The organism is Chromohalobacter sp. 296-RDG (assembly GCF_029889885.1).
Taxonomy (GTDB): Bacteria; Pseudomonadota; Gammaproteobacteria; order Pseudomonadales; family Halomonadaceae; genus Chromohalobacter.
In genome coordinates, this window is sequence record NZ_JARANY010000021.1 from 1 (window position 1) to 49399 (window position 49399).

The 49399-nt window shown below is 61.1% G+C and carries 46 protein-coding genes; 14 read left to right on the top strand and 32 right to left on the bottom strand.

All coding sequences use genetic code 11. The features are described 5' to 3' along the window. A partial coding sequence (locus OP495_RS09735; protein WP_280568811.1) for an L-lactate dehydrogenase occupies nucleotides 1–722 on the bottom strand: 722 nt, incomplete at its 3' end. A gap of 373 nt (nucleotides 723–1095) precedes the next feature. On the opposite strand from OP495_RS09735, the gene OP495_RS09740 reads away from it, so the two are divergent. After that, complete coding sequence (locus tag OP495_RS09740; RefSeq protein WP_280563762.1) at nucleotides 1096–1881, top strand: GntR family transcriptional regulator; 786 nt, start codon at nucleotides 1096–1098, stop codon at nucleotides 1879–1881. 20 nt (nucleotides 1882–1901) lie between these two features. Here the strand turns inward: OP495_RS09740 and OP495_RS09745 are convergent, their stop codons facing one another. The 3 genes from OP495_RS09745 to OP495_RS09755 form a co-directional block, all read right to left on the bottom strand. Further along, a complete protein-coding gene (locus tag OP495_RS09745; protein WP_280568814.1) occupies nucleotides 1902–2573 on the bottom strand; it encodes a metal-dependent hydrolase in 672 nt (223 codons plus the stop codon). Nucleotides 2574–2701: 128 nt separating this feature from the next. Then, nucleotides 2702–3241: a gamma carbonic anhydrase family protein gene (locus tag OP495_RS09750; RefSeq protein ID WP_280563760.1), complete on the bottom strand. Its 540-nt coding sequence runs from the start codon at nucleotides 3239–3241 to the stop codon at nucleotides 2702–2704. A gap of 55 nt (nucleotides 3242–3296) precedes the next feature. Further along, a complete protein-coding gene (locus tag OP495_RS09755; RefSeq protein WP_280568816.1) occupies nucleotides 3297–4637 on the bottom strand; it encodes a sodium-dependent transporter in 1341 nt (446 codons plus the stop codon). A 154-nt stretch (nucleotides 4638–4791) separates the two neighbouring features. Between OP495_RS09755 and prlC the strand changes: the two genes are divergently transcribed. Both prlC and OP495_RS09765 read left to right on the top strand, forming a co-directional pair. Beyond that, on the top strand, nucleotides 4792–6843 hold the full coding sequence (gene prlC / locus OP495_RS09760; RefSeq protein WP_280568818.1) for an oligopeptidase A: 2052 nt from the start codon (nucleotides 4792–4794) through the stop codon (nucleotides 6841–6843). An 81-nt stretch (nucleotides 6844–6924) separates the two neighbouring features. Further along, nucleotides 6925–7185 (top strand): YheV family putative zinc ribbon protein, encoded by a 261-nt coding sequence (locus OP495_RS09765; protein ID WP_280563757.1) that lies wholly within the window; start codon nucleotides 6925–6927, stop codon nucleotides 7183–7185. Nucleotides 7186–7269: 84 nt separating this feature from the next. On the opposite strand, the gene sodC is transcribed toward OP495_RS09765, so the two are convergent. The 4 genes from sodC to OP495_RS09785 all read right to left on the bottom strand — a co-directional run bounded on the left by sodC (nucleotide 7270) and on the right by OP495_RS09785 (nucleotide 10804). Then, nucleotides 7270–7800, bottom strand: a complete 531-nt coding sequence (gene sodC / locus OP495_RS09770; protein ID WP_280563756.1) for a superoxide dismutase [Cu-Zn] SodC — start codon at nucleotides 7798–7800, stop codon at nucleotides 7270–7272. Nucleotides 7801–7872: 72 nt separating this feature from the next. Next, a complete protein-coding gene (gene metF, locus OP495_RS09775) occupies nucleotides 7873–8721 on the bottom strand; it encodes a methylenetetrahydrofolate reductase [NAD(P)H] (protein WP_280563755.1) in 849 nt (282 codons plus the stop codon). Nucleotides 8722–8878: 157 nt separating this feature from the next. Continuing rightward, nucleotides 8879–9850: a cation diffusion facilitator family transporter gene (locus tag OP495_RS09780; protein ID WP_280568820.1), complete on the bottom strand. Its 972-nt coding sequence runs from the start codon at nucleotides 9848–9850 to the stop codon at nucleotides 8879–8881. A gap of 57 nt (nucleotides 9851–9907) precedes the next feature. Beyond that, the gene (locus OP495_RS09785; RefSeq protein ID WP_280563753.1) at nucleotides 9908–10804 is read right to left on the bottom strand and encodes an EamA family transporter; all 897 of its coding nucleotides are present in this window, start codon (nucleotides 10802–10804) and stop codon (nucleotides 9908–9910) included. A 304-nt stretch (nucleotides 10805–11108) separates the two neighbouring features. On the opposite strand from OP495_RS09785, the gene OP495_RS09790 reads away from it, so the two are divergent. Further along, entirely contained in the window at nucleotides 11109–12038 is a 930-nt protein-coding gene (locus OP495_RS09790) for an AEC family transporter (protein WP_280568822.1), read from the top strand. A gap of 8 nt (nucleotides 12039–12046) precedes the next feature. On the opposite strand, the gene OP495_RS09795 is transcribed toward OP495_RS09790, so the two are convergent. From OP495_RS09795 to metK, 9 genes are all read right to left on the bottom strand, one after another. Then, nucleotides 12047–12775, bottom strand: a complete 729-nt coding sequence (locus OP495_RS09795) for an AraC family transcriptional regulator (RefSeq protein WP_280568824.1) — start codon at nucleotides 12773–12775, stop codon at nucleotides 12047–12049. Nucleotides 12776–12789: 14 nt separating this feature from the next. Then, the gene (locus OP495_RS09800) at nucleotides 12790–13116 is read right to left on the bottom strand and encodes an AzlD domain-containing protein (protein WP_280568826.1); all 327 of its coding nucleotides are present in this window, start codon (nucleotides 13114–13116) and stop codon (nucleotides 12790–12792) included. Then, nucleotides 13113–13841, bottom strand: a complete 729-nt coding sequence (locus tag OP495_RS09805; RefSeq protein ID WP_280563749.1) for an AzlC family ABC transporter permease — start codon at nucleotides 13839–13841, stop codon at nucleotides 13113–13115. Before OP495_RS09805 ends, OP495_RS09800 begins: the two co-directional genes overlap by 4 nt. After that, on the bottom strand, nucleotides 13838–14374 hold the full coding sequence (locus OP495_RS09810; protein WP_280563748.1) for an XRE family transcriptional regulator: 537 nt from the start codon (nucleotides 14372–14374) through the stop codon (nucleotides 13838–13840). The genes OP495_RS09805 and OP495_RS09810 overlap by 4 nt, the downstream gene beginning before the upstream one ends. Nucleotides 14375–14499: 125 nt before the next feature. Then, nucleotides 14500–16674, bottom strand: coding sequence for a TRAP transporter permease (locus OP495_RS09815; protein ID WP_280568829.1), 2175 nt, complete (start codon nucleotides 16672–16674; stop codon nucleotides 14500–14502). A gap of 30 nt (nucleotides 16675–16704) precedes the next feature. Next, complete coding sequence (locus OP495_RS09820; RefSeq protein WP_280563746.1) at nucleotides 16705–17202, bottom strand: DUF1850 domain-containing protein; 498 nt, start codon at nucleotides 17200–17202, stop codon at nucleotides 16705–16707. A gap of 26 nt (nucleotides 17203–17228) precedes the next feature. Next, nucleotides 17229–18368 (bottom strand): TAXI family TRAP transporter solute-binding subunit, encoded by a 1140-nt coding sequence (locus OP495_RS09825; RefSeq protein ID WP_280568831.1) that lies wholly within the window; start codon nucleotides 18366–18368, stop codon nucleotides 17229–17231. A 114-nt stretch (nucleotides 18369–18482) separates the two neighbouring features. Further along, on the bottom strand, nucleotides 18483–19730 hold the full coding sequence (locus OP495_RS09830; protein WP_280568833.1) for a sodium:proton antiporter: 1248 nt from the start codon (nucleotides 19728–19730) through the stop codon (nucleotides 18483–18485). 221 nt (nucleotides 19731–19951) lie between these two features. Next, nucleotides 19952–21172, bottom strand: a complete 1221-nt coding sequence (metK, locus tag OP495_RS09835; RefSeq protein ID WP_280568836.1) for a methionine adenosyltransferase — start codon at nucleotides 21170–21172, stop codon at nucleotides 19952–19954. A gap of 374 nt (nucleotides 21173–21546) precedes the next feature. On the opposite strand from metK, the gene tkt (OP495_RS09840) reads away from it, so the two are divergent. Continuing rightward, a complete protein-coding gene (gene tkt, locus OP495_RS09840; RefSeq protein WP_280568838.1) occupies nucleotides 21547–23538 on the top strand; it encodes a transketolase in 1992 nt (663 codons plus the stop codon). Between the two features lie 122 nt (nucleotides 23539–23660). Here tkt (OP495_RS09840) and OP495_RS09845 read toward each other — a convergent pair whose 3' ends face one another. The 8 genes from OP495_RS09845 to OP495_RS09880 all read right to left on the bottom strand — a co-directional run bounded on the left by OP495_RS09845 (nucleotide 23661) and on the right by OP495_RS09880 (nucleotide 32499). Next, nucleotides 23661–24716 (bottom strand): aldo/keto reductase, encoded by a 1056-nt coding sequence (locus OP495_RS09845; RefSeq protein ID WP_280568841.1) that lies wholly within the window; start codon nucleotides 24714–24716, stop codon nucleotides 23661–23663. A gap of 62 nt (nucleotides 24717–24778) precedes the next feature. Then, on the bottom strand, nucleotides 24779–25777 hold the full coding sequence (locus OP495_RS09850) for an aldo/keto reductase (RefSeq protein WP_280563727.1): 999 nt from the start codon (nucleotides 25775–25777) through the stop codon (nucleotides 24779–24781). A gap of 211 nt (nucleotides 25778–25988) precedes the next feature. Continuing rightward, nucleotides 25989–26969, bottom strand: a complete 981-nt coding sequence (gene nrdF / locus OP495_RS09855) for a class 1b ribonucleoside-diphosphate reductase subunit beta (RefSeq protein ID WP_280568843.1) — start codon at nucleotides 26967–26969, stop codon at nucleotides 25989–25991. A gap of 84 nt (nucleotides 26970–27053) precedes the next feature. After that, the gene (nrdE, locus tag OP495_RS09860; RefSeq protein WP_280568846.1) at nucleotides 27054–29228 is read right to left on the bottom strand and encodes a class 1b ribonucleoside-diphosphate reductase subunit alpha; all 2175 of its coding nucleotides are present in this window, start codon (nucleotides 29226–29228) and stop codon (nucleotides 27054–27056) included. Then, complete coding sequence (nrdI, locus tag OP495_RS09865) at nucleotides 29218–29622, bottom strand: class Ib ribonucleoside-diphosphate reductase assembly flavoprotein NrdI (protein ID WP_280563724.1); 405 nt, start codon at nucleotides 29620–29622, stop codon at nucleotides 29218–29220. The genes nrdE and nrdI overlap by 11 nt, the downstream gene beginning before the upstream one ends. Nucleotides 29623–29636: 14 nt before the next feature. Beyond that, complete coding sequence (gene nrdH, locus OP495_RS09870; RefSeq protein WP_280563723.1) at nucleotides 29637–29861, bottom strand: glutaredoxin-like protein NrdH; 225 nt, start codon at nucleotides 29859–29861, stop codon at nucleotides 29637–29639. Between the two features lie 210 nt (nucleotides 29862–30071). Continuing rightward, nucleotides 30072–31274 (bottom strand): 5-demethoxyubiquinol-8 5-hydroxylase UbiM, encoded by a 1203-nt coding sequence (ubiM, locus tag OP495_RS09875; protein WP_280568849.1) that lies wholly within the window; start codon nucleotides 31272–31274, stop codon nucleotides 30072–30074. A 172-nt stretch (nucleotides 31275–31446) separates the two neighbouring features. Next, nucleotides 31447–32499 carry a class I fructose-bisphosphate aldolase gene (locus OP495_RS09880; RefSeq protein WP_280568851.1) on the bottom strand — a complete coding sequence of 351 codons (1053 nt, stop codon included), beginning with the start codon at nucleotides 32497–32499 and terminating at the stop codon, nucleotides 31447–31449. Between the two features lie 196 nt (nucleotides 32500–32695). Between OP495_RS09880 and OP495_RS09885 the strand changes: the two genes are divergently transcribed. From OP495_RS09885 to fba, 5 genes are all read left to right on the top strand, one after another. Continuing rightward, complete coding sequence (locus OP495_RS09885; RefSeq protein WP_280565428.1) at nucleotides 32696–33061, top strand: CidA/LrgA family protein; 366 nt, start codon at nucleotides 32696–32698, stop codon at nucleotides 33059–33061. Then, entirely contained in the window at nucleotides 33054–33782 is a 729-nt protein-coding gene (locus OP495_RS09890; RefSeq protein WP_280568853.1) for an LrgB family protein, read from the top strand. The genes OP495_RS09885 and OP495_RS09890 overlap by 8 nt, the downstream gene beginning before the upstream one ends. Nucleotides 33783–33920: 138 nt before the next feature. Further along, complete coding sequence (locus OP495_RS09895) at nucleotides 33921–35012, top strand: glyceraldehyde 3-phosphate dehydrogenase NAD-binding domain-containing protein (protein WP_280563718.1); 1092 nt, start codon at nucleotides 33921–33923, stop codon at nucleotides 35010–35012. Between the two features lie 11 nt (nucleotides 35013–35023). After that, complete coding sequence (locus OP495_RS09900; protein ID WP_280568856.1) at nucleotides 35024–36187, top strand: phosphoglycerate kinase; 1164 nt, start codon at nucleotides 35024–35026, stop codon at nucleotides 36185–36187. A 122-nt stretch (nucleotides 36188–36309) separates the two neighbouring features. Then, the gene (fba, locus tag OP495_RS09905) at nucleotides 36310–37374 is read left to right on the top strand and encodes a class II fructose-bisphosphate aldolase (protein ID WP_280563716.1); all 1065 of its coding nucleotides are present in this window, start codon (nucleotides 36310–36312) and stop codon (nucleotides 37372–37374) included. A gap of 64 nt (nucleotides 37375–37438) precedes the next feature. Here fba and OP495_RS09910 read toward each other — a convergent pair whose 3' ends face one another. The 7 genes from OP495_RS09910 to OP495_RS09940 all read right to left on the bottom strand — a co-directional run bounded on the left by OP495_RS09910 (nucleotide 37439) and on the right by OP495_RS09940 (nucleotide 44840). After that, nucleotides 37439–38395 carry a D-ribose ABC transporter substrate-binding protein gene (locus OP495_RS09910; RefSeq protein ID WP_280568857.1) on the bottom strand — a complete coding sequence of 319 codons (957 nt, stop codon included), beginning with the start codon at nucleotides 38393–38395 and terminating at the stop codon, nucleotides 37439–37441. Nucleotides 38396–38413: 18 nt separating this feature from the next. After that, nucleotides 38414–39565, bottom strand: coding sequence for an ABC transporter permease (locus OP495_RS09915; RefSeq protein WP_280563714.1), 1152 nt, complete (start codon nucleotides 39563–39565; stop codon nucleotides 38414–38416). Nucleotides 39566–39590: 25 nt separating this feature from the next. Then, entirely contained in the window at nucleotides 39591–41138 is a 1548-nt protein-coding gene (locus OP495_RS09920; protein WP_280568859.1) for a sugar ABC transporter ATP-binding protein, read from the bottom strand. A gap of 17 nt (nucleotides 41139–41155) precedes the next feature. Then, complete coding sequence (locus OP495_RS09925) at nucleotides 41156–41806, bottom strand: DUF2291 domain-containing protein (protein WP_280568862.1); 651 nt, start codon at nucleotides 41804–41806, stop codon at nucleotides 41156–41158. An 88-nt stretch (nucleotides 41807–41894) separates the two neighbouring features. Next, complete coding sequence (locus tag OP495_RS09930; RefSeq protein ID WP_280568866.1) at nucleotides 41895–42995, bottom strand: alcohol dehydrogenase catalytic domain-containing protein; 1101 nt, start codon at nucleotides 42993–42995, stop codon at nucleotides 41895–41897. A 285-nt stretch (nucleotides 42996–43280) separates the two neighbouring features. Next, entirely contained in the window at nucleotides 43281–44261 is a 981-nt protein-coding gene (locus OP495_RS09935; protein WP_280568868.1) for a sugar-binding transcriptional regulator, read from the bottom strand. 84 nt (nucleotides 44262–44345) lie between these two features. Beyond that, nucleotides 44346–44840 (bottom strand): RpiB/LacA/LacB family sugar-phosphate isomerase, encoded by a 495-nt coding sequence (locus OP495_RS09940; RefSeq protein ID WP_280563709.1) that lies wholly within the window; start codon nucleotides 44838–44840, stop codon nucleotides 44346–44348. A gap of 393 nt (nucleotides 44841–45233) precedes the next feature. On the opposite strand from OP495_RS09940, the gene OP495_RS09945 reads away from it, so the two are divergent. The 4 genes from OP495_RS09945 to tkt (OP495_RS09960) all read left to right on the top strand — a co-directional run. Then, a complete protein-coding gene (locus OP495_RS09945) occupies nucleotides 45234–46226 on the top strand; it encodes a dihydroxyacetone kinase subunit DhaK (protein ID WP_280568870.1) in 993 nt (330 codons plus the stop codon). Nucleotides 46227–46253: 27 nt separating this feature from the next. Further along, on the top strand, nucleotides 46254–46907 hold the full coding sequence (gene dhaL, locus OP495_RS09950) for a dihydroxyacetone kinase subunit DhaL (RefSeq protein WP_280563707.1): 654 nt from the start codon (nucleotides 46254–46256) through the stop codon (nucleotides 46905–46907). 101 nt (nucleotides 46908–47008) lie between these two features. Further along, complete coding sequence (gene tal, locus OP495_RS09955) at nucleotides 47009–47965, top strand: transaldolase (RefSeq protein ID WP_280568872.1); 957 nt, start codon at nucleotides 47009–47011, stop codon at nucleotides 47963–47965. Between the two features lie 25 nt (nucleotides 47966–47990). Next, the coding region (tkt, locus tag OP495_RS09960; protein ID WP_280568874.1) for a transketolase at nucleotides 47991–49399 on the top strand (1409 nt) is incomplete at its 3' end.

The window sequence follows — 49399 nt, forward strand, 5'->3', positions numbered from 1 at the left end:
CGAATCCATTCCAGGTCCTTCCAGGAAATGGCGGGATCGAAGTTGTTGCCGAGCCAGGCGATATAATCCTCGAGCCCCGTCGGTTGGCCGCGATAGTCCGAGACGTTGCCCAGGTCGTGAGGGCGTCCATGGAGGCCCACGTCCCAGGCCCAGAAAGGATGCGTCATAGCCTGGAGCATTCGCCGCGTCGCCGCATGCTTGCCGCTCATGCCGGCATGGGCATCGCGGTAACGCGCCCCCGGCACGGGCATGTCGACCGTGAAGATCAGGGTCTTGACGCCGGCGGCCTTGGCACGCTCCAGCACATGCTTCATGAAGCCCCTGTCCTTCAGCACATAGAGCTGAAACCAGAGAGGGCGATCGATGGCCGAGGCCACCTCATTGATAGGGCACACCGATACCGTCGACAGCGTGAAGGGTATGCCTTTCCCGGCCGCTGCGCGCGCCGCCTGTACCTCGCCGCGCCTGGCATACATCCCCGCCAATCCCACGGGCGCCAGCGCAACTGGCATGGCCATGGATTCGCCGAATAGTTCGGTTTCCAGAGACAAATGGGACATGTCCTTCAGCACGCGCTGACGCAACGCGATATCGGCAAGATCTTCGACATTGCGTCGCAGCGTATGCTCGGCGTAAGCACCCCCGTCGGCGTAGTGAAATAGAAAGGGTGGGATACGTCGCTTGGCGGCTTGGCGGTAGTCCGTGGAAGCTGAAATGATCATGACAAGCCCTGTGCAAATGATGCGCTATCGTTGAATGGTCATCGAAGAGTCGTGCCGAACGTCCGGAGAGTGGTGACAATAGAGTGGTCAAGACATAGGCGGACGAGGATATGGAAACGGCACCTCGTCACTTTCCTTTATTGGTTTTACCAATTTACAAAAATGGATGAATCAACTCTATGAGCGTGAACTGAAGAGTGTCAACACAGAACCCATCTATTGCACAGCAATGGCCTTGAACTTTAGTCAAAATCATAGTAGCAGACATACAAACGAAGGCTGGAGTGACGCGAAAAGATTGCGTAAAATTGGTCATACCATTTATTGACTTGTTTTACGCCCGTCATCAATCACCGAGTAACGAGCGACACCCATGGCCCCACAACACCTGAGACAACCGCGTCTCGCCGACGTCATCACCGAGCGACTCGAGGCCATGCTGCTCGAAGGCAGTCTCAAACCGGGAGAGAAGCTGCCTCCCGAGCGCGAATTGGCGGAGCATTTCGGCGTTTCGCGCCCTTCCCTGCGCGAGGCCATCCAGAAGCTAGCCGCGCGCGGCCTGCTCACCAGCCGCCAGGGCGGCGGCACCTTCGTCTCTGAACAGCTCAACAATAGCTATAGCGATCCGCTCCTGGAAATGCTCGCGCGGCACGGTGAGTTCAATCTCGATCTGCTCGAATTCCGCGATGCACTGGAAGGTATATCAGCCTATTACGCCGCCTTGCGTGCCACACCCGACGACAAGGCCATGCTGCAAACGCGTTTCGAGGCACTCGAGGCCAGTTATCGGCACCCCGACCGCAGCAGCGACCCCATGCGCGAGGCCCGTGCCGACGCCGCTTTTCATCTGGCTATCGCCGAGGCGGGCCACAACGTCCTGCTGCTGCACACTATGCGCGGCCTGTTTCACCTGCTGGAGAAAAGCATCGTCGCCAATCTGGCTCATCTGTTCGAGAAGCCGGACTCCCGCGACCGCCTCATGGAACAGCATCGCGCCCTATTCGAGAGCATCGTCGCCGGCGACGCCGACGAAGCAAGGACACGTGCCCACGAACACCTGGCCTTCGTCGAGAATGGACTGCTTGAGCTCGAACGCGCCGAGACACGCGCCCAGCGCGCGCAACGCCGTTCCCAAGGATTACCCGAACCGCCTACCTGAGGCCGCCTCGTCAGGCCACATCACAGCCAGAATGTTACGCCGCGATTCACCAACTCCAGCAGCATGGCCCAGGGCGGCAGCCACGGCGCCAGGGCAACGCCCAACAGCAACCACAGGACAGCATTGCCAGGCTCGCGATAATCGAAGAGCTTGAAGGCGGTACCGAAGGAACGCTTGAGCCGCGAGCCAACCAGGTCAACGCTGTACAGCTCGTCAAGCAACAGATGGACCAACGCGCCCCCGCTTAGCGCCAGCCCCTGGGCCCATGCCATCGGTGCCGGCTGGGCCAGCAAGTGGAAGCTCATCGCCGCCGTGCCCATGCCGCACAGCATGCTCGCGAGCAACGAATGCCAGATGCCGCGATGCACGGTGAAACGCTTGAAGATCGCGCCAGCCAGGTAGCGTACGCCGAGATACACACCGCCACATGCCAGCACCAGTGGGCCCGGCGCCAGACGCGATTGCAGCCATAGCGCGCCGGCGATCACTGCCAGGACGGCCAACAGGGTGAAAATCAGACGAATGGCGTGCGAATGATCGGAGTCGATGTCGGGCAGGATGCCGCCAAACGCCATCAATACCGCCAGGGGCCAGCCCTCGTTGAAGCTCCAGAGGCTTGCCTGCCAGCCGGCATAGGCCGCCAACGCGCCACCGCCCAGGGCAACGCCGAAATGTGTGCGAAAGTTGGCCATGGCCCGCCCGAGACGCCCTCGACAACACTGGATGAAAAACCAGATTATGGGGCTTCACGACGAGACAAAACAATGCGTTAAGCGAGAAAATACCGCCTCGAGCAGGCCTGACACTCACGGGCGTGTCGTTATACGGGGGGCTGGGCCAGGTACTCGTCCTTGAGTTTCACGTAATTCCCCGCCGTATAGGTGAAGAATGCTCGCTCGGCTTCCTTGAGCGCCCTGAGCGGCTTCGCGGGATTGCCCGCGTAGACGTATCCACTTTCCAGGTGCTTGCCCGGCGTTACCAATGCGCCAGCGGCGATGATCACCTCGTCCTCGACGATCACGCCATCCATGACCGTGGCGCCCATGCCCACCAGCACCCGGCTGCCGATGGTGCAACCGTGCAATAGCGCCTTGTGGCCTACCGTCACGTCATCGCCGAGCGTCAGCGGATAGCCCTCGGGGTTGTAATCGCTGGCATGGGTAATGTGCAGCACGCTGCCATCCTGGATGCTGCAACGCGCGCCGATACGGATACGATGCATATCGCCACGAATCACGGTCATCGGCCATACCGAGCAATCGTCACCCAAGGTGACATCGCCCAGCACGACACATGCCGGGTCGATATAGACCCGCGCCCCCAGGCGTGGCGTCGTCCCTTTGAACGTCCGCAATGTCATCCGCTCTCTCCTTTATTCCATTCATGATGGCCGGGCAGCTCATGATGCACGGGCGTCACCATAGCGCCGACAACAGTACGATAACGACCAGCGGAATCGACACATAGCGTACCAACCCACGCCATAGCCGGTACCCACCAGGGCCTGCGTCCAGCGAGCGCATGGCCGTACTCGCCGGCATGATCCAGGCAGCGAAGATGGCGATCAACAACCCGCCGATGGGCAGAAAGAACTCCAGTGGCACGGTGGTCACCAGCTCGAAGAAATTCATGCCCGCCAGCCACTTCACCTCCGACAGGCTCGAGAACGAGAACACCGATAGCAAGCCGACCAACCATACCAAGGAGCCGATCAACGCTGCCGCCTTGCCTCGCTTGAGACCGGCATCGGTGAAGATCGCCACCAACGGCTCGGCCAGGTTGATCGACGAGGTCCATGTCGCCAGCAGCAGCAACAGGAAGAAAACGCCCAGCCACAACGGCCCGCCCGGTAGATCCGAAAAAGCAATGGGCAAGGTCACGAACATCAGCCCCGGCCCCTCGGCGGGATCCATACCCTGCGAGAACACCACCGAGAAAATCGCGATGCCCGCAAGCAGCGCCACGGCAACATCCAGTACCGCCACCGCCGCCACTGCACGCGGCAGACTCTGGTGATCGGGCATATAGGCACCATAGGCCATCAGCGCGCAGGCGCCTACCGCCAGGGTAAAGAAGGCGTGACCCATGGCATTGAGCACCACACTCAAGGTGATTGCCTCGAAATCAGGGGTGAATAGCCACGCCATCGCGGTGTCGAAGCCATCGGTGGTTACGGCGTAACCGACCAGCACCACCAGCAGGATGTAGAGTAACGGCATCAGCAGGTTGTTGAGCCGTTCCAGACCTCCGGAAATACCAGCCGCGACCACCGACATGGTCAGCAATATGAATAGCGTATGGTTGAACGTCATGCGTAGCGGATCGGCGAGGAAGGCATCGAAACTGGCGCCGATCTCATCCGGCGTGCGGCCGCTGAAATTACCGTTGACCGACTCGATCAGATATTCGATCGACCATCCCGAGACCACCGAATAGAACGACAGGATGAAGAACACCGTCAACGCCCCGAATAGCCCCAGCCAGCGCCAATGCGGCGATACCCCTGCCTGTCGCGCCAGATGCGTCAAGGCATGCATCGGCCCACGTCGTCCGGCACGCCCCACGAGGATCTCGGCCATCATTATCGGCAATCCCAGGATCAGCACGAACACCACATACAGCAACAGGAATATCGCCCCGCCGTTTTCGCCTGTCATGTAGGGAAAGCGCCAGATATTGCCCAGGCCCACGGCCGCCCCGGTCACCGCAAGAATGAAGGCACGTCGCGACCCCCAGCGTTCCAGCGTTTCACTCATGGTGCTGCATCCTTCGTTACGACCTGGCGCCCGACACGGCGCCGAAAGCGCCAAGCCTAGCAGGCGCGCGGTTGGCGGCCAATCACGCCGACATTGAAAGCCGCCGGGCCCACCCCCACTTATGCTGCATTAACACGTTCATATCGAGGTGCCCATGTCACGCAATCCTTTGCTCGAATCGCATGTCCTGCCGCCGTTCGATGACATCCAGCCCGAGCATGTGGTGCCGGCCATCGAGCAGCTTCTGACGGAGAATCGCCGTGACATCGAGGTCCTCGCCAATCAGTCGCAGGTCAGCTGGGAGAACCTCGCCGCGCCGCTCGAGGCTCTCAACGACCGCCTCTCGCAGGCCTGGTCGCCGGTGTCACACCTCAATTCCACCATGAACAACGACGCGCTACGCGAAGCCTATCAAGCGTGTCTCGCCATGCTGTCCGACTACAGCACCTGGCTGGGCCAGCATCAGGGCCTCTTCGACGCCTTCACGCGCCTGAAGGAAAGCGACGAATACGCCCACCTCGAGGAAGGTCAGCAGCGTTCCATCGATAATACCCTGCGCGATTTCCGCCTCGCCGGGGTCGATCTGGCCGAGGACAAGAAACACCGCTACGGCGAGATTCAGGCACGCTTGTCGGAACTGGCCAACACTTTCTCCAACCATGTGCTGGACGCCACTCAGGCATGGCACAAGGACTTGCCCGACGACTCGCGCCTGACCGGCCTTCCGGAAAGCGCACTGGCCACGCTCAAGGCCAACGCTGAAGCCAAAGACGTCGAGGGGTACCGCATCACGCTCGACTTCCCGAGCTTTTACCCGGTGCTTTCCTTCGCCGACGACCGCGCGCTACGCGAAGAAGTCTATACCGCCTTCGTGACCCGCGCCTCGGACAAGGGCCCACAGGCCGGACGCTTCGATAACGCACCGATCATCGAGGAAACGCTGCGTCTGCGTCGCGAACTGGCCGAGCTGCTCGGCTTCAGCACCTATGCCGAGTATTCGCTGGCCACCAAGATGGCCGACTCACCCGAACAGGTTCTGGGCTTCCTCGGCGACCTGGCCGACCGTGCGCATCCCCAGGCCCAGCGCGAGTTCAATGAACTGGAGGCCTTCGCCCGCGAATCGCTGGGACTCGAGACGCTGAAGCCGTGGGACATCGGCTACGCCAGCGAGAAGCTTCGCGAGGCACGCTATGCCATCTCGGAAGAGCAGCTACGCCCCTATTTCCCGGCTCCCAAGGTGATCGAGGGCCTATTCAAGGTGACCGGCACGCTTTACGGCATCCGCTTCGCCGAGCACGACGACGTGCCGCGTTATCATTCAGACGTACGCTATTTCGAGATCCTCGACGGCGACACGCCGATCGCCGGCTTCTATCTCGATCTTTATGCCCGCGAGGGCAAACGTGGTGGTGCCTGGATGGACGAATGCCGTGTGCGCCGCACCCACGAGGACGGCAGCCTGCAATTGCCGGTCGCTTACCTGACCTGCAATTTCACGCGTCCCGTGGGCAGCAAGCCGGCGCTGCTCACCCATGACGAGGTACTGACGCTGTTCCACGAGTTCGGCCATGGCCTGCATCACATGCTGACGCGTCAAACCGTCGCCGATGTCTCAGGCATCAATGGCGTCGCCTGGGATGCGGTCGAGCTGCCCAGCCAGTTCATGGAGAACTTCTGCTGGGAGCGCGAAGGGCTGGATATGATCGCCGCGCATGTCGACACCGGCGAGAAGCTGCCCGACGCCCTGCTCGACAAGCTGCAAGCCGCACGTAACTTCCAGTCGGCCATGGGCATGACGCGCCAACTGGAGTTGTCACTGTTCGACTTCCGCCTGCACCATGAACTCACAGCACCCGATGCTGGCGAAGTCCAAGCCCTGCTCGACGACGTACGCGACAAGACCACCGTCACGCCGCGTGTCGACTTCAATCGCTTCCAGCACGGTTTCGGACATATCTTCGCCGGTGGCTACGCGGCGGGCTACTACAGCTACAAGTGGGCGGAGGTGCTTTCGGCGGATGCCTACAGTGCCTTCGAAGACGCCGGCATCTTCGATACCGCAACGGGCAAGCGCTTCCGTCAGGAAATCCTCGAGCGTGGTGGTTCACGTGACGCCGCCGCGCTATTCAGCGCCTTTCGCGGCCGCGCGCCCAGTATCGAACCGCTGCTTCGCCACTCGGGCATCGAGAATGCCGACGCGGCCTGATACCGTTTTTTTCAATTCCGCTTTTGCAATCCTATTCCAACCGGGCAACGCGCCCGGTTGCCATCGTAAGAGGACGCCAAGATGACGGCCAATCCCAAGCGTTTCATCGCCGGCGCCATCTGCCCGCGCTGCGCGGCCATGGATCGCATCCGTGCCTGGGAGCAGAACGGCATCCGCTATCGGGAATGCGTGTCCTGCGATTACCTCGAGCAGTTGGCCATCGATGAGAATGGCTTCGCCGAAGACCTCGCCACGCGCGTCAACCAACCACGCGAGGACGACACATCCGATGATATCCAGACCGTGCGCTTGATCGATCCGAGTGACGGCAAGACGCACTAAGGAAACACTGCATAAAGCAAGACGCATGAAAAAGGCTCCCGCTGGGGAGCCTTTTCGTTGCCTAGCGTGGCCGATATAGAGCGATCAATCTGACAAGGTTCCGCAAGCGACACGCTTGCCACCGCCGCCCAGCTTGGGCTCATCAGAATAATTGTCGCCACCGGCATGAATCATCAGGGCGCGACCGTCCAGGTCGGAGGCTTCGAGACGCGGCGCCAACACCGGCGTCGTGGCATTGCCATCCTGATCGACCATCAAGACCGGCAGGTCGCCGAGGTGACCTTCCGCATAGGGGCCCTGGTGGGTGCCCGTGTCTTCGGGGTCGTAATGACCGCCGGCGGCACCGCCCGGCACCGTTTCACCGTCTTTCTCCGACGGCTGGCAACTCGGGTTCATATGCACGTGAAAGCCGTGCATGCCTGGCCCTAGACCCGAAAGTTCTGGTGTCAGCAGCAGACCGTGATCGGTGTCCTCAAGCGTCACGGTGCCTACGCTTTCACCGGTTCCCTGGGCATCGACCTGGTGCATCTCGATGTCATGTTGCGCTGCCTGGGCACTTCCCAGCATCAACAGGGCACTGCCGATACCGAGCGCGATTCGGGGAGTACGTAGCATGCCTTTCTCCTATCCATGGGTGAGACGTCTACCTCCCCCAGGCTAGATGAAGAGCACGCCAGACGCCATGCATCAGCTATCGCAGCGTAGATTGTCGAGCACTCGCAACGCCGGCGTTGACTGGTTGAGCGTATAGAAATGCAGCCCCGGCGCCCCACCGTCGAGCAGACGCTGGCAAAGGTTCGAGACCACCTCCTCGCCGAAGGCCTGGATGCTTTCGCTATCGTCGCCGTAGGCTTCGAGCTGCTTGCGAATCCAGCGCGGAATGTCCGCCCCGCAGGCGTCCGAGAACCGTGCCAGCTTGGTGTAATTGCTGATCGGCATGATACCCGGCACGATCGGCGCCTCGACCCCCAACGCGCGGGCCCGCTCGAGGAAATGGAAGTAGGCGTCGGCGCTGAAGAAGTACTGCGTGATGGCGATATCGGCACCAGCCTGCATCTTGCGCACGAAATTCTGCAGATCATGCTCGTAACTGGGCGCCTGAGGATGCACCTCGGGATACGCCGCCACCGCGATCTGAAAATGGTCGCCAGTTTCCTCGCGGATGAACTCGACCAGCTCGTTGGCGTAACGCAGCTCGCCCATGCCGCCCATTCCCGAAGGCAGATCACCGCGCAGCGCGACCAGATTGGTGATGCCCGCCTCACGGAAACTTTCGAGACGCTCGCGCAATTCGCCCTTGTCGCTGCCGATGCAAGACAGGTGCGGGGCAGTGTCGATGCCACACTGGCGCACCGACTTAACGGTCTCGAAGGTCCGTGCCTGAGTCGACCCCCCGGCGCCGTAGGTGACCGAGAAGAAACGCGGACGCCGCTCGGCAAGCGTGTCGCGCACGCCTTTCAGCTTTTCCCGCCCCGCCTCGGTGTTGGGCGGAAAGAATTCGAAGCTGATGCCCAGCGGATGTTCACGCATACTCATCGATGCAACCCTCTTCATGTCATGGCGTGACCGACATAGGGTCACGTTCGTATTCGATGCCGCGCATTCTGCCGATCCCCGCCCGCGCTGACTAATGAAAGTTTCGCGGCTTGGCATTAATCCGGGTCATGGCGCGCGACGCCACGCCGCGAACGCCTCAGGGATGCGTGGCGGATGTCACCTGGCAATCGCCGCCCGTCAGACACGCTTCACCCTCGACTTGCATCGTGGCATGGCTGATCCCGAAGCGTTCCTGCAAGCGCGCATAGGCAGCCTGGAGCATCGCCTGGTGCGACATGTCATCGCGTACCACCAGATGCAGACTCAGCAACGGATCCTGCGGCGTGAGTCCCCACACATGCAGATCATGCACACTCACCACACCCTCGATGTCTTCCAGCGCCGTGCGAATCTTGTCGACATCGACGCCTTCCGGCGTGCCTTCGAGCAGGGTATGGGCCGAACGACGCAGAATTTTCCAGGCCGCGCGCAGGATCAAGGCCGCCGCCAGCACGGATAGCAACGGATCGATGGGCGTCCATCCGGTCAGCATGATCACCAGCGAAGCCGCAATCGCCGCCACCGATCCCAGCAGGTCGCCCATCACGTGCAACAGCGCCCCACGCAGATTGAGGTTCTCCTGATCGCCACCGTGGAGGATCTTGAACACCACGAGGTTCACCAACAAGCCGAGAATCGCGATGACCATCATCGGCCCCGCCAGCACGTCCACCGGCTGCGTGAAACGCTCGAGGGCAGCGATGAAGATCCATATCGCGATGCCCAGGAGCATCAGCCCGTTGATGAAGGCCGCCAACACTTGGAAGCGCTGGTAACCGAAGGTACGCCGCTTATCCGGCGCTTTGTCACCCATGTAGAAGGCGAACAATGCCAGCCCCAGCGCAAAGCTATCGCTGAACATGTGCCCGGCATCGGCCAACAGCGCCAGCGACCCCGATACCCAGCCGCCTACCGCCTCCGCCAGCATGAAACCGGCGGTCAGGTACATGGCGAGCTTGACGCGCTTGGCGCTATCGGCGGTGACCGTGGGCGCGTGATCGTGGTCGTGGTCGTGGTCGTGGTGATGATCATGCGCCGCATGATCATGGCCGGAAGACGAATGTCCCATACCGTCGTGCCTCTCGATGGCTTTTCTCCAGTGTAATGTCTGGAGTGGACTTCAGGGTCAATCCGTCGATCCTTGACCACGTCGCGGCATGCGTAACCAGCCACTGCCGATGAGCATGCCCAGCGTGATCAGGGCCGCCGCCAACACCAGCCAGGCCGTCGCCGAGGCATAGCCGGTGGCGATCAACACCAACGTGGAAAGCAGCGGGGTGAAATAGGCCAGCAGCCCCAGCAAGCGCAGATCGCCATGCTTCACGCCCACGTCCCAGGTAAAGAAGGCGCTACCCACCGGACCGAGCCCCAGGCCGATCACGCCCAGCCAGCCGATACCCTGGGGCCAGCGCGAGGGCTCGAAAAGCCAGTGGCACAACGCCGCCAGCACCGCCGTCGCCAGGCAAAAGCCCCCCACGGCAGCCGTGGGCACTGCGCGGTTGGCGCGTGAGAGCACCGAGTAACCGCTCCACAGGAAGGCGCAAGCGAACGCCGCGATATAACCTGTCGCACTGCCCGAGGCACTGACATCGCCGCCCACCAGCAAGGCAGCTCCTACGAAGCCCAACAGCGCTCCCACGACGTGTTGCGCACGCAGTCGCTCACCAGGCAGCAGCGCCACGAACAATACGATCAAAAGCGGCCACAGATAGCTGATCAACCCGGCATTGGCCGGCGGTGCATTCTGCTGGGCGACGAAGTACAGGGCGTGATAGCCGAATAGCCCACCGACACCCAACCCCCAGACCCGCGGCGGCTGACGCAACGGCGCCCGCAGCGACTCGCCACGCACGCGCAGCCAGACCATGAAACATAAGAACGCCAGGCCGAACGCCAGCGCAGTGAGCAAAAACGGCGGCACAGGCCCTGCCAATTGCGTCAACGCGGCCAACAAGGCCCAGTTGAGCACGGTAGTAGCGCCGATCAGCGTGGCTCGGTGAGACGTGGACGACTCTAGCGACATGATGAACTCCCATGTGACATGAACGCGAGCGCTTAGACTGTCACGCCGATACGCCACAAACTTGTCGAATCCTGACCCGAGGACTACCACATTAGGTGCATTACAAGCGCATCAGAGACAGGTCAAAGCGAGGGTTTTTTGCCATGGATGGCAAAAGTAGTACCCAAGGATGGGATTTACAGCGCCCTCGCGAAGACCTGTCGCTGGAAAAGCACCGATAAGTAAGCGGCCTAATCCTTCTTCCAGGACTGCCCAAAAAGCCGCATAACGGGCATCATGACGCACTCATCATCAGGAAGTGCGCATGTCTCAAGTCGACCTTTCTCAACCGCTATGGATGCTGCTGATCTTCGTGGCCCTGGGCTGGCTCTGCGCGCGGCGCCTCGCCGTCGACCCGCGCCCCATCGCCACGCTATTGATCTATCTCATCGCACCGCTGACGTTCTTTCGTGGACTCTACCTGGGCGAGCCCTCGCCTGCCTTGCTAGGCCTGACGGCGGGTATGTTCACGCTGGCAAGCCTCCTGTGCCTGGTAACCCACGCCGTCGTGCGGCGTTATTTCGTCCCTCAGGAAGCCGCGCTACTGGCGTTTTCCGCCGGCACCGGCAACACCGGCTACTTCGGGCTGCCCTTGGCCATGGCGTTGCTCCCGCCGGAGGGCGTTACCGCTTACCTATTCTGTTTGCTGGGCGTCACGCTCTTCGAATTCAGCGTGGGCTTTTACATCAGCGCCCGGGGGCACTTCTCGGTCCGCGAGAGTCTCGGCAAGATAGTCCGCCTGCCGTTGCTCTATGCCTTCATCGCCGCCCTGCTCGCCTATCATTTGCCATGGAGAGTCCCCGGCGCGGTGATCGATGGACTCGACTACTTCCGCGCCAGCTATACGGTGCTCGGCATGATGATCATCGGCATGACCCTGGGCGGCGTTTCGATGCGCGCGTTCGACGCGCGCTTTCTGGGTGTCTGCATCGCCGCACGCTATGTGATGTGGCCCTTGGTGATGCTGGGCCTGGTGCTCGCCCTGCAAGCGGCAATGGGCATTTCGGCGACGCTGGCCGGCGCGCTGCTGTTGCTCGGTGTGGTGCCCATGGCGGCCAATGTCGTGGTCATCGCCATGGAACTGAACATCCGCCCCGCCAAAGGTGCCATCGCCGTGCTGCTGACGACCGTGGCAGCACCACTGATCATTCCACCCTATCTAGACATTCTCTGGCGAATCGCAGGACTCGGTTAGCGTACCGACTATCGTGAATCTGCCGACTGGCGACGTTGCCGCCACTCGCGTGGTGACAACGCATAGTGGGCGCGAAAGGCATGCGAAAAATGCGCACTGTCGTGAAATCCGCATGTCTGGGCGATCTCGGTAAGGGGGCGGCGGGTATCCTGCATCAGCGTGCAGGCGCGTTGCAGGCGGCGCTCGATCAGCCAGGCGTGCGGCGAGGCACCGGTGAGGGTGCGAAAACGCCGCGCGAACGCCGCCTCCGCCATGTGGCAGCGCACCGCCCAGTCACGCACACGCCAGGGTGCCGCCAGATCCGCCTCGACCTCCGGCAGCAAATGCAACAAGCGCAAGCGCGGCTCGGCATGCGTCGTGCGCCCCACGTCGAGCAGTGCATGCAGTCGTCTCGCCAGTACATCGGGACGCGCGTCGACGAGCGCAGAGATATCCGCACGCACGGTCGACGGCAAACGGCGCGACGTGACATCACCAAGCCCAGCCGCCTCGCACCAGGCGACGGGCAGATCGAGCACCAGCGTGCGGTTGTGGCCCGGCGCCAGATAGTGGTGCTCGTTGCCACTGGCGATAGTGACAAGCCGCCCCGCCTCCACGTGCGCGCCACGTCCGTCAGCTTCCAGTTCGACAACGCCCTCGAGCCCGATCAACCACTGGTGAAAGCCATGGCGATCGGTCAGCACCCGATCCGGGTAGCGGCGTGTCTCGGCGGTGGGCAGCAAGCATTCATTCGACATGGCAACGACTCATCTCACTCGGCCAGCGCCCAGCCGGCCGCACCATAGATGCTGGCGCCAACCAACGTGGCCAGCCCCACGTTAGGCGTCAAACGCTGCACCAGCAATACCGCCGTCGCGCCCAGCGCCAAGCGTAACCCGCCGCGCCAATGCGGCGCCTGCCACCATAGATCGCTCATCGAGAGGACGATCAACGCCGCGATGGCGGCAAGCCCCAACGCCCCGAGGAAGCGGCTCAGCCAGCCTTCACTTCGCGCCAGGCGCGTCCCGGAAAGCAGCGGCAGATAACGTATCAGAAACGTGCCCGCCCCCGCCGCGATCACGATGCTCCACCATGTCATGTCATTGCCTCCCGAGAGCATCGGGTACGAGATCGACGGCTACCCACCAAGGCACCCGCCAGCATGCCGATAAGCATGGCCACATGCCCCGGCCACCACACCATCCCCAATAGCGTGACGCCGGCCGCGACCGCCACCACCGGCCATCGAGCACGACGCCACGCCTGCGCAAGCAAGGCCAGGAACAGCGCAGGGAGCACGAAGTCGAGTGCCTGTGCCACGTAGCCACCATCGTTTGCCCATCCCGCCCCCATGCTGGCACCCAAGGCCGTACCGCCGACCCAGGCCAGATAAGCGCCTGACGCCAGGCCCAGGCACCAGGCTGGCTCGAGAGGCCGCGACGCGCCCTTGGCCATCGCCGTGGCGAAGACCTCATCGGTCAGCCCGAATGCAAGCCAAGGCGCCAAGCGACGCGGTAGTACCACGAGGCGTGTCGCCAGGGCCGGTCCATAGAACAAATGGCGCAGGTTCATCATCAACACCGCCGACAATACCGTAAGACCGCCACTGCCCGCGGCCATCATCGCCACCATCACGAACTGGCTGGCGCCAGCGAAGACCAGCAACGAAATACCTACGGCCTGCCAGGGCGTCAGCCCGGACTGCACGGTGATAACACCAAACGAGAACGCAATCGGCGCATAGCCGACGACCAACGACAGACTCTCGCGCAGACCTTGACCGGCAGCGCGCCAGGGCGACGAGATGGCCCGTTCGAGATTCATTGAGCCACCTCGTCATGTGGATACACGATGCTGACCACAATCCGCGTGGTGTCCAGCAGGGCTTCATAGCGATGCTCTACATCCGCCGCGAACTCGTGCCCTTCGCCCGGCCGACAAACGGCCAGCGCATGACCAGCCCCCACACGCAACGTGCCTTCGACCACCATGACATGCTCCCGCACGCCTCGCGGATGCGCCCGCGAGGTTTTCGTCTCCCCCGGTGCCAGGTGCATGAGATAGACCTCCACCCGAGGCGACTGCTGCCCGCGCACCATCAGCTGCACATCGCCACCACCGGGTTCGCTGACGGTCATGCCATCTTCGCCCTCGGCGAGCAGCTCGCTGAAAGCCACACCCAGCGTATTGGCGAGTGTCCAGAGCGTTTCGATAGTCGGATTGCCCTTGCCGGCTTCGAGCTGCGAGAGCGTCGATTTGCTGATCGCAGCCCGTTCAGCCAGCGCGCTCAATGAATAACCCCGCATCTCGCGGAGGCGGCGCACGTTGACGACGATGACGGGATTCGGTGATGACATGCAGTGTTTACCAAAAAGAACGATTCTGTTCTTTTTAACGAACAACAGGCTAAAAAACAAGGGCGCCAGTCAGGCGCCCCTGATTATCAACACGCATTATCGACATGCACTATGGCATCCACATGTCACGCCGTCGCGGGTTGCGTCTTCTTGGCCAGCAGGAACAAGACTACCGTGATTGCCGCACCGACGACATCGCTGAGCAATCCAGGGTAGATCAATGTCAACGCCCCGATCGCTGCCAGCAGACGCCAGAACGGATTGAGCGGACGGCGCAGATAGCCTTCCACCGCCACGGCCAGCAACAAGACGCCGACCACACCGGTGACGATCACCCACAGAATGTTACTCAGCGTCGCATCGATCATCAGCATGCTGTGCGCAAACACGAACATGTAGGGCACCACAAACCCGGCAACAGCCAGTTTCATGGCTTGGAACCCCGTAGCATTGGGCGAGCCACCGCTGATGCCGGCACCGGCATAGGCGGCCAGGGCCACCGGTGGGGTCAGGTTGGCGAACAGCCCGAAATAAAACACGAACATGTGCGCCACGAAGATCGCCGTCTCATTACTGCCTGCCAGCTCGCGGAACAGCGGCAGGTTGAGCAGGATCGGCGCCGCCATGGTGCTGGTGATGATATAGGTCGGGATGCTCGGCAGCCCCATCCCCAGCACGATAGACGCGATCATGGTCAGGAACAGTGTCACCAGAAGCTGAATCATGGGGACCGGAATCTGCTGCCCCAGGGTGACTACGGCATCGGCAGCGTCCAGGGCGATGCCGGTGAGCGTGGCGATACCCACGATGATGCCTACCGCACCACAGGCGACCGCCACGGGAATGGCATTGCGCACGCCGTCGTGCATTGCATCACGGCACTCGGCGATATCCATTTTTTCCGCCACCAGCCCGAGCTTGGCACGCACAGCGTTGAGCGCCACCGGCACCGCAATGATCAGAAACAGTGACCAGCGACTCGCCGGCATGTTGGGCTGCGCATAACCGACAAATAATGCCCGCAATTGCGGCTCGAAGATCAAAAGCGCCAGAATCGCACTGACACCCACGGTGACTCGACGCGTGCCGCAAATCAGCACGGTGGCGGCAATCGACCAGAAGGCCGCGAAGAACGGTGCTCGGCCATCGAACAGCAGCCACAGCAGCACCACCATCGGCACCAGCAGATGACCGCGCTTGAGCATCACGGACTTGAGCGGCGTCAGCTCGGAGCGTGGGATTCCCTCGAGGCCATTGCGCAGAGCACGCAGGTGCACCTGGAACAACACACCCAGATAAAACAGCAAAGCCGGAATGATGCCGGCCAGGACCACTTGGGTGTAAGGCACTGACAAGACTTCCGCCATGATAAAGGCAGCCGCCCCCATGATCGGTGGCAGGATCTGCCCACCGACACTCGCCGAGGCCTCGACAGCCCCCGCGAAATTCGGCTTGTAACCGGTGCGCTTCATCAATGGAATGGTGAAGGCCCCCGTGGTCACCACATTGGCGATCGCCGACCCGTTGATCGAGCCCAGAAAACCGCTGGCGATCACCGCCACCTTGGCCGGCCCGCCGCGTGTGTGTCCGGCCACGGCGAGTGCCAGATCGTTGAAGAGCTGCCCCAGGCCCGATTTCCCCAGGAAGGCGCCGAACAAAATGAACAGAATGATATAGCTGGCCGATACGCCGATGGCGGTACCCAGCAAGCCCTCGGTGATGAATACCAGATGCGACATGATCTGGCGGCAGGTGGCCAGAATGACCGACTCGTTCAACTGCGGATAGAACGACAACTTGGCGTAGAACCCGTAGACCAGGAAAATCGTCGCCAGCAGCGTTAACCCCCACCCAGTCGCTCGCCTGGTGGCATCGAGCACCAGTAGAATAGCCAGCAAGCCCACCAGCATATCGACATCGTTGATGCGTCCCGCCGAGGCAATGACGCGATCGGACACCACCAACATGTAAACGCCGACGCCAAACGCCAGCACTGACAGAATGGCATCCCCCCACGGCACCCGGTCACGCGCACCCTTGCGGGTCAACGGGTAGAGAATGAACGTCAGACCCAGCAGGGTATACAAGTGGATACTGCGCTGTGCCACATCGACCAGCGGCCCCGCGAACGAGGTATACAGGTGAAACAATGCCAGCAATATCGCCAGACCGGTGACGAACTTGACCACCAACCCCGGCAACGCATCGCGCACCAAACTTTCACGGTCAAACCTTTCCAGCGCTTCCTGGACCGCCTTGTCATTATCATCGGCGGCTGGTGCACTTTTATCTTGAGACATAGGGATCTTCATCTCTCGCAAGGCGAGTCATTACGATAACCAGGGCCGCACCAATGCCGGCAATACTCGCCAGAGTGGGGCCCTGCGGACGCTAAACGTATAAATCGGCGGCGGAGAGGCATGCGATAATGCGAACATATGCCCGGCATAGCGCATGCGATAATGCTCGGCAGGGGCTGCCTGGACGGCGAGAGGGTCCACGACGCGGTCGATGCCCGTCATCACCACCCAACCATCCTCAAGGTGTGTTTCCTTGCCCGCCGATGCCGGTACGCCTGCCCCAAAGGTCTTGAAACGGGTGCCAGTGATCTCTATTGCGCCACCTTCGGTCACCTCGAACCACTCTTCCCAGTCTTCCTTCTCGACCGAGTGCGTCCAACGCAGAGTGAACGACGTCCCTTCCCAGCCCGGGAAGGCATAGCGCCATTGCGACCCTTCGCGTACCGCCAACCAGGACCATGGATACAACACGGTGGCGATCGCCATGATCGCCACCGTGCCGCCGATCCACCAACGCTTACGCGGCATAGTGAATCATACCGCCAGGCCTTGCATCAGGATTGTGCGTCGCCAGCATCCTCGCTCGACGCATTTTCCGCATCACCGTTCTCAGAGGACAGTGAATCATAGAATGTCTGAGCCCCCGGGTGCACCGGCGCCACCAGGTTCTGATTCATGGTGTCAGGATCGAACTGATTGAGTGCACCCACCGAGACGTTCTCGGAATTGAGATAATCATAGAAGCGTTGAGTCAGCTCCTCGGCGACGTCATCGCGCATATCGCCACTGACGATCAACATGTTGCGAATCGCCACGGTGTCGACCTCTTCGCCGAGATCATAACGCTCGGGCGCGCCCGCCGGCAGCGTATACGTCTCGTAATAAGGGTATTCGTCGAGCAACTTGTCCGCCACGTCACCGCTCACCGGCACGAAGGTGATGTCAGTGCTTTGCATCAACCCGGTGATGCTCGAGTTGGGCACGCCGGACGTAAAGAAGGCCGCATCCAGATTGCCGTTGCTCATGCTGGTCACGCTATCGGCATACCCGGTATGGCTGACTTGGGCCAGATCGTCATAGCTCAAGCCGGCGGACTCGATCACCTTGGCGGCGCTCTGCTCGACGCCGGAACCGACCTTACCCACGCCGACGCGCTTGCCTTCGAGATCGGCAATGCTTTCGATGCCACTGTCCTCGGTCGCAACGATCTGCACGACGTTGGGATAAAGCCCGGCGAGCGCCTGAATATCAGCAGGCTCACCATCAAACTGGTTCTCGCCGTTGACGGCGTCATAGGCGACATCACTCATCACGATGGCGATCTGATTGAGACCATCGGTGATGTTGTTGATGTTTTGCACAGACGCGCCGGTGGAGACGACCTGAACCTCATCAACGAGATCGCTGGCCTCGAAGACGCCCTTCAGGGCACCGCCGATGGGATAGTAGGTACCGCCCGTGCCTCCGGTGCCGAAGATTAGGCTGACCGGCTCGGCACTCGCGGTCTGCGTGTCGCCTCCGCCATTGGTGTCACTGACATCACTCGATGTCTGCTCTTCGGAGGCCTGCGAGCTCGACTCGCCGTTTTGCGTCGCTTCCTCGGTCTCGGAGTCACTCCCGTCGTCACCGCAGCCGGCCAGCAAAGCACCGGAAAGGCCCAACGCAGCCGCCAGCATCAAAGTACGAGTCGCCATAGCGTATTCACCCCTTGATTATCCACGATCCCGTGGTTATTGAATTGTCGACCCCTTACCTTACGAGCCGCAGAGAGTGGATACCATGGCGACACCCCGTCTTACGACTAAAGTCTAATAATCTTTGGAGTCTTGAGATAAGACACGCTGAACCAGGCGACCGATCGTCAGCCCCTGAGCCAGAATCGAAAAGAGAACGATGATGTAGGTCACCATCACGATGGTGCTGCGATAGTCGCTCTCGGGCAACCCTAGCGCCAACGCCACAGAGATGCCGCCTCGCAGCCCACCCCAGGTGAGTACTCGCGTCGTCCCATGGCGATAAGGCACCCAACGCCTCAGTACGATGATGGGAAGACCAATGGTGAGCAAGCGCATCATCAGGATGACGCCGATCATGGGGCCCGCAACGATCAAATAGGACCACTGGAAAGGAATCAGCAGCAGTTCGAGCCCGATCAGCACGAACAGCACCGCGTTGAGAATCTCGTCGATCAGCTCCCAGAAGCCATCGACATAACGACGGGTGGTATCCGACATGGCATGTTCACGGCCACGGTTGCCGATGAACAGACCGGCGATGACCATCGAGATCGGTCCCGATACGTGCAGATGCGTTGCCAGCGTATAACCTCCCAGTACCAGCGCCAGGCTGACCAGCACCTCGACCTGATACTGATCGATGCTTTTCATCATCCGGTAGGCGATATACCCCATGACCAATCCGAGTAACGCCCCGCCGCCGGCCTCCTCCAGAAACAGTACTGCGGAGTGTGTGAAAGTCAGCGCTTCGGTCGCAGTCGCCGCCCCCAGCATCATGGTGAACACCACCACCGCGACGCCATCATTGAACAGGGACTCACCGACGATCTTGATCTCCATATCCTCGGGCGCACCGGCGCTTCGCATGATGCCAAGCACGGCAATCGGGTCCGTTGGCGAGATCAGCGCCCCGAAGACCAAGCAGTAAAGATAGGGCACCCCGACATGAAAAGTGGCGAAGAGCCACCAAGCCGCGCTGCCGATCGCCACGGTCGAGATCACCACACCGATGGTGGCAAGAAAGCCGATCGAGTAACGGTAACGTTTGAGCTTGTGAACATCGACGTGCAACGCACCGGCAAACAACAGACACGACAGCATGCCGTCCATCAACAAGGCGTTGAAGTTTATCTGGCCCAGCCAGGCTTCCGCCCAATCGGTAATGGCGTCGAAACCGAAGTAACTCGATGTGATCAGCAACACCGACGCCAACAGCGAGATGCACATCACGCCGATCGTCGCCGGTAATTTGATGAAGCGGTAGTTGAACCACGCAAACAGTGCGGTGACCGTGATGAAGACTGCGGCGATTTCCAGCATGCAAAGACTTCCCTTTCGCTACCAGCCATGGCGAATTGTCACCGGAGCTCTCGTCTCTGTCATTAAGCGATAGAGGCGCTCGATGGAGGCGACCATGATGCAGATTCATCGCGACGATAATCGATCAAAAAAGCGGATCCGGGAACCCGGATCCGCTATGCCGTCATAGCGTCACTTCTCGAGCAAGCCTCATGCGTCGGATCTTGCCAGTAGGCCTCCCATCACAGGCCAGCCGCCTGCCGCAAGGCATCGGCACGGTCGGTCTTTTCCCAGGGAAACGCCGTGAAGGTCTCGGCCTGCTGCTCGCCGTTGGCATCGGTCCAGGTATAGCTATGCTCGAACGGCTCGCGGCCGAAGTGCCCGTATGCCGCCGTCAGTTGATACATGGGATGCAGCAGATTGAGCATGCTGGTAATCGCATTCGGGCGCAGGTCGAAGTGCTCACGGACCAGCTCGACGATCCTGGCATCGCTGATCTGGCCGGTACCGAAAGTATCCACCGAGACGGACGTCGGCTCGGCCACACCGATGGCGTAGGAAATCTGAATCTCGCAGCGCTCGGCGAGACCGGCGGCAACGATGTTCTTGGCCACGTAACGTCCGGCATAGGCAGCACTGCGATCGACCTTGGACGGATCCTTGCCCGAGAACGCTCCGCCACCATGGCGCGCCATGCCGCCGTAGGTATCGACGATGATCTTGCGCCCCGTCAGGCCACAGTCGCCCACCGGACCACCGATGACGAAGTTACCGGTCGGGTTGATGTGGTACTTGGTGTTCTCGGTCAACCATTCAGCGGGAATCACCTCTTCGATGATCTCGCGCTTGATCATGTCACGCAGTTCTTCCTGGTCGATGTCCGGATCGTGTTGGGTGGACAGTACGATGGCATCGACGCTGCACGGCTTGCCATGCTCGTCATAGCGGAACGTCAGCTGACTCTTGGCGTCCGGACGCAGCCATGGCAGCAAGCCGTGCTTGCGCAGCTCGGCCTGGCGTTCCACCAGACGGTGAGAATAGTGAATCGGTGCCGGCATGTAGGAGTCAGTCTCATCGGTAGCATAACCGAACATCAAGCCCTGGTCGCCCGCGCCCTGATCCTCGGGTTTGGAGCGATCGACGCCCTGGGCGATATCCACGCTCTGTTTGCCGATCAGGTTGAGCACACCACAGGTATTACCGTCGAAGCCGACCTCCGAGGAGGTATAACCAATCTCGTTGATGACGTTACGCACCAAATCTTCCAGATCGACCCAGGCGGACGTGGTGATCTCGCCAGCGACGATGGCGACACCGGTCTTGACCATGGTTTCACAGGCCACGCGCGCCTGCTTGTCGCGGGCAATGATGGCATCCAGCACCGCGTCGGAAATCTGATCGGCGATCTTGTCCGGGTGCCCCTCGGAGACAGACTCGGAAGTAAACAGGGAATATTCGCTCATGGCGTCCTCGACTCTCTCTATCACATGCTGGCGAGCCGAAACACGACCGCCATCGTTAAGGAGATAAAATTACGCCGCCAGCCGATGGCGATTTCGGCACGGCGCATGACAGGTCCGGCGCGAGACGAGGCCGGCTCGGGGGTGCAAAGTTTACACGCTGGATGACTAGCTGCCTAGCGATTGGCCCTCGGCGGCATTTGATGCTACGTGGCTTCTCGGCGACAATACCGAACCGAATCCCGGGGCCCGCACAGGCGGCGCCCCGCGCTCGATATCGGCGGCGTAGGAAAGAGTACGTACAACCGACAAGCGCTCACGCGCCGGGGCTCTTTCCTACGTCGCTTTACCCGATGCCGCAGGCGAGGAGCTAGCCAATGCCGTCCCGTTTCGAAATGGCCAATGCCATTCGTGCCCTATCCATGGATGCCGTCCAGAAGGCCAGTTCCGGCCACCCCGGCGCGCCCATGGGCATGGCCGATATCGCGCAGGTGCTGTGGAATGAATACCTCACGCACAACCCCGCCAACCCGCACTGGGCCAACCGCGATCGCTTCATGCTCTCCAATGGTCATGGCTCGATGTTGCACTATTCGCTTTTACACCTGACGGGGCACGGCATCTCACTGGAAGACCTGCAGAACTTCCGCCAATTGCACTCGAAAACCGCCGGGCACCCGGAGTTCGGCTACGCACCGGGCATCGAGACCACCACGGGCCCCTTGGGTCAGGGCCTGGCCAATGCCGTGGGCATGGCCATCGCCGAGCGCACTCTAGCCGCGCAATTCAATCGTCCCGGCCATGCGATCGTCGATCACTACACTTATGTCTTCGTCGGCGATGGCTGCCTGATGGAAGGCGTCTCGCACGAAGTCTCTTCGCTGGCGGGCACCCAGGGGCTGGGCAAACTGATCGCCTTCTACGATGCCAACGGTATTTCCATCGACGGTGAAGTCGAAGGCTGGTTCACCGACGATACCGCCAAGCGTTTCGAGGCATACGGCTGGCACGTGGTGCCCAACGTCGATGGTCACGACCCCGAGGCGGTCAAGGCAGCCATCGAGCTAGCCCGCACCAACGACGACAAGCCCAGCATGATCATCTGCAAGACGATCATCGGCTTCGGCGCGCCCAATAAGCAGGGCAAGGAAGAAAGTCACGGCGCGGCACTCGGCGAGGACGAAGTCGCCGCCGCCCGCGAGCAGCTCGGCTGGCCGCATCCTCCGTTCCACGTGCCGGAAGACATCTATCAATCCTGGGACGCCACCCAGCGCGGTCGCGAGGCCGAAGCCAACTGGGACGAGCGTTTCGCGCGCTATCAAGCCGCCTATCCAGAAGAGGCCCGCGAGCTCGAACGTCGCCTCAAGGGTGAACTACCGGCCGAGTTGACCAGCGAGAAGCTCATCGAGGATGCCCAGGAAAAAGGCGAAAGCCTCGCCTCGCGCAAGGCCTCGCTGGCATGCCTCAACGAACTCGGCCCGCAGCTACCCGAGCTACTGGGCGGCAGCGCCGATTTGGCGCCGTCCAACCTGACCTTCTGGAAGGGCGCCCAGACCATCACGCAGTCCGAGGCCAACGGCAACTACCTGCATTACGGCGTGCGTGAGTTCGGCATGGCCGCGATCATGAACGGTATCGCCCTGCATGGCGGCTTCGTACCCTATGGCGCTACCTTCCTGATCTTCATGGAATACATGCGCAACGCCGTGCGCATGGCAGCGCTGATGGGCCAGCAAGTCATCCACGTCTTCACCCATGATTCCATCGGGTTGGGCGAAGACGGTCCGACGCACCAGCCGATCGAGCAGCTCACCACGCTACGCTCGACGCCCAACCTCTCCACCTGGCGCCCCTGCGACGCCGTGGAAACCGCCGTGGCCTGGGACGCGGCGCTCAAGCGTCAGGCCGGCCCCTCAGCCCTGGTATTCTCGCGCCAGAGCTTGCCCCACCAGAACCGGGACAAACAGCAGCTGGCCAATATCGAGCGCGGTGGCTACGTCCTCAAGGACTGTGACGGGACACCGGAACTGCTTCTCATCGCCACCGGCTCCGAAGTCGGCCTGGCGATGGATGCCGCCAGTGAGCTGGAAAGCGCAGGCAAACGCGTGCGCGTGGTCTCCATGCCCTCCACCGACACCTTCGACGCCCAGGACGCCGACTATCGTGATTCGGTTCTGCCGCGTGGTGTCACCGCGCGCCTGGCCATCGAAGCCGCGCATCGCGACTTCTGGTTCAAGTACGTGGGCCTCGACGGCGGCATCGTCGGCATGACCACCTACGGCGAATCCGCACCCACCGGCGATCTGTTCAAGCACTTCGGCTTCACCGTCGACAACGTCGTCGACCAGGCCAAGGCACTGCTGGCATGACGCGCCCGGCCTGGCGCTACGCATCAGGCCTTTAATGTCCGTCGCATGACGTACACGCCCGGCAAGCATGGCTTGCCGGGCGTTTTCGTCTGGGCCGTATGTCCACGGCGCCTCAGTCCAGGTCAGTCGTCGAGATACTGACCATGCAGCACACGGTCGGCATGGCCCAGGCGATTGGCCGCCGTATTGTGCTGGTGCCAGTAGGGATAGAGCAGCGCCGGACGGCTGACTTTCTCGATGGCGGCGATCTCGTCGGGCTTTAGCGCGAGCTCGGCGCTCGCCAGGTTGTCCTTGAGCTGCTCATCCTTGCGCGCGCCAATCACCGCGGTGGACACGCCGGGGCGGTTCAGCGTCCAGGCCAGCGCTACCTGGGCGGCGGAGACGCCGTGGCCGTCGGCGACTTCTACCAGCGTATCGATCAAGTCGAAGAGTCTGTCCTCGTCATGGATCGGCGGCTCGGTCCAGCCTTGACTGAAACGCGTGCCGTCGGGGTTGTGCTGGCCACGGCGATACTTGCCGGAAAGCAGGCCCCCGGCGAGCGGGCTCCAGACCATGGTGCCCAGCCCCTGATCGACGGCCGCCGGCATCAGCTCGAACTCGGCATCGCGGGCCTGAGCGGTGTAATGGATCTGCTGGCAGATCGGCTTGATGAAGTTGTGCCGCTCGCAGATCTTGAGCGCCTTCATGACGTGCCAGGCGGACCAGTTGGATACGCCGTAGTAGCGGATCTTGCCGGCGCGTACCAGTTGATCCATCGTCTCCAAGGTTTCTTCCAGGGGCGTAAGGCCATCCCACTGGTGCATCAGATAGAGATCCAGGTGGTCGGTCTGCAGCCGTTTCAGGCTGGCCTCACACTGACGCAGGATATGAAAACGCGACAGGCCGTCGTCGTTGGGGCCCTCGCCCATCGGGAAACGTACCTTGCTGGCGATCAGTATATCGTCACGCTTGGCCTTGATCGCTTCGCCGAGGATCTCTTCCGAACGACCCTCGGAATACATGTTGGCGGTGTCGAAGAAGTTGACGCCACGCTCGATGGCCATATCGATCTGGCGCTGGGCGTCGCTCAGCCCGGTGTCGCCGACGCTGGCCATCTTGCCGACACCGCCGAAGGTCATGGTGCCTAACGTCAGTGGCGAGACGCGCAGGCCAGAATGGCCGAGATGACGATATTCCATGTTGGCTCTCCTGATTGATGACGAAATGACAGCCGCCCGCTGGACGGCCGCCGGAGCGACTATCACTCCTCCCGTGCGGGAGGTGCCATGAACTCGGGGCCTACGGGGTCCGTGACATGCTCGTCGATGATGGCGTCGATGTCGCGCAGGTCGCTGGATGTCAGCGACCAGTTGCCAAGCGCATCCAGCGGTGTCACCTGATCCGGGCGCCTTGCACCCCAAAGGGCAATGGCATTGGGATGGGAATCGAGCACCCAGCGCACCGCCAAGGCCAATACTGGCTTGTCGTGGTGCTCACGAGCGAGTTGCGTCAACGCCTCGACTGCCGCGAGATACTGCGCGAAGCGAGGCGATTGGAACTTGGGGTCGGATTGGCGCAGATCGTCGCCGGTGAAGGCCGAATCGGCGTGCATCTTGCCCGTCAGCAAGCCGCGACACAGCGCGCCATAGGCCAGAAAGACCAACCCTTCGCGCTGCGAATAGGGAATGATGTCGCGCTCGGCATCGCGCTCGAACAGATTGAGCGGTGGCTGCACACTGTGCAACGGCGCCACCTGACGAAAGGCATCGAACTGCTCGGGACTGAAGTTGCTGACACCGATGGCGCGAATCTTGCCGGCACGGTATAGACGCTGCATGGCGTCGGCGGTTTCCTCCATCGGTACCCGTGGATCCGGCCAATGAACCTGGTACAGATCGATCGCCTCGGTGCGCAGGCGCCGCAGCGAGTCTTCCACTTCCTTCTCGATGCGTGCTGCGGAGGCATTGCGCACCACGCCGTCACTGCCTTCCTGCCACTCCAGCGCCGTCTTGGTGGCGAGCACCACCTTGTCGCGCTGCCCGTACTCGGCCAGCGCCCGACCGACGACCTCCTCGGAATGCCCAAACCCGTAGGCCGGCGCTGTATCGATCAGCGTAATGCCGCGATCCAGCGCGGCATGAATGGTACGCACCGCATTGGCGTCGTCGGCGCCGCCCCATTTCCAACCACCGATTGCCCAAGTGCCGAGCCCCACGCGTGACGGCGTGAGGTCGGTCCCCGGTATCGTGATGCTTTCCATGCTGCTCTCCTTTGCCTGTCAGCGGCAGCGTGCCGCCTTCCGGAACGCTATCCAGCGTGGTCGCCGACCGCAACTTTGACAAGATTTACGAGAGGAGAAAGCGGAGGATATGCGCCCCCGGGCGCCACGACACGAGCCGATGTCGGGCACCCAGGAGAGGCTGAACAATCAAAGCGACGGAGGACGCTGATCAGGACGTAATGAGACCGACTCAGAACGCCCAGTCTTCATCCTCGGTACGCTCCGAACGCCCGATGACGTAGGAAGAGCCGGAGCCGGAGAAGAAGTCGTGGTTCTCCTCGGCCCCTGGTGAGAGCGCCGCCAGGATCGCGGGATTGACCGACTCGGTGGCGCCGGGGAACAGCGGCTCGTAGCCCAGGTTCATCAACGCCTTGTTGGCGTTGTAATGCAAGAACGCCTTGACCTCTTCGGTGAGTCCCACGTCGTCGTAGAGCGATTCGGTGTACTGCACCTCGTTGTCGTAGAGCTCAAGCAGCAGATCGAAGGTGGCGTCCTTGATCTCTTGCTGGCGCTCGGCGCTCTCCTTGGCCAGCGCCTGCTGGAACTTGTAACCGATGTAGTAGCCGTGGACCGCTTCGTCGCGAATGATCAGACGAATCAGGTCGGCAGTGTTGGTCAGCTTGCCGCGGCTGGCCCAGTACATCGGCAGATAGAAACCGGAGTAGAACAAGAACGACTCGAGGAAGACGCTGGCGACCTTGCGCATCAGAGGATCGTCCATACGGTAACGGTTGAGAATCAACTCAGCCTTGTTCTGTAGATGCGGATTCTCTTCACTCCAGCGGTAGGCATCGTCGACATCACGCGTCGCGCATAGCGTCGAGAAGATCGAGCTGTAGGAGCGCGCATGTACCGACTCCATGAAGCTGATGTTGGTGAACACCGCCTCCTCATGGGGCGTCACGGAGTCCTCGATCAGCACCGGCGCGCCGATGGTGCCCTGAATGGTGTCGAGCAGCGTGAGCCCGGTAAAGACGCGAATGGTCAGCGTCTGTTCCTGCTCGGTCAGTGAGTTCCACGCGCTTACGTCGTTGGACAACGGCACCTTCTCGGGCAGCCAGAAGTTGGCGGTCAGCCGGTTCCAGACCTCGAGGTCCTTGTCGTCCTGGAGGCGGTTCCAGTTGATGGCATCGACACGCGTCAGATGACGCGGTGCGGCGGTAGCGGTCATGACGGTTCTCTCAGTTCCGGCGGTGCGCGGGCACTGTCACCAACGCACCGGTAATCTCGATGGAGTGGTCGCGTAGGCGACAGCTTACAGGGTGCAGGACACGCAACCCTCGACTTCCGTGCCTTCCAGCGCGGCCTGACGCAGACGCACGTAATAAAGCGTCTTGATGCCCTGACGCCAGGCGTAGATCTGCGCCCGATTGATATCGCGCGTGGTCGCGGTATCGCGGAAGAACAACGTCAGCGACAGGCCCTGATCGACGTGCTGCGTGGCCTCGGCATAGGTGTCGATGATCTTCTCGGGACCGATCTCGTAGGCGTCCTGGTAGTATTCCTGGTTGTCGTCGTTGAGATACGGCGCCGGGTAATAGACGCGTCCCAGTTTGCCTTCCTTGCGGATCTCGATCTTCGACACCACCGGGTGAATGCTCGACGTCGAATGGTTGATATAGGAAATCGAACCGGTCGGCGGCACCGCCTGGAGGTTGCGGTTGAAGAGCCCATTAGCCATGACCGACGCCTTGAGTTCGCGCCAGTCGTCCTGGGTCGGCACATGGATACCGGCCTTGTCGAACAGCTCGCGGACGCGCGCGGTACGCGGGCCCCACGCCTGCTCTGTGTACTTGTCGAAGTACACACCGCTGGCATAGTCCGAGTCCGCGAAACCGGCGAAGGCCACGCCCCGCTCAATGGCCAGCTGGTTGGAAGCGCGCAGCGCGTGATAGGTCACGGTGTAGAAGTAGAGGTTAGTGAAGTCCAGGCCTTCTTCACTGCCGTAATGAATATGCTCGCGGGCTAGATAACCGTGCAGGTTCATCTGTCCCAGACCGATGGCATGCGAATGCTTGTTGGCCTCGGCAATCGACGGCACCGAGCGGATATCGCTCATCTCGGACACCGCCGTCAGCCCGCGAATCGCGGTTTCGACCGTGGCCCCGAAATCCGAAGAGTCCATGGTCCTGGCGATGTTCAGCGAGCCAAGATTGCAGGAAATATCCTCGCCGATACGCTCATAGCCCAGATCCGCATCGTAATCGGACGGCGTGTTGACCTGCAGGATCTCCGAGCACAGGTTGCTCATGTTGATGCGACCGGCGATCGGGTTGGCGCGATTCACCGTGTCCTCGAACATTACATACGGATAGCCCGACTCGAACTGGACCTCCGCCAACGTCTGGAACAGCTCGCGCGCGTTGATCTTGGTCTTGTGAATACGCGCATCGTCGACCATCTCGTCGTATTTCTCGGTGACGCTAATGTCGCCGAACGGCTTGCCGTAGACGTTCTCGACATCGTAGGGCGAGAACAGATACATCTGCTCGTTGCGCCTGGCCAGATCGAAGGTGATGTCGGGAATCACTACGCCCAGCGACAGCGTCTTGATGCGAATCTTCTCGTCGGCGTTTTCGCGCTTGGTGTCGAGGAAACGCAGGATATCCGGGTGATGCGCGTTGAGATACACCGCGCCGGCGCCCTGGCGCGCGCCCAGCTGGTTAGCGTAGGAGAACGCATCTTCGAGCATTTTCATGATCGGAATGATGCCCGAGGACTGGTTCTCGATATGCTTGATCGGTGCACCCGCCTCGCGGATGTTACTGAGCAGAAACGCCACACCGCCGCCACGCTTGGAAAGCTGCAGCGCCGAATTGATGGAGCGCCCAATGGACTCCATGTTGTCCTCGATGCGCAGCAGGAAGCACGAGACCAGCTCGCCGCGCTGCTTCTTGCCGCAATTGAGAAACGTCGGTGTGGCCGGCTGAAAGCGTCCGTGGATGATTTCATCCATCAGCTGCCGAGCCACCGTCTCGTCACCCTGCGCCAAGGTCAGCGCGACCATGCACACACGGTCCTCGAAGCGCTCCAGGTAGCGTCGCCCGTCGAACGTCTTGAGCGTATAACTGGTGTAATACTTGAACGCGCCGAGAAAGCTTTGAAAGCGGAACTTCACGGCATAGGCGCGCTCGAAAAGCGACTTGATGAAGGCGAAGTCGTACTGATCAAGCACCTCCTTCTCGTAATAGCCCTTCGTCACCAGATACTCGAGTTTTTCTTCCAGCGAATGGAAGAAAACCGTGTTCTGGTTGACGTGCTGCAGGAAGTACTGACGCGACGCTTCGCGGTCCGCCTGCAGTTGCAGACGCCCCTCGTTATCGTAGAGGTTGAGCATCGCGTTGAGGGCGTGATAATCCAGCGTCTGCGTCGCACGGCTCAGCTCGACGGAGGACGTATTCTCGGTAGTTTCCACGGTATCATCCAGCATCTGTCATCTCCGCCGCCAGGCAACTATTCACCTTGGCGACATCCTCGGGCATTCCCATCAATTCGAAGCGGTGCAGCAACGGCACCTGGCACTTGTGCGCGACCACGCGACCGGCTAGGCCGAAGGCGGCACCGAAGTTGGTATTGCCAGCGGCCACCACGCCTTCGATCAGGGCCCGGTTGTGGGGGTCGTTCAAGAACCGGATCACCGGTCCCGGTACTGCCGTGCGTGGATCGCCATCGCCGTATGTCGGCAAGATCAGGATATAGGGACGCTCCACGCGCAGCAGGACATCGTTACGGCTACGCGGGATAGCCTGCGCCGGCACGTCGAGCTTTTCGACGAAGCGCCGCGTGTTGCCCGATTGCGTGGAAAAGTACACTACATCGCGCATTCTGCCCCCTCCTCTCAGGCGAGTTGGCGAATCAGCTCGGGACGAAAACCTGACCAATGCTGCGATTCCGCCGCCACGACCACCGGCAACTGGCGATAGCCCAGCGATTCGACGGTTCGTACTGCCTCGGGATCCTTGCTGATATCCACCACCGTGTAGTCGAGCCCCTGCTTATCGAGGGCGCGATAGGTGGCGTGGCACTGCATGCAATCCGGCTTGCTGTAAATCTTGATGCCCATGAGAATGATAGTCCTTTGTTTTCGCAAAGAAGAAATAGAAGGTATAAAGATTGTTTGGGGATGACGCGCCGCTTTCTCAGGCACCGCGTCTCAATACACCATATATGGTAGTACAAACTCAGGGATACGCATAGATATTGACGGAGCCATACAAATTCGCTAGTGCGAGTCAGGTGAGCAAAGCCCGTCTATGGCGGGGAAAGAACCGTCTCAGCGACGCGACGACGGCCTGGCCAAATAGTCTTCGAGTAGCCACTGAAGCGGCACGGCTTGGCGCGCGGCCCCCAGTACCAAGTGACGCATGAGGCGTGACGGTGGCCGCGTATCGCCGTACAACGTCACCAAGGCTCGCGAAGCATGCCACAGCGGTAGGATCGCACGCTGATGGTACCGCGCATAAACCGCTAGCCGCGTCGGCGTCCCGACATCCTCCACCGTCTGACCGTGAGGCGTCAGCGCATCGACCAGCCGGCGCACACTGGCCAGGCCAACGTTGAAGCCATGCGCCGTGACCGGGTGCAGCCCCACCGCCGCATCGCCCACCAACGCCACGCGATCGGCGACCAGATGCTCGGCACGACTGACCGTGAGCGGATAATCGTGCAAGGCGTCATGGCAGTGCATCTCGCCCACACTGCGCTGATAAAGACGCGTCGCCTCCGCCGCGAATGCTTCCGACGACAACGCCTTGAGCCGCTCGGCATCGTGCGGCGGGAGCGTCATCACCAGCGACGCAGTATCGCCCGCCAGCGGCAGCAATGCCAAGCCACGCTCACCGGTGAACCATGACCAGGTCACCTCCCGATGTGGCCGAGCATGCGCCATACGGCGCACCAGCAGACGCTGGCCGGTGTCATGAATCTGTGCGGAGAGCCCCGCCAGGCGGCGCGTCGCCGACAAACGACCATCGGCAGCCACCACCAGACGTGCAGGAATGTGCGACTGGTCGTCGAGCAGCACGCTACGCCAGCCAGCGCCGGTGCCCAATGCGCTCACCCGGCGTCCGGTGACGAGCTCGATATGCTCGACGCCCTGCACCGCTTCGAACGCGGCGCGCCTGATGACATGATTGGCGACGAGCTGGCCGATGCTGTCCTGGCCCTCGCCTCGCGCACTGGCCAGGGTCATGCCCCGCGGATTGGCGCCGTTATAGAGACGTGCCTCGCGAAGCGGTGCCATCCGATCTGCAGGAATATCGATACCCACCGCCGCCAGTTGCTCGCGCGAGGCGTGCGTCAGGGCAATCTCACGCCCATCGTCGCCGGGCGAGGCCAGCGCCGTGTACGGCGCGGCATCGATCAACGTCACCGACAAATCCAGCGCCGCCAGCTCCAATGCCAGGCACAGCCCGACCGGCCCCGCACCGACGATCACCACATCTTTGATAGCGACACCTCCGGCAGATTGCGGCATGCGCCCTCCGCGTCAAATGCGCATGCCCGGACTGGGCACGCCACCATCATAGTGGGCACGACGCTCACGCGTCATAAGCGTGACAATGGGTCGCGACCTTAGGCTATGGACGAAAAGTCGGCAAGACGACCCGGCAAGACCGAGTCGTTATTCAGTGTCGTTAGGCCGCGCGTCAGGCAAGAGTTACCTCGGAGGAGAGGTAGACGTCCTGAAGGGCGTTGAGCAGTTCAACGCCTTCGTTCATCGGCTTCTGGAACGCCTTGCGTCCGGAAATCAGCCCCATGCCGCCAGCGCGTTTGTTGATCACCGCCGTGCGCACGGCTTCACCCAGGTCGGAGTGGCCTTTGGAGCCACCGCCGGAATTGATCAGCCCGGCACGCCCCATGAAGCAGTTCGCCACCTGGTAGCGCGCCAGATCCACGGGATTGTCGCTGGTCAGCTCGTCGTAGACCTTGTCGTGAGTATGCCCGAAACCGACGGCACGATAGCCACCATTATTCTCCGGTAGCTTCTGCTTGACGATATCCGCCTTGAGCGTCGCCGCCATGTGGATCGCCTGGCCGGTCAAGTCCGAGGAGACGTGATAGTCCGTGCCCTCGTGCTTGAACGCCGGATTGCGCAGATAGGACCACAGCACGGTCACCATGCCCAGTTCATGGGCGCGCTCGAAGGCCTCGCTGATTTCCTGAATCTGTCGACGACTCTCGGGCGAGCCGAAGTAGATGGTGGCACCCACCGCCACGCAGCCCATGTCGTGCGCCTGCTCGACCTGCGCGAACAGCGTCTGGTCATAGATCGCCGGATAGGTCAGCGTCTCGTTGTGGTTGAGCTTAAGCATGAAGGGGATCTTGTGCGCATAACGGCGCGCCACCGAGGATAGAACGCCCAGCGTCGAGGCTACGCCATTGCAGCCGCCCTCGATGGCCAACTCGACGATGTTCTTGGGATCGAAGTAAAGCGGATTAGGCGCGAACGACGCCCCGGCAGAGTGCTCGATCCCCTGATCCACCGGCAGGAAACTCAGATAGCCGGTACCGGCCAAGCGGCCATGATTGAAAAGCGTCTGCATGTTGCGCAGTACGTGCGGGCTACGGTCGTTTTCCGACATCACCCGATCGATGAAATCCGGCCCCGGCAGGTATAAATCTTCCTTGCGAAACGTCTGGCATTGATGCTCCAGCAGTGTTTCCGCCTCAGCCCCCAAGAGCCTTGCGATATCGGTCATGTCGTTTCCTCCCTGTCATCCAAGCCTGGCTATACGCACGGCACGGCAGCCGACGTCGATCATCAGGCTGGCACATGCTCGTAGAGCATAGCAATTCACGCTCGCCACGTAAGCGTCAATGTCGCCCCCGGCATTCGCCGCGTACTCTGGTATGATGCGCGTCAATCTCCGGCACATTCATGCAAGGGCTATCCGCATGCTGTCCATCCTACGGGGTTTTCTGATCCTGACGGCGTTTTTGATGCTCGGCGACATCATCGTCGAGCTGTTCGCACTCCCGCTCTCCAGCGGGGTGGCCGGTATGTTATTGCTCACCCTCTGGCTTCTGCTGCGCCGCCGCTTGAGCCACGACCTCGACGCCGCCAGCCAACCGTTGATCGGCATGCTGGCACTGCTCATCATGCCAGGCGTCGTCGGCATCTTCTTCCAAGCCGACGAATTCAGCGGCCAATGGCTGACCATCTTCATCGCTCTGGTCCTGGGCACACTGCTCAGCTCGTTAACTACGCTGTGGCTGATGCAGCGTCTGGTCTCAATGTCCGGAGAGCGACCGCATGAGTGAGTTTTTACTTCGCCTGGAAAGCCTGGCCAACATGCTGCCGCAACGTCCTGAAACCGCCATCGTGCTCACCCTGGCGGCCTATTTCGCCGGCCTGCGACTTTTTGGCTGGCTGCGCTCGCCCGCCTGGTGCCCACCCATTCTGCTCGCCGCCTGCCTGCTGGCCGGTTTGCTGGCGCTTTTACCGCTCGACTACACCGAGTACCGCCGTGGTGTCGGCTGGCTGACCTGGCTACTTGGCCCCGCCACCGTAGCGCTCGGCGTACCGCTCTACCAGCAGTTGCATCATGTTCGAACACTGTGGAAGCCCATCGTGCTGACCTTACCCCCTGCGGCGATCCTGGCCGCGGGATATGCTGTAAGCATCGCCTGGTTGTTGGATGCCCCGCCGACGGTGCTGGCCTCGCTAGCGCCAAAGTCGGTGACCGCCCCCATCGCCATGGGCATCGTCGAGGAGCTACAGGGCTCGGTCTCGCTGTTGATGGGTGCCCTGCTGATTACCGGCGTGATGGCCACGCTCAGCATTACGCTGCTGGCGCGCTTGGGAAACATCCACGACCAGCGCGTCATCGGTTTTGCGCTGGGCGTCAACGGCCACGCCATCGGCACCGTGCGTGCCTTCGACATCGGCCCCACCGCCGGCGCCTTCGCCTCGCTTGGCATGAGTTTGACCGGCGTATTCACGGCGCTATGGCTGCCGTTGATGTGGCATATCATGGGTTAGCGCTAGCCTGCGGTGACATGAATGCCCAAGCTGAATCGTGTCATGTCATGCCAACGTCACGCAGCCTTGGGCAAGCGAGGCGTAACTGCGCTAACATCGGCACTTCACTGTCGAAGCGGGGCTCACGAGCGTCTGTCCATGTCCTATCGCATCGCCATCAATGGTTACGGCCGTATCGGCCAATGTGTCCTGCGAGCCCTCACCGAGCGCCATGCGACTGACCTGGTCGTCGTCGCCATCAACGAGATGTCCGATCTCGATACCATCGCCTACCTGACGCGCTACGATACCACCCATGGGCGCTTTCCCGGCCAGGTGGAAGCCCGCGACGGTGCGCTGGTCATCGACGACCATGCCATCCGCGTGCTGTCCGAGTCCGACCCGTCGCATCTCCCCTGGGCCGAGCTTGACATCGACCTGGTGCTCGAATGCTCGGGCAGCTTCAAGGACCGCACCACCGCCGAACGGCATATCGCCGCCGGCGCCCAGCGGCTACTGTTCTCGCAGCCCGCCGAGGCCGATGTCGACGCCACCATCGTGCATGGCATCAACGACGCCGAGCTACGCCCTGAGATGACCATCGTCTCCGCCGCGTCCTGCACCACCAACTGCCTGGTACCGCTGTTGACCGTGCTCGACGAGGCGCTGGGGCTGGAGCACGGCGTGACCACTACCATTCATTCGGCGATGAACGACCAACCGGTGATCGATGCCTACCACAAGACCGACCTGCGCCTGACGCGCTCGGCCATGCATTCGATCATCCCCGTGGACACGGGCCTGGCACGCGGCATCGAGCGCCTCATGCCGCATCTTGCTGGGCGCTTCGAGTGCCTGCACGTGCGTGTGCCGACCATCAACGTCTCGGCCATGGACATGGCGCTGTCAGTGCGCGAGACCACCACCGCCGAGCAGGTCAATGCGCTGTTACAGACCGCCAGCCACGCGCGCCTCCACGGCTTGCTCGGCTATACCCAGGAACCGGTGACCTCGGTCGACTTCAACCACGATCCGCGCTCGGGTATCGTGGACGCCACCCAGACCCGCGTGGCCGGCAGCCATCTGATCAAGATGCTGTGCTGGTTCGACAACGAGTGGGGCTTCGCCAACCGCATGCTCGACGTGGCGACACATTGGCTGGCGCTCGCCTCTCAGGCAACGCCCGCCACATCGACACACGCCACACCCTCGACAGCGTCGTTTTCGTCTGACATCCCTTCACCCAAGTGAGGAACACGCCCATGAATGTGCGCAAGATGACCGATCTGGATCTCGCCGGAAAACGTGTACTGATTCGTGAAGATCTCAACGTGCCCATCAAGGGCGACCAGGTCACCAGCGATGCGCGCCTGCGCGCCTGCCTGCCGACCATTCAGGCCGCACTCGACGCCGGCGCTCGGGTGATGCTGATGAGCCATCTAGGCCGCCCCACCGAAGGCGAGCTCGACGATGAGTTCTCGCTCGCCCCGGTGGCGACGCATCTCGGCAAGCTGCTAGGCCGCGAGGTACGCCTGGAAAAGGACTATCTCGACGGCAGCGTCGATATCGCCGATGGCGAGGTCGTGCTGCTCGAGAACGTGCGTTACAACACCGGCGAGAAGAAGGACGACGAGGTACTGGCCAAGACCTACGCCGCGCTCTGTGACGTCTACGTGATGGACGCTTTCGGCACCGCCCATCGTGCCCAGGCCTCGACCCACGGCGTGGCGCGATACGCATCCACCGCCTGTGCGGGTCCCTTGCTGGCGGGCGAGCTCGACGCACTGGAAAAGGCACTGGCCACGCCGGCACGCCCGATGCTGGCCATCGTCGGCGGCTCCAAGGTATCCACCAAGCTCGAGGTACTCACCGCGTTGTCCGAGAAGTGCGATCAACTGATCGTCGGCGGCGGTATTGCCAACACCTTCATCGCCGCGGCGGGCTACAACGTCGCCAAGTCGCTGCATGAGGCCGACCTGGTCGATCAAGCCAAGGCGCTGATGGCCAAGGTCAACATTCCACTGCCGTCCGACGTGGTGGTCGCCACCGAGTTCTCCGAGCAGGCCGAAGCCACCGTCAAGCCGGTCGACCAGCTCAACGACGACGACATGATTCTCGACATCGGCCCGGATACCGCCAAGCGCTTCGCCGCGCTGCTCGAAAACGCCGGCACTATCCTGTGGAACGGCCCCGTCGGCGTGTTCGAGATCGACCAGTTCGGCAAGGGCACCGAGACGCTCTCGCGCGCCATCGCGGCCAGTACGGCGTTTTCCATCGCCGGTGGCGGCGACACCCTGGCAGCCATCGACAAGTACGGCGTCGCCGATGATGTCTCCTACATTTCCACCGGCGGCGGCGCCTTCCTCGAATATGTGGAAGGCAAGCAACTGCCCGCCGTAGCGGCGCTCGAAGCCGCCTCCCGATAACCTGGCTCAAGCCACTGCTTAAGCCACCACTCAAACCACTACTTAAAACGACTACTCAAGCCACTACGTCACGATCGGCGGCCTGCGGGCCGCCTTGTACTTCTAGAGGAATCACACTCCCCATGGCTCTGATCAGCCTGCGTCAACTGCTCGACCACGCCGCCGAACACGCCTATGGCGTTCCCGCGTTCAACGTCAACAACCTGGAACAGATGCGCGCCATCATGGAGGCCGCCGACCGCACCGACTCACCGGTTATCGTGCAAGCCTCCGCAGGCGCGCGCAAATACGCCGGTGCGTCCTTCCTGCGCCACCTGATCCTGGCCGCGGTGGAAGAGTTCCCGCATATTCCAGTGGTCATGCACCAGGATCACGGCACCAGTCCCGATGTCTGTCAACGCTCCATCCAGCTCGGCTTCTCGTCGGTAATGATGGACGGCTCGCTCAAGGAAGACGGCAAGACGCCCGCCGACTACGCCTATAACGTCGACGTCACCCGTCGCGCGGTGGCCATGGCGCACGCCTGTGGCGTCTCGGTGGAAGGCGAGCTGGGCTGCCTGGGCTCGCTGGAAACCGGCCAGGCCGGTGAGGAAGACGGCGTCGGCGCCGAGGGAACGCTGGATCACAGTCAACTGCTGACCGACCCGGAAGAGGCCGCACAGTTCGTCGCCGCCACCCAGGCCGACGCCCTGGCCATCGCCATTGGCACCAGCCACGGCGCCTACAAGTTCACGCGGCCGCCGACCGGCGACATCCTCTCCATTCAGCGCATCAAGGAAATTCACGCACGCATCCCCGACACCCACCTGGTGATGCACGGCTCCAGTTCAGTGCCGCAGGAATGGTTGGAGACCATCAACGCTAGCGGGGGCGAGATTCCCGAGACTTATGGCGTGCCGGTCGAGGAAATCGTCGAAGGCATCAAGCACGGCGTGCGCAAGGTCAACATCGACACCGACCTGCGCTTGGCGTCTACCGGTGCGGTGCGTCGCTTTTTGGCTGAAAACCCCAGCGAGTTCGATCCGCGCAAGTTCCTCAAGGCAAGCGTCACCGCCATGCGCGATGTGTGCATCCAGCGCTTCGAAGCCTTCGGCACCGCCGGCCAGGCCAGCAAGATCGCCCCGCTCAACCTCGAACGCATGTTCGAGCGTTACGCGAGTGGCGAGTTGAAGCCGCAGATCTCGTAAGCCCTATCGAGACCGGGGGAGACTTGAGAGCGCCGCAGGCGCTCTCAAGCGCTTCAGGGAAGGATTACTGCTTAAGCACGAACGGGTCGGTGTATTGATCGACATTGTCCGAGGTGATGAGAAGGCAGTCGAAGAGCCTCTTCTCGCTATCCATGCCGGTTTCACCGTTCTTGATGTATTTATCCGCCATGCGCACCGCCGTTTCCGAGAAGATGGCCACCGGTTGCAGCACGGTATATTCCATCTCTCCAGCTTTGACCGCCTCGACCGCGTCGGGCGAGCCATCAAAGCCTCCCACGACCACGTCATCGAGCTTGCCGGCTTCCTTCAGGGCCGAGATAGCGCCCAGCGCCATCTCGTCGTTACCGCTGATCACGCCATCGATGTCGGGGTTGGCCTGTAACATGCTCTGCGTCTTGTTGAACCCTTCAGTTCTATCCCAGTTGGCGACATCGACGCCGACCTGCTCGAGGCCGGGATATTGGCTGAGTACGGTTTCGTAGCCGTTGGAACGGGTCGCGGCGTTATTATCCGAAGGCGCGCCCTTGAGCTCCACGTAGCGTGCCGAATCGCCCACTGCCTTGATCCACTGCTGTGCACCCAGCGCCGCACCCTGGGCGTTGTTCGAGACGAGCTGTGCCTGAGCCAGCCCCTGCTCGTTGATTTCGGCATTGATGATAAACACCGGGATATCAGCTTCGACGGCCTTGCGCACCGCCCCAATGGAGCCGTCAGCATTGGCTGGGTCGAGAATGATGGCATCGACCTGATTAGTGATGGCCGTATCGATCTGGTTGCTTTCCTTGTTGGTGTCCCCCTTGTGAGAACTCACCTCGGCGCGATAGCCAAGCTCTTCCGCGGTTTCCTCGGCGATCTTGCCTTCCGTGAACCAGTAGGGGTTGGAGGTGTCGTTGACGATAATGGAGATACGTCCTTCGTCCTGGGCCGCGACCCCACCCACGAAGAGCGGCGTGCTCACGGCCAGTGCAGCTATCAGCAGGCGTTTTCCTTTCATGAACATAATCGACCACCTTTACTCTTATGATTGTGTACCGGCGTTACCGGCAGTACTTCCCGAGACCGGCGAACGCTCAGTGGCGCTCTCCGATTGCGGTGAAGTCGTCTTGCCATCGGAAGAGGCTTGCTGCGTCTTCCGACCGCTGTATTGAATGCTGTTGAGCAAGACCGCAAGAATGATGACGGCCCCTGTGAATACGGTCTGCCAGTAGGAAGAAACCCCTATGATGACCAGACCATCGGAGAGAAACCCGATCACGAAGGCCCCCAGCAAAGTACCGCGCACATTGCCGCGGCCACCGGAGAGTGCCGCACCGCCGATGACGACACCGGCGATCGCGGTCAATTCATAGGTCGTCCCGGCGGTCGGCCCTGCCGAGGTCAATTGCGAGGACAGCACCAGTCCAGCAATGGCCGCGCAGATGCCCGATAGCACATACACCAACACCTGCACGCGTTTGACCGGTACTCCCGATAGTTCTGCGGCACGGGCGTTACCGCCTGTGGAATACACCCACCGTCCGAAGGGTGTACGGCTCAACGCCAGGACGCATAGAATCGCGACGGCCGCGAGCACCCACACCCCGACCGGCACGCCGAGAAGACGGTTGAAGCCCAGCCAATCGAAACCGGTATTGCCCAGTTCCGGACTACCGCCCAGATTGTTATAGGTCAGGCCGTCGGTCATCAGCAGGGCAACGCCCCTTGCCACGTACAATAGACCCAAGGTCGCCACGAAGGCAGGCACCTTGAAATACGCAATCAGCACGCCATTGATGGCACCGACCAGTGCGCCCAGCCCACATGTCAGAATGACCACGACCCACACGGGGGGATAGAACACGACACCCAGTATTTCGAAAGACACACCCTGCATCAGAAAGCCTGCAAAGACGCCTGCCAGACCCAGTGTCGAGCCCACGGAAAGATCGATGCCACCCGTCAGAATGACCAACAACATACCCAGCGATAACAGCCCAAAGATGGCGACATGAGACGACATGGTCAGGAAATTGCTGGTCGAGAAATAGACCGGGGAAAGAATCGAGAAAATGACGATAATCGCGATCAAGGCGAAGAACGCACGTCCCTCCAGAAGAGCACGCTTTATATCGAAATCGCCGCCGAATAGTTTGCCTCGTCCATTGCCATTATCTTGGCTGACATCAGACATTGTAATTATCTCCGCTATAAGTGGATCAAGCGACCACGGCCTCGCCCGAGGCAGCCATAATCTCTTCTTTGGTGGCATCGACACCGAATTCGGCCGCCATTCGGCCACGACTCATGACGACGATACGATGGGCAATACTCAGGCATTCGCCGACTTCCGACGTCGAGAACACCACGGCCAAGCCCTGTTGCGCTGCGCCCTCGCTGAGCAGCCTGAAGACCTCGGCCTTGGCACCGATATCGATTCCCCGACTGGGTTCGTCAAGCAGCACGACTCTGGGGTGAGTGGCCATCATCTTGCCGATCACGACCTTCTGCTGATTGCCGCCGGATAACGAGCCGATGGAGGCGGCAGCACCGTCGGTCTTGATATGCACATTGCTGATAGAGTCCCGCACCACGTGATGCTCACGCCCACGCGATGTCAGAAGCCCCTTGGTGAAAGCACCGATACTGGCAAGCGAGAGGTTTTCGCCCACCGACATCGTCTGCACCAGACCATCACGCTGACGATCTTCCGGCACCAGCACCAGGCCTTGTTCGATACGCTCCGCGATACTCAGCCGCGAGATATTCTCGCCATGCAGCAAGACCCGGCCCGCGGCCATGTCGCCGCGCCCCGCCACGCTTTCGAGCAATTCGGTGCGACCCGCCCCCATCAACCCATAGATGCAGACGATCTCGCCAGCACGCACGCTCAATGACACGTCATCGACCACGGCGCGCCCGGGTACCGACGCATCCGGGACGGTGACGCCTTCGATCGACAGCACGGCGTCCCCCATCGCGTATCCATCCGGCGGGGAACCGAGATCGAAGTTTTCACCCACCATGTTGCGTACGATCCATTCGAGATCGATCTCCGCACGAGCGGCATAGGCCGTCATTCGACCGTCGCGCAATACCACAGCATGGTCGGTAATGGTCAGGGCTTCCTCGAGATGGTGGGAGATATAAACGAGCGAGACGCCGCGGCTTTTCAGGTCACGAATCACGCGAAACAGCACTTCGACTTCCGAAGCGCTCAAGGCCGAGGTCGGCTCATCCATGATCAGGATGCGTGAATTGATGGATAACGCACGGGCGATCTCGACGATCTGCTGCTGCCCGAGGCGCAGATCTTCCACAGGCGTGAGTGGATCGATGGGTTCATTCAACTCTTCCATGAGTTGACGCGTCTGGCGCGATTCCTCCGTGTAATCGACGCCGCCCTTGCCGACGATTTCACGGCCCATGAAGACGTTATCGCGAACGTTCAAATTGGGCGCAAGGCTGAGCTCCTGATGGATAATCGATATCCCCTGGCGCTGTGCCTCCGTGGTCGAGGAGAAACGAACCGGCTCGCCTTCGAGGACGATTTCTCCCGAGGAAGGTTGCATGACGCCCGAGAGAATCTTCATCAGCGTCGATTTTCCCGCGCCATTCTCGCCGAAAAGCGTCGTCACTTGCCCATAGTGGACATCGAAATTGACGGCCTTCAGGGCATGAACATTACCGAAAGACTTGGCGATATTGCGCGCCGACAGGATTACTTTGCCCAGCGCCTCTTCTTGATTGGTTACATATTCGCTCATCGCATCAAGCCTCCGGCTCATTGCACGCTAAAGTCGACCGGTGTCACGAGCCAGTTATTCGGATTGATCAACTGGAATACGCCCGTCACTGTCACGGTCTTGCCTTCCAGGTCTTGTGTATCGATATCCGATAGCACCTGAGCCTTCATGGCATCGTTCAAAGCGGCGCCCGCATTCTGATATTCGATCTGATTCTTGAATTGACCGAACTCGATCTCCCCCGTGGCATCCCGCAGGTCGGTACCATTGATGGCCGGCCCGGTCTGAACCCTCACCACCAGATCATCGGGCGCCCCGTCGGCCTTGACTTCATATGTCCCGGATGTGCTTTCACCCACCACGCCGGTAAAGGTAACGGGCATGATAGGACCGACCCCGCCTGATACACCGTATTTTTCACCCGCCGCACTTTGATCTTCGGCAATCGCACTAGACAGCTTACCGATACCGACGGCTCTGCTATCGACATCCTCGCGAATCTTGGGAAATTCTTCTTCGGCGAAGCGTGCCATTTTTGCGCCTTCCTGCTCCTCTTCCGCTCCGATCGGCATCACCGTCGTATCCCAGGCCATGGCGGCAAGCAGGACGACCGCAACACCGATCATTACCGCCTTACCGCGCCTTTTTTTCCATTGTCTCTGAGGCATGGCAGCCGTATGTGAAGTCATGATGAAGCGCCCCCTGGCGTCGCTGATGAGTGGTAATCAAGTCCCGCGCCGGATGACGGTTGTGGCCGTTACGCAGGACATCGCGACATCACTCACCGGGCATGAGGATGATCTTGAGTGCGCTACTGTCGTGCCTCATCAGCTCGATACCCTTGTGGAAATCCGCCAGTGGCAGCTTGTGAGTCACCACACCCTCGGTGGGGAAATCGCCGCTCTCGATCCCTTCGATTACGTGTGGATAGCAGTAAGGCCCTAGATGCGAGCCCAGTACGTCGAGTTCCTTGCGGTCACTGATGATGCTCCAATCGACCGTCACCGGATCCTTGAAAACGCTGAACTCGACGAAGCGACCCAGCTTGCGCAACATCGCCAGCCCCTGCTCCACCGACTTGGGCGCGCCGGTCGCTTCGATGTAGATGTCACAGCCATAGCCGTCGGTCATATCCTTGACGATCTGGACGACATCTTCGTCACCCGGATTAAGCACCACATCGGCACCAAATTTCTTGGCCAGTTCCAGGCGCTCGCCGTGCAGATCAAGCACCACCAGCTTGGCGGGGCCGGATTTCTTGGCCGGGCCAATCATCCCCAGCCCCAGGGTGCCGGCACCTGAGAGCACCACGATGTCACCCAACTGGATTTGCGCTCGTTCCACCGCGTGCATGGAGCAGGAAAACGGCTCGGTCAGCACGATGTTTTCCACCGGCACATCATCCGGCAGCTTGTGGTTGATGGCTTCCTTGGGAAACTTCATGTACTCGGCCATACCGCCATTGACGTTGTTCTGGAAGCCATACACGTCGTGCTTCTCGCACATCCAGTACTGGCCGCGATGACAGAAGCGGCAGTCCCAGCAGGGCACGATCTGCTCGGAAATAACTCGGTCGCCGACCTCAAAACCTGTCGCGCCGGGGCCCATCTTGACGACGTTCCCGATGAACTCGTGCCCTGGGATCATCGGCGCTTTGATATAGGCAGGCTGATCCTCGTCACCCCAGAAACTCGGCGCACCTTCATACGCCTTGAGATCACCAGCACAGATGCCACAGGCCTCGACCTTGACCAGGATTTCCTTTTCACCGATATCGGGGACCGCGACGTTTTCCAGTCGATAATCTTCCGGCGCGTAGGCAACGATGGCACGCATCGTGTCGGGGATATCGGGGGATGGGGTGAGCGTATCGTTCATGACGGCCTCCATTGAGCTGGCGCTCATTTATCATTTGATCTTTTGTTGCTCAAATGAATTAACGCTTTTCAGTATAGCCAGGTCAATGAAGTCGGCGACCTTTTCGTCTTATACTTTAGGATTGCTTTGTAATTTACTGAAAATAAACAACTTTTAGAAAGATATCTGAAAGTGAACGTCCGCAAAGTGCAAGAAGGAAAAGATAGCTCGCACAAAAAGGCCGTTCAAATAAACACATCAGTGTTCATATGAACGGCCTTGCACGACACTCGGTCGCATATTGCCTCAGCTTGGCGCCGAAGTGGTCGCTTCATCCAGACGCAGGATGGTATGGGCGTTAGTCACGCTGGTAGCCAAGGTATCGATGACGCCGGTACGCAGGGCTCCCAGGATTCCCGCCGCCTTAGTGTTTTCGCTGGCGATCGCCACCACGTCGGGAATCCGCGCCAAGTCGGTGATGGTCAAGCCAATGACCCGACCCTGCATGGGTGTTTCCGACGGCCGGCCATGCATATCGATGAAATCGTATCCCATCATGTCACCCACCGTTCCCGAAAGCCGCGCCTCGGCAATTTCCTGGGGCGTGAACCAGCCCATGCGTACCATGTTGCTGTCCTCACTGAGATCGCCGACACCGATCATCGCGGTATCCGCGCGCCGTGCCCTGTCCAACGTCTGACGCACGGTGGGGTTTTCATACATCGAATCGCGCAGCGACGGGTTCTGCACCAGCGCCGGCGCATACAGCGTCTCGCTATCACCACCATACTTCACCGCCAGGCGGCGACAGATATGATCGGGATTCATGTACTCTCCGGCACGCAACGAGCCGCCAATGGCACACACGAACGAACATTTGCGCTCGCCTTGTTCGAAGACGTTATCGGCCACTGAGCCCACGTTACGCCCCATGCCCACTGCCACGATCGAACCATCGTGCAGCTCGCGCGACAAATGATCGGCCACCAGACTGGCCACACCAGAACGCTGAACGTCGGGGTCGGTATGGTCGAGCGCAATCAAGGCGCGCTTGATACCGAAGCGGTTTATCAGTGCCTGCTCGATCTCGGCGCTTACCGCAGGATGCTGACGAACCCGCACATCGACGATGCCTTCGGCATGCGCACGCTTTAAAAGACGCCCCGCCTTGACCCGGGAAATCCCCAGACGGTTGGCGATCGCCTCCTGGGTTTCGCCCTCCACATAATAGAGAGAGGCGATCTCAGTCATCAGCGCGACCTCGGCGCTCTCGACACGTTCACTCATGGCACTGCCTCATACGATCCGCTTCCTGGCCACTTCGGGCGATGCGCACCAAGATACCACAGCGAACAAGCGCACTCTCATCGATCAGACGCTCGAGGAATCACGAAAGGCCTCTTTTTCGTATTCCAGGATACGCTCGATTTTGGCGCGCGAACCGCCACCGCCGAACTCGGTTTCCAGGAAGGTCGTCACCACGGCCTTGGCCAACTCCGGACCAACCACACGGGCGCCGAGCGTCACTATTTGCGCATCATTGCTCGAGCGCGCCTTGGCGGCCGAATAAGTGTCATGCGCCTGCGCGGCACGAATACCACGCACCTTGTTGGCCGAAATCGCCACACCGATGCCAGTCCCACAGACCAGCACTCCCTGCGTCACCTCTCCCGATTCGATGGCACGCGCCACCCGGACCGCTACATCGGGGTACAGCACCGGCTCAGCGTTATAGGTGCCGTAATCGATGGGCGCGTACCCCAGAGCGCGAATGTGCTCGATCAGCAAGGCCTTGAGCTCGAATGCGGCCTCATCGCCGCCCAGTGCGATGCGCATTGCTGGTGCATAGCCGTTTGAGTCTGACATGTGTTGCCTCCCGTGATGATTCCTCCCGCTTGCGATCGGTATGCTGTTACCTCTCGCGCTATGTTCAAAATATCAGTAACCGAACATTTGTAAAATTCTCGATCACGAAAAGTAAGCGGCTAATTTGCGCCACCCTATTATTCGAGTTCCTTATTAATAAATAAAAACCCTTTAATTCAATTACTTAATATTCAACATCGCTTTCAGAGCTCTTGTTCACGACCAAAGTCTCAGACGTCGACACCGGCCATGCCTTGACAGCCTTGGGCCCCAAGCCTAAACATCTGATCAGTTAAAGATCATTATATAATTCGTCAACTCAAGTGGCGGATCGCCACGCCCCATCGTCGGTCACAACGAACAATCGGCCACAACGAACAAGAGGAATACGCCATGCAACGCATCATCAATGACCCCGACAACGTCGTGGACGATGCCATCAAAGGTTACTTGCACGCCTCGCCGAGCTTGTTTGCCGCCACCGATCACTCGCGTGTTCTCAAGTATCCGGACAGCCCAAGCGACAAGGTCGGTATCGTCACCGGTGGCGGTTCAGGCCACGAACCCGCCTTCCTGGGCTATATCGGCGCGGGGATGTGCGATGCGGTGGCCATTGGCGAGATATTCTCGTCCCCTACCGCCGATGCATTCCTCGAAGCCTTTCGCTCCGCGCCCCATGAGCAGGGTGTCGCTTGCCTGTACGGCAACTACGCGGGCGACAACATGAACGTGAAGATGGCCAAGCAGATGGCCGAGATGGACGACATCGAGGTCAAGACGGTGATTGCACGCGACGACGTGGCCTCGGCACCGGCATCAGAGCGCGACAAGCGACGCGGCGTCGCCGGCGAGGTGATGATGTGGAAAATCGGCGGCGCGGCGGCGGCCCGGGGCGACAGTCTCGACGAAGTCATTCGCCTGGCGCAGAAGGCCGTCGATGCGTGCTCGAGCATCGGCGTCGGACTGAGTAGCTGCACCATCCCTGCCAACGGCAAACCCAACTTTTCGATCGAGCCCGGGCACATGGAACTCGGCATCGGCCACCATGGCGAGCCGGGGATCGAGGTCGCGCCGTTGACCAGTGCCGAGGCCATCGCCACGGCCATGTGCGATCCTGTGCTCTCCGACCAGGATTTCGCCGGCAGCGAGGTGGCGGTGTTGATCTCGGGGCTTGGCGCCACGCCGGTGATGGAGCTCAATATCCTTTACGCACACATCGCCGAACGGCTCGAAGACGCCGGCATCCGCGTGCATCGTACGGACATCGGCAATTACTTCACCTCGCTGGAGATGATGGGCGCCACGCTCACGCTGATGAAGCTCGACGACGAGCTCAAACCGCTGCTGGACGCCCCGGCACGCTCGCTGGCCATCACGCAGTGCTGATCGGAACCGCTACTACGGAGACTCACCATGCAAGTTCTGGACGCGACTCACGGCAGGGACATTCTCGAGGAGTTGGTCGAGGTCATCGTCGACAACCGCCAATACCTGAGTGATGTTGACGGTGCGATCGGCGACGGCGATCACGGCATCAACATGGCCAAGGGATTTCGACTTTGCGGGGAGTCGGTCGCCGGCCAATCGCTGTCGCTTTCCAAGGCGCTGGGCACGCTCGCCACGACCTTGATGGGCTCGATCGGCGGTTCGATGGGGCCACTTTACGGCAGCCTCTTCATGGGCATGGCCAAGTCGACCAAGGACAAGAACGTCCTCGATGCCAAGGATTTCGGCGAAATGCTGGCCAGCGGGCGCGAAGCGCTCGAGCAGATCAGCGACGCCAAGGTCGGCGATAAGTGCCTGCTCGATACTCTGGTGCCGACCATCGAACGCTACCGCGACGCCGTCGAGAGCGGAGACGACTTTTCCCAAGCATTGCAAGCATTACGCAATGGCGCCCAGGACGGTCGTGATTCGACGCTCGACCTGGAGGCCAAGATTGGGCGCGCGGCACGCCTTGGCGAACGCTCACGCGGTCATCTGGACGCCGGCGCGGTGTCGTGCTGCCTGCTACTGATTCGGCTAGCCGACAGCACCGAAAACCGCCTGGAAAAAGCCGCCGCCTGAGCACTAGCGGCGGCTCACTGAGTTACTCTCCATTTCCTCGCCCCCGGCGCTGCCTGACACGTCGTGGGCTTTCACGCCCGCATACAGCGGCGGAGCACACCATGGTTTCACAGCTCGACTCACTCAAGGCACTATCGCAAGTGGTCGCCGACACCGGGGACCCAGCCGCCATCGAACGCTATCGGCCCGTCGATGCCACCACCAACCCATCCTTGATCCTAAAGGCATTCGAACTGCCCGGCTATCAGCCACTGATCGAGCGGATTCTGGCTGAGGAGCGTACCGAGAAGCCGCATGATGCCGACCATTTGGAGCGCATCGTCGACCGACTCTCGGTGGGCATCGGCAGCGAGGTCGCCCAGCTCATTCCGGGGCGCGTCTCCACCGAAGTCGCCGCCAAACTCTCGTTCGATACCCAGGCCAGTATCCGCAAGGCCCATGAGTTGGTGGAGCGTTACGAAGCTCTGGGTATCGGTCGCGAGCGTATCTTGATCAAGCTCGCCTCGACCTGGGAGGGCATTCGCGCCGCCGAGGTGCTCGAGCGCGAGGGTATCCAGTGCAACCTGACGCTCTTGTTCAGCGACGCCCAGGCCCAGGCTTGCTTCGATGCCGGGGTGTTTCTGATTTCACCTTTCGTGGGGCGTGTGACCGACTGGTATCAGAAAGAAACCGAGCAGACGTTCGGCCCCGACGATGACCCCGGCGTGCGGTTCGTGCGCCAGGTATGCGAGCGTGCCGACCAGGGCGGTTACGAGACCGTCGTCATGGGGGCGAGCTTTCGTACGCCGGAGCAAGTCCTAGCCCTCGCCGGCTGTCATCGACTGACGATCTCCCCCGCCTTGCTGGAAACGCTCGAGGCGCGCGAAGGCAATGTCGACGCCAAGGTGCGCTTCACGCATCCCGAGGCACGACCCGCCAAGCCCCTCGGAGAAAGCGCCTTCCGCTGGCAGCATAATCAAGACCCCATGGCCATCGACAAGCTGGCCGAGGGCATCCGGCGCTTCGCCGACGATCAGACCTGCCTCGAGGACTTGATCGCCGACCGGCTCGCTAACTGATTCACCGCTCATGGAGGAGACACCGATGCCCTCTCGATTCACACTGGCCAATGCCATTCGCGCCCTGTCGATGGATGCCGTGCAGGCCGCGAACTCTGGCCACCCCGGCGCGCCGATGGGCATGGCCGATATCGCTGAAGTGCTGTGGAACGATCATCTCAAGCACAACCCCAGCAACCCTACCTGGCCCGACCGCGACCGTTTCGTACTCTCCAACGGACATGGCTCGATGCTCTTGTATTCGCTGTTGCATCTCAGCGGTTACGATCTGGCCATCGACGACATCAAACAGTTTCGCCAGCTCCATTCGCGCACGCCCGGGCATCCCGAACTCGGCTATACGCCTGGGGTCGAAACCACCACCGGCCCGCTGGGTCAGGGGCTCGCCAACGCCGTCGGCCTGGCGCTGGCCGAACGCACCCTGGCCGCGCAGTACAATCGTCCAGGACATGACATCGTCGACCATCGCACCTGGTGCTTCGTCGGCGATGGTTGCCTGATGGAGGGCATCAGCCACGAAGCCTGCTCGCTGGCGGGTACTCAGGGCCTCGGTAAACTGACCGTCATCTATGATGACAACGGCATCTCCATCGACGGCGAGGTTGCAGGATGGTTCACCGACGACACCGCCAAGCGCTTCGAGGCTTACGGCTGGCAGGTCATCGCCAACGTCGACGGACATGACCCCGCTGCCATCGAAGACGCCATCACCGCCGCTAAACAGCACGACCAGCGCCCGACCTTGATCATCTGCAAGACGGTCATCGGCTTCGGCGCGCCCAACAAACAGGGCACCGGCGCCTGCCACGGCGCCGCCCTGGGCGAGGATGAAGTTGCCGCCGCACGCCAACGCCTCGACTGGCCGCATCCGCCGTTTCACGTACCCGCCGACATCTACGCGGGGTGGAATGCCGACACGGCCGGCCAGCAGGCCGAGGCCACGTGGCGCCAGCAATTCGCGCACTACGCCGAGGCTTATCCTGAGCTCGCCGAAGAGCTCGAGCGCCGCTGGCGTGGCGAGCTACCCGGCGACCTGGGCGGCAGCGCCTTGACCGAAGAGGCTCAGCAAGCCTGCGACTCGCTGGCCTCGCGCAAGGCCTCACTGGGCGTGCTCAATCGTCTGGGACCCAAGCTGCCGGAACTACTCGGCGGCAGCGCCGATCTCGCGCCGTCGAACCTGACGTTCTGGGACGGAGCAAGCGTACTCTCCGCGCAGTCCCCCGAGGGCAACTACCTGCATTACGGTGTCCGTGAGTTCGCCATGGGCGCCATCATGAACGGCATCAGCATGCACGGCGGCTTCATTCCCTACGGGGCGACGTTCCTCACCTTCATGGAGTACATGCACAACGCCGTGCGCATGGCCGCCATCGCGCGGCGCCAGGTGATCTTCGTCTACACCCACGACTCCATCGGCCTGGGCGAAGATGGCCC

Bases quoted from the DNA above. Each gene is read 5' to 3' on its own strand.
- OP495_RS09925 (WP_280568862.1), bottom strand. From the start codon at position 41,806: ATGACTTCACATACGGCTGCCATGCCTCAGAGACAATGGAAAAAAAGG.
- nrdH (WP_280563723.1), bottom strand. From the start codon at position 29,861: ATGGGCATCAAGATTTACAGCAAGCCGGATTGCATGCAGTGCCACGCC.
- OP495_RS09930 (WP_280568866.1), bottom strand. From the start codon at position 42,995: ATGAACGATACGCTCACCCCATCCCCCGATATCCCCGACACGATGCGT.
- nrdF (WP_280568843.1), bottom strand. From the start codon at position 26,969: ATGACCGCTACCGCCGCACCGCGTCATCTGACGCGTGTCGATGCCATC.
- OP495_RS09765 (WP_280563757.1), top strand. From the start codon at position 6,925: ATGACGGCCAATCCCAAGCGTTTCATCGCCGGCGCCATCTGCCCGCGC.
- OP495_RS09805 (WP_280563749.1), bottom strand. From the start codon at position 13,841: ATGAATCTCGAACGGGCCATCTCGTCGCCCTGGCGCGCTGCCGGTCAA.
- sodC (WP_280563756.1), bottom strand. From the start codon at position 7,800: ATGCTACGTACTCCCCGAATCGCGCTCGGTATCGGCAGTGCCCTGTTG.
- OP495_RS09880 (WP_280568851.1), bottom strand. From the start codon at position 32,499: ATGACCGATATCGCAAGGCTCTTGGGGGCTGAGGCGGAAACACTGCTG.
- OP495_RS09745 (WP_280568814.1), bottom strand. From the start codon at position 2,573: ATGGCCAACTTTCGCACACATTTCGGCGTTGCCCTGGGCGGTGGCGCG.
- OP495_RS09795 (WP_280568824.1), bottom strand. From the start codon at position 12,775: ATGTCGAATGAATGCTTGCTGCCCACCGCCGAGACACGCCGCTACCCG.
- OP495_RS09785 (WP_280563753.1), bottom strand. From the start codon at position 10,804: ATGTCGCTAGAGTCGTCCACGTCTCACCGAGCCACGCTGATCGGCGCT.
- OP495_RS09800 (WP_280568826.1), bottom strand. From the start codon at position 13,116: ATGACATGGTGGAGCATCGTGATCGCGGCGGGGGCGGGCACGTTTCTG.
- OP495_RS09815 (WP_280568829.1), bottom strand. From the start codon at position 16,674: ATGTCTCAAGATAAAAGTGCACCAGCCGCCGATGATAATGACAAGGCG.
- OP495_RS09810 (WP_280563748.1), bottom strand. From the start codon at position 14,374: ATGTCATCACCGAATCCCGTCATCGTCGTCAACGTGCGCCGCCTCCGC.
- OP495_RS09740 (WP_280563762.1), top strand. From the start codon at position 1,096: ATGGCCCCACAACACCTGAGACAACCGCGTCTCGCCGACGTCATCACC.
- OP495_RS09895 (WP_280563718.1), top strand. From the start codon at position 33,921: ATGTCCTATCGCATCGCCATCAATGGTTACGGCCGTATCGGCCAATGT.
- OP495_RS09945 (WP_280568870.1), top strand. From the start codon at position 45,234: ATGCAACGCATCATCAATGACCCCGACAACGTCGTGGACGATGCCATC.
- OP495_RS09780 (WP_280568820.1), bottom strand. From the start codon at position 9,850: ATGGGACATTCGTCTTCCGGCCATGATCATGCGGCGCATGATCATCAC.
- OP495_RS09890 (WP_280568853.1), top strand. From the start codon at position 33,054: ATGAGTGAGTTTTTACTTCGCCTGGAAAGCCTGGCCAACATGCTGCCG.
- OP495_RS09825 (WP_280568831.1), bottom strand. From the start codon at position 18,368: ATGGCGACTCGTACTTTGATGCTGGCGGCTGCGTTGGGCCTTTCCGGT.
- OP495_RS09755 (WP_280568816.1), bottom strand. From the start codon at position 4,637: ATGAGTGAAACGCTGGAACGCTGGGGGTCGCGACGTGCCTTCATTCTT.
- OP495_RS09910 (WP_280568857.1), bottom strand. From the start codon at position 38,395: ATGTTCATGAAAGGAAAACGCCTGCTGATAGCTGCACTGGCCGTGAGC.
- nrdE (WP_280568846.1), bottom strand. From the start codon at position 29,228: ATGCTGGATGATACCGTGGAAACTACCGAGAATACGTCCTCCGTCGAG.
- OP495_RS09915 (WP_280563714.1), bottom strand. From the start codon at position 39,565: ATGTCTGATGTCAGCCAAGATAATGGCAATGGACGAGGCAAACTATTC.
- OP495_RS09830 (WP_280568833.1), bottom strand. From the start codon at position 19,730: ATGCTGGAAATCGCCGCAGTCTTCATCACGGTCACCGCACTGTTTGCG.
- metK (WP_280568836.1), bottom strand. From the start codon at position 21,172: ATGAGCGAATATTCCCTGTTTACTTCCGAGTCTGTCTCCGAGGGGCAC.
- OP495_RS09940 (WP_280563709.1), bottom strand. From the start codon at position 44,840: ATGTCAGACTCAAACGGCTATGCACCAGCAATGCGCATCGCACTGGGC.
- dhaL (WP_280563707.1), top strand. From the start codon at position 46,254: ATGCAAGTTCTGGACGCGACTCACGGCAGGGACATTCTCGAGGAGTTG.
- fba (WP_280563716.1), top strand. From the start codon at position 36,310: ATGGCTCTGATCAGCCTGCGTCAACTGCTCGACCACGCCGCCGAACAC.
- ubiM (WP_280568849.1), bottom strand. From the start codon at position 31,274: ATGCCGCAATCTGCCGGAGGTGTCGCTATCAAAGATGTGGTGATCGTC.
- OP495_RS09900 (WP_280568856.1), top strand. From the start codon at position 35,024: ATGAATGTGCGCAAGATGACCGATCTGGATCTCGCCGGAAAACGTGTA.
- tkt (WP_280568838.1), top strand. From the start codon at position 21,547: ATGCCGTCCCGTTTCGAAATGGCCAATGCCATTCGTGCCCTATCCATG.
- OP495_RS09845 (WP_280568841.1), bottom strand. From the start codon at position 24,716: ATGGAATATCGTCATCTCGGCCATTCTGGCCTGCGCGTCTCGCCACTG.
- tal (WP_280568872.1), top strand. From the start codon at position 47,009: ATGGTTTCACAGCTCGACTCACTCAAGGCACTATCGCAAGTGGTCGCC.
- OP495_RS09790 (WP_280568822.1), top strand. From the start codon at position 11,109: ATGTCTCAAGTCGACCTTTCTCAACCGCTATGGATGCTGCTGATCTTC.
- metF (WP_280563755.1), bottom strand. From the start codon at position 8,721: ATGAGTATGCGTGAACATCCGCTGGGCATCAGCTTCGAATTCTTTCCG.
- OP495_RS09885 (WP_280565428.1), top strand. From the start codon at position 32,696: ATGCTGTCCATCCTACGGGGTTTTCTGATCCTGACGGCGTTTTTGATG.
- OP495_RS09850 (WP_280563727.1), bottom strand. From the start codon at position 25,777: ATGGAAAGCATCACGATACCGGGGACCGACCTCACGCCGTCACGCGTG.
- OP495_RS09920 (WP_280568859.1), bottom strand. From the start codon at position 41,138: ATGAGCGAATATGTAACCAATCAAGAAGAGGCGCTGGGCAAAGTAATC.
- prlC (WP_280568818.1), top strand. From the start codon at position 4,792: ATGTCACGCAATCCTTTGCTCGAATCGCATGTCCTGCCGCCGTTCGAT.
- nrdI (WP_280563724.1), bottom strand. From the start codon at position 29,622: ATGCGCGATGTAGTGTACTTTTCCACGCAATCGGGCAACACGCGGCGC.
- OP495_RS09750 (WP_280563760.1), bottom strand. From the start codon at position 3,241: ATGACATTGCGGACGTTCAAAGGGACGACGCCACGCCTGGGGGCGCGG.
- OP495_RS09820 (WP_280563746.1), bottom strand. From the start codon at position 17,202: ATGCCGCGTAAGCGTTGGTGGATCGGCGGCACGGTGGCGATCATGGCG.
- OP495_RS09935 (WP_280568868.1), bottom strand. From the start codon at position 44,261: ATGAGTGAACGTGTCGAGAGCGCCGAGGTCGCGCTGATGACTGAGATC.